This window comes from Gracilimonas qinghaiensis (assembly GCF_046602855.1).
In the GTDB taxonomy this organism is placed as follows: domain Bacteria; phylum Bacteroidota; class Rhodothermia; order Balneolales; family Balneolaceae; genus Gracilimonas.
Genome location: NZ_JBKINJ010000001.1, coordinates 1,441,788 through 1,499,458, shown reverse-complemented (window position 1 = coordinate 1,499,458; position 57,671 = coordinate 1,441,788). Strand labels below are relative to the sequence as shown.

The window sequence follows — 57,671 nt, the reverse complement described above, 5'->3', positions numbered from 1 at the left end:
ATGATCAATATGGATAATATGATCCAAGTCCCATTGTACAATACGTTGGTACTCGCTCATGATGATGAAACCACAGGATTATTGTACGACATCTATAAGAGATGTTACGAGAATATTCCCGAAAGAGTTGACATTGTCGATCACGAAGGTGAAACGATTAAAAGTGACCATCCCATCCGACCAGAGACCAAAGCTAAGTCTGGTAAGAAAATGGAATTTAAGATGCAGGACGAAAAAGGTCGCGATATAGGTGGCCGTTTGAATGTTCGTACTGCCGGTGGTGGGGATAACGTTGGTAAAGGTATTACACTTAACGCGGTACATCTCTCTGAAGTTGCCAACTATGACCATTTCAGGGATGTACTGAGTTCCACTTCACAGGCTCTCCCACGTAAGTCAGACATCTTTCTCATGCTGGAGTCTACCGCAAACGGAGTTTCCGGTAAGGGCGAAGGGTTCTATAAACTGTGGGAGAAAAGTGAACAACAGTGGACCCGTTACATCGAAGGGAAATCCAACCATTTTGACGGTTACCGTCCCGTGTTCCTTCCGTGGTACGACGACGATAAATACTCACTCCCATTAAGGGGTGGTGAATTAACTGACCTCGAAGGAATCGACTTTGGGACCATTGGTAAGAAAGACTTTCTACAACGCGAAGAATACTTGATGGACGAAATGGGTCTGTCGATTGAACAGATCAACTGGTACAGATGGTGTATCAAGAATAAGTGTTCCTACGATTTACAGGAAGCTTACCGGTACTACCCGACGTTTCCGAGAGATGCCTTCCTCGCTTCCGATTCCTGTTTCTTCAACACCACAGAACTTTACGATCTAAAAGAAACACTCAAGGACGAAGGCGAACGCGAACATTCCATTGGGTTCATAGACGAAGATATGAAATTCGTCGAAGATGCGATGGGTGATCTCAAAATTTACGACTTCCCAGACCCGATGTACGAAAATAGGTATGTCGTCAGTGCTGACCCATCCAGAAACGTGGAAGGGGCTGATTATGGGGCGATGATGGTGTTCGACAGACTTGAACAAAAGATCGTAGCCAAATGGCACGGTCGTATGGAAGAAGATGATCTGGCCCTCACAATGATGCGGATCGGGTATTTCTACAACCACGCCTTGTTAATCCCTGAAGGTAACTTGAGTACGGTAGTCAACATTCTAAAACCGGATGGGTTAGTTCCTTATCGCGGTGACGTGTTCTTTCAGCTTACAGGTAACAAACTCAAATTTGGTTACCACCAAGATAAGAAGACCAGAAAGGACCTCTTGGACTTTTACAAAAGCTGGATCAAAGACCACTACAACAAACTTCCCGATCTAAGCACCGTCGAAGAACACAACGATTTCGTGAAAGTGATGAAAAACGGAACCGTTCGTCCCGAAGCCCAAGAAGGCAGTAATGATGATCAGGTTTTTGCACTGGCGTTATGTGTATGGGGTTCAGAAAAATGGGAAGAAGAAGTCGCAAAAGTAAACGACGAAGGAACCGATTACGAAGAGATCATCAAGGTTGACTACAGTAACCGCAGGATCGGTAAGAAACAATCTACTCTTGGGAAAAAGAGAGGGTACAAATTCCCCAAATCAAACGCCCGACGAAAAAAGAATTCACACGCTAAACTTGGTAAACGATGAACATAACACATAGAAAAGATTTCAACAATTTCACCGACATGCCTGACAGCGAGGCCAAAGAATTGGTTTCCCGTTTCAGAGACACCGTCAACCAAGCAGAACGAGACCTGTCCGAAAGAGTGGATGTAGGTAAGCGAATGATGGAGTTATATAAGAACATCGTATGGGATGCATCCGATATGGCGTTCTTCGATTCCTTTGACGCTACCCCAATTGAATTTTCTGTAGCCAGACCATTGATCAATAACCTCATTTCCAAACAACGTAAGCGCCGGTTCTCTTATGAATTCGTGCCGTTGGACAACTTCAGTTACGATCGTCACATCAAGACTCAGGAAGAGTTCATTCAAAAGAATGCTGACCTATTCGATAACAGGGAAGAAGCCGAAGAGTTTTTCCATAATTATGGTGATGATAAATATGCTGAAATGATTACAGGACTCTTAACCAAGTTCAAATCGTTATCAGGTGGTAAGTGGAGTGAGAGTGAATCCTTCGAAGGCGGAGCCATAACAGGGGCAGATTTCCTTAAAGCGGATATGGACGTATACGGAAGACCACAATGGTCCCGACGTTCGCTTAACCGTATGGTGTGGGACACCAACGCGATTGAATACGATCTGTCTGACGCAGAGTATATCGGAGATAAAGTACGCTGGTACAAATCTGACATCAAATCCAAGTTTCCTGAGATCGGGGACCAAGTAGAAGAACTGTTTGAACGTTACACCCGATTAAGAAACAACAACAAATTTGAACCTAACAAACGTTGGGAAGCGTGGTGGAATTTCGACAATACAGATTCGATGCAACTCAAGGTGATGGATATGTATTACAAAACCACCGAGCCACGGTTCTTGATTATCGACGAAGAAACCGGCGACGAGACCTACGCCAAACATGATCAGGAAGAAGACGAGATTTACGACTCCCTTGCCATAAAGATGGTCCGAGAATTGACCGAGGATATGGGAGAGGAAGCAATGAAAGAGTTGAGCCGAGAGGACGCCAAAGAGCGAGTCTTGGCAATGGTCGAAGAACGGTACACAATCGAGAAAACATTCCGCGAAGTGTGGTACGAGATGGTGTTTTCATACAACACACTTTTCCTACACCAACGCACGACTCACCCGAAAGGCAAACACCCATTCACCGCATTCTTCCCTGTACATAACGACGGGAACTTCAGTGGGTTCTTGGAAGACATTGAAGACATCGTCATTGCGTTGAACAAGGCGCTGGCGATACGTGAGCTTATGATGTCCCATAGTGCAAAGGGATTAGTCGTTGTCGACGAGCAAGCCCTTGACGATTCAAATTTGACGCCCGATGACGTGGCCGATGAGTATACGAAGATCGGTGGCCTCTTAGTGATGAAGCTGAAGTACAACCGCACGATCGACGATGTGATGAAACAAATTAATACGGTCGGAGAAGGTATTCCGGCCATCAACAATATCATCGCCGATTACGACCAGAGACTATTTAGAATCTCCGGCGTGAACTTGGCCCAGCTTGGTGTGACTCAAAGCGAGACACCAACCTCCAGATACAAAATGCAACTTCAGGAAGGAGAGTCGACCAACGGATTGATCTTTGACAATTTCGTTAGAACACTTGAATCGTTCTATTCAGAACATGTGATCCCGATGTCCGTTCGGTACGCTAAAGAAAATCCGAGAGCCGTGGGCCGGTTGATCGGTCAGCGACTCGCTAAGTGGACGAAGGTAGAAGTCGACAGAGATTTTAACCTGTTCGAAAGTGCAATCAATTCTGGAGAATTCGCTTTCAGTATGCAACCCAGATCAGAAGACCCAACTCTTGAAAACGAACTGAACGCCAAGATGATGGAGATGGCAGTAGGCGGATTGATCCCATTAGAACTTGCTTTCGAATATTCCAATTCTCCCGACAGATTCGAGATCATCAAGAAGATCAAATTATTCCGCCGTCAACAAATGCTCGAACAACTACAGAACAAAGTTGATTACGAGAAGATCGTAGAGATCGTGTTGAACGAAGAAGGTGTGGACGCGAAGACCGCCGACAGCCTTATTAAGAAAACGAGATTACAAGCAGAACAACAGAAAAAACAAAAACAAAACCCCTCAACAAGTGGATTAGAACAAATTAAACAGTCAGCAAGCCAAACCAAAAAAGCTCAAAACATTGACAAGGCGACTTCACAAAACGCCTTGCGAACCTCGCAACAACCTTCAACTAACCCCAAGTAAACAATGCCAAACCAACTCGAAGACGAACGCAAACGATCCCTCGCGGAAGCCCTGAAGGGTAATTCCAGCGAAGAAGACGATACTACAAAAACAGAAGACGAAACCCCAGACGACGATCCGGCAGAAGAAAATGACGAAGTTGTCCAGAAATCTTCAGGCGATGGCGAAGATAGTCCTTATCTTGAAGACGACGAAGATGAAACTGACGGTTCCGACACGGTTGGGTCATCCGAAAGTTATGACACTCCTGAAGACAGAGTATTAAACAAAGTCTTCGGTGGAGACGAGCAGAAGCTTTCAAAAGGATACCTTGAATCACAGAAAGAATTTGGAAAACTTCAACGTCAATTCAAGCAAGTTCAGAGTGAACTGGAGAAGAAAGACGCTACGGTCAAAAACGTTAACCGTGCGCTTCAGAACTTTCCACAACTCGAAGACGCGCTTGTCAAAGCATCAAAAGGTGAAGACATCAATGTTGAAAGCCTCTTCAGTCAGAAGCCATCCGGTAAATCTGACACTTCCTCTTCAAAAGGTAAATTCAACGAAGTCGATAATGAGTTCCTACCTGATGTAAACAAGCTCATAGATTCAGGATACCTCAATGAAAACAAATTAGAGGGCCTGAGCGATTTCGATAGAGATCGAATGATCTTGAACGCGAAAAGTCAGTACATGACTAACGAACTTCCCAACGTCGTTCAGGGTATGGTGAAACAGCAAATGGACACCGTAGCCGAACAGAAACAGGAAGAATCCCGCGTCAAGAATATTCAAACACAAAATGAATCTCGTATGGAAGACGGATTCGACCGTGCCGTTGCAGAGTACGGTTTAGAATTCTCCGGCAAAGACAAAGAGTTGTTCGACGAAATTTACGACGAAGCAACCGCCTTCAGAGACTCTTCCAATCGAGAACTTATCAGAGAAAACGCAGTCGATATTGCGGTTCGAGAAGTCTTGGATCGCCGTGGACGGTCAGCTACCAAAAAGCAACCGGAAACAAAAAAGACTGACAATTCAAACGATAAGTCGAAGAAACGCATGTTCTCCACAACCGGCAAGTCTGGTAGCGAACCAAACGAAGCCACGAGTAAAGAGTCATTGACCCCAGAAGAAATGATGAGGCAGAGACACTTGGAAAACACGACTTCGCAGATTCGATCCCGAAAGAATATGTACAAAACCAAGTAACCATAACCTCCTAACACCCATTATATATGCCATTAACAACAGATGGCAACGCGCCTAACAGTGTACTGAACGAGTATGATATTCTGACGTCTTACGACGCAGGACTCGGACAGGATGCTGGATACGGCTCTTTGAAGAAGAGAAGTGTTGCCAAAGAAGTAGCCCTTTACAAACCTTACGATAACACCATTGACACCTTTATTCAGCTATTTGGTGGCTTTGACGTCGTATCTAATTATAAACACGAATGGAATGTCAAAGATGACTTGCTTCCCGATGAAGCCACTGGTCTTGCAACCGGCGTTCCAGATCAAGCTGACATAGTTAACAACACAGGCGGAGCGACGGGATACACCCCGACCAACCTTGCGAAGTTTTACATGTCTGCGGAAGACGGACGTATTTTCCGAGAGGGAGATCGTATTCGTTATGTAGGCGCTGACGGTTCTTATACCTTCGCTTACACCAAAGACGTAGTAAACGTTGACACCTCGAAAACGTATCTGGTAATTCAGAGTTTCGACGGTACAAACTTGCAAGTAGCTGGTTCCAGCGACGCGGTTATTCACCGTATGGATGCCCTACGTGGTGGAGATAGAAATTACAAACCTCAACCAAGAGGCAAGATTTCTAAGCAGGATTGGACATTGATCCGCAAGATCGTTCATGATACCGGTTACACACCGCGTTCTGCTAACACCGATCACTACATCGATTTCCTTATGGAGCAGGAAGCCGATCTGTTTAAAGAACTGAGACGCTCCAGAACCATTGGTACAATCTACGGAGACGACGACACGATTACGCTGGACAACGGCGATCAGTTGCACTCTTCCGCTGGACTTTGGACTCGAATGAGCAATAAAAACCTACATTCTCTGAATGCTGGTGGAGCCACTTTCGATCCGAGCGCCTTTAAAGATAGTATCTATGACCTGTTTGAATTCGCCTTTGGTGCAGAATCAGGTGGACCTGACGTGAGACAATGTTTCGTTTCCGGTAAGTTCGCTTCTTATCTGTCAAGAGCGTTTGAAGACAAACAGCAGTTCTACGGTAACGAATTCGTTGCTGGTGTCCGAACAATGCGTTTCGAACATAACTTAGGTGTGATCGATTTTGTTCACGAACCTATTTTTGAATACAAACATCCTCTCGTTGGCGGTTCGTTGAGGGAAGGTGCTGGTAAAGCGGTCGGTATGTTGCTCCCCGTTGAGCAGTGTACAGAACGACTGGTTTTCAAAAACGAAGGTCCATCTTCAGAAACTTTCCGTGAGAACGGCGGTGACGAAGAAGAGATCATGCGTGCTAAGACCACAGAAGGTCTGAAGACCACTCTTCTTAACTACACAGTAGCGATCGAAGAAGCCTAAACCTTTATTGGCGGGGTAGTGTGAAGCTACCTCGTCTTTTTTTTTATTTCCCTTAACCTCCAAAAAACCCGCTAACAATGGACGTATATTTCGCATCTAAAAACCCAAACCAAAACAGAATAGGCCCTCTATTAGTAAACGGCGTTAAAATCTCGTTTCACCGTGGTAGTTATAAAACCACCGACAAAAACGAAATTGCCGGATTACTTTCTCACCCTTTTTATAAAAGAGGCCGTTATGAACTCGTAAGTGATCCAGAGAAGGTTTCACAATACTTGGAAAACGACGAAGAACCAGATTACATCGACAAGGATTATATCGACAAAGTATCCAATGATGCTATCAAAGAAATCGGCGAAGTCGTAGGAACCAAGAACACTTTCCCAGCACTTATCAAATCTGAGCTTGTGGGCGAACCAATCACTTCAGCCATCGAGAAGATCGTTGTCGCTGACATTGGCGAAGCCGAAGCTTACGGAAAAGACACTTCCGACGAAGACACCTCCAAAGAGGCAGATTCCGACGAAGACACTTCTAAGAACACGGTCAAGAAAAAGACCGCTACGAAGAAGAAAAAGAGTTCTTCCAAATCTAAAAAATAAGTAACCAATGCCTGAGACTTTGATCAAGAAGGCACAATACGCTTTTGGGGCGGAGGATGACGATTTCTTCCGCCCTGAAGCTATATTGGGCTACCTGAACCATTCCCAAAAGACAGTCGCAACGTTAGGCGCGAGTATGGAGAGAAAATCTCAATTACGACTCGATGTCCTGAATGACCTACGTGTAGTACGAGAGGTCACCGTTGACGGAATAGTATCCATTCAAGAAAATTTTGACGTGAGTTCCGCATCGTTGCCTACCGATATGTTATCGGTAATTATGGCTACCTATCGTTCCCCGTCAGTGATCAGAATGACCGAACTCCCCCCAGACAAAAAGAAGATGTTGGAGTCAGGTTACGTATTGCCGACACTGTTTCAGTTTTTCTACCAGATCATAAACACAGGATCAGTAGACACCCCAGATAAGATCATTAAGATTTGGGGTAAGGGGATAACAAAAGACACTGACAATGTGGAAGTCTACGGTATAGTAAAACCTAAAGAATTGGTCGCAACAGACACATCTCTACAGGGGTTACCCGATACACTAACAAACGCCGTGTTGTACAATGCGTGTGTATCTATGGCCCTACAAGAAGAAGACCTGAACAAAGCCGATAAGTTCAGACAGAAATTTCAAGAAGAAATCGAATTAACGTTGCATTAATGATCCTAAAAGAGTTAGTACAGAAAATATCATCCGATCTCACATCTCAGGGCATTGAAGACTCTGAGATTTTTGCGTCTGAAATAGTTGACTTAATTAATCAGAACGCTGAACAATTTAGATTGGTCGACGTTAAAGGGGAGAACAACATTTCGTTCTATACGATCGAAAAGAAATTCAATTTCACACGCGCTTCCCTCTCGTTCCCAGACCTTTACGAAACCACCATTAGTCCTCAGCCGATCCAAGAATTAGACACAGAAGATTCGGTTGTCAGTTCCATTGTGTATTTGGTGAAAGATAAATTGATGGACAAACTACAGACCTTTGTGAAAGGTGATTTTGTCCGCAAAGGGAACCATCTGTACGAATGTATCGAAACGTTCGAAAACCTCAATACACACAATAAAACGTTCGAAGGACAGGACGTCATACACTACCGTTCAGGAATGGACATCAACAAAGACGACGTGTTGTTTTCTCCGGTTACTGGAAGTTATTACCACGCAACCTCCGCCCTTAAACCACAGAGCAAAAATCCTGAAGACGAAGTCGGACTCGACAAACTGTATTGGGTCAAACGTGGGATGTCTTACATGTACGGATTGTTCGTGCCATTTGACGAGTTGCGAACCTCTAAACTCACCCGTCCCGCTTATTCCATCTTCAAAGGAAAAGTGTACACCAACAAAAAGACACAGATTAACTTGTTCTACGTTCCCGATTACGAGAGGATCGAAGAACCCGACGATGAACTTGACTTACCAAACGAGGTCATCATCAAAGTGAGAAAGACTGTGGTACAAGAACTGGCCCGAAAAACTAAAAGACCTGTAGAATCCGATGAGTAATATTTACGAAGCCGTCCGACAACAGATCAAGACCAAACTTCCGAAAGAGAGGGTCGTTGATGATCAGGTTGTTGAGACCAACAGAGACGAGATTTTAAATTCGGTCCCATTCCACGTCAAACGAACGATCGCTAAATTACAGGAACGTTCCATATTGCCTCCGAAGATGATAGCTAAAAAAGCTGAAGAGGTGAAGAAGACATTTGTAAACAACAACGGCGAGAACGTATTCGATTACATTAAGATGCCCGAAGATTTTTCGGAGTTGCAGAATGTAAGGATCGAAGATTCGAGCGCCGAATACACCTATTGGGAAAACGAGTTTAACATTGACAGAATGGCCCAGCTTAGAAACGAGCCATTGTATAAAGATACTCGGATAGAAATTGAAGGAGACTTTCAGGACATCGTTGCCCTTTCTCCATTCCCAAAAGCAGGGGAGACAATGTACATCGAGTACGTGTTTTACCCAGACGAAGAATACATCGATAACCTTCCTGAAAAATATTGGAATTCGGTCATATCCTCAGTTGAAATGAGACTTGGAATTGGTAGTCCGAGACAGGCCGAAGAAGATGCCAACGAAGCGTCAAGTAAATGGCGACAGACACATAAACGAAATCCTAACCTCAGAGTACGGTCAAGCACTCGCAATCTTGGCAGACGCAGAAGAAGACGAACAATATGAGTCGGGAACTAAATTACCAAGAATTTAAGAAAGGGGTTAACCAACGTTTCAACGATTACGAAGGTGACCCTACCAGATTTAAAAAGCTCCAGAACGCGCGGATAAGCGAGAGGGGGAACACCTTTGACGTGTCCCGAATTAAAGGGTACATCACCCGAAGCGGGACTGCCCTCGATATGTCAGAGAAAGTGTACGATATGATCATTGGCCCAAACGATGATCTTTTTGTGCTTTACAGACATTCAACACAAAACGTGGCGAAGCTGGTGGTATTTAATACAGCGACGAACCCATTCACCGTTGTCAATACGTTTACCATACACGATATGACCAACGATTTTGCGGACCTTACACGAAAAACGAATACCGTGTATATCTCTGGATCGACCTTGATGGTCAATAGAATCGAAAACGAATATTATTTGAACGATGTAGTACCGGAGATACCTAAAGTCATTAACGTAACCGAGACCTCATAATGTTAGACGCCAACACAACATACTACTACTCTTACAGGCACATTTATTTAGACGGCAAAGCGACTAAAACCTCGGAACCGGTGGTCATTAAAACCACAAACACCCAAAGAAAAGCGGTGTTACAATTGAAGGTTGCCGAAGATTTGAACTCCAAAAGTGGAGCGATCAAGTACGCCCGTATCGAGTTGTACAGAAAAGAGGAAGGCCAGAACTTTCGTCTGATACAGAGCATCAACCCAAACGAAGAACCCATTTTAGGTACGGCAGAGAAGTACGTGTCGTACACAGATAATGGGAGTGTGGCTGGCGGTGAACTTTCCGAGAACGTTACGACAAACACGTCAAACGATAAGACACAGACAGAAGTGAGGGACAGGTTAGTCAAAGCTAACATTGAATATCCCTCAAGAGAAGTTGACAATTTTCCGAATGAGTTCACGATCTCAGTAACAGAAAGAACTGACACCGATGAACAAATCGTGGTTCCACCAAATACGGACCTACAAATGTACGCTAAGGTGGTCTTTGAAGATGGGCAGAGTTCGTTCCATTTTCCGGTGAGTAACCAAGTCACCTCACTCACGAAGACAGACGGGATCGAAGTTGGTCCCACAACAATCCCTGATTTATCGACATTAGGATACGATGAAGTTTCCTTGTACCTGAAAACCGACCAAAACGATGTACAAGAAGTAGATAAAACCATCGAATTCGATTCGTTATCTATAGAGAATATGAGTGTCCCTACCCTCGACTCTGTGGCTGAAGGGTTGTTATACTATAGACAGAAACCACATGTGTTTCTTGGGTGGAAGTATTTTTATCGGTTTGTGAAACGTACCGGCTACGATTCAGGGACAAACCAAACTACGTTCTTGATCCAAGATGTGGTAAGGGATACAGGTCTCGACACGGAAGTTGATGACCAATACGGTAGTCAAGAATTCAAAAGTTTGTTTTTCATCAATCAAGAAACCATTCAGGTAACTGGCAACGTTGATCAAGTTGTTGGTGATCCATCCGCTCCCGATTATGTTCCAGAGAAACACATCAACGCGAACATTTGTGGAACCAAAATTCCATATTATAGAGAACAATTTGTTGGTACACATGAAGCAGTTAGCGGTGCTACTTTCGAAAAATACGCCGTTTACTCTTACAAGATGTCGTACGTGGATTCTTTGAAAAAGGCAGTCCAAGAGAACGGTCTGAAGCTTAAAATGACTGAATCGACGGTAAGTGGGTTGAGCTTTTCCCAAAACGACCAAGACTACTTAGAACAAGCTGTGGAGATAGATCACGTATACGATAGTTCAGGCGGTGGTCAGAGAGTTGTGGTGTCTGGTGTGATTAATGTTCCTGACGCAAAAATTTATTTGGTCCTTCCGGCAGATTCGATTTATTCTGAAATAGAGAATTCTGACATTTCAAACACACAACTCATAGGAAATTATGAAAACTTACAGTTCACTGATTCAGGGGTTAAACTTGTGTTGGGTTATGATCCAAGAACAAACGGTGGGTTGAACAAAACTGCTACGTTTGAAATAATTGGTGCAGACTTCGAACTACTACAAGACGAGACGACACAAAATGACGTGTACGATGGGACCAATTACATGTATTGGCCAAACTTAAAAGCGTTCGTTAATGTTTATGTATCGGACGAAGCGACATTCAAAGAAGACCAGTTGATTTATATCGGTTCTTACCGCGACCAGAACACGTTTGATAATAGAATCCTTGACGGCACTTTTTTGAAACATACCGGTTTTCAATACGAGAAAGATTCAGACTTTTCATTCGTACGTCAAGACGAAAACAACATTTACGAAAACGCGCTCACACGAACGGACCTGAATGTATTAACGTCAGACTTCCCGTATCAGTTGGTTTGGAGTGAACCCAGCGTTGAGGGTGGAAACAATTCAGGATCGCGCACATTTTTATATACATCCTTCCTGAACATTTCCTCACAGTACGGAGAAATTCTTGCCCTTGAAACATTCAGAAACGATCTCATCGTATTCTGTGAACGGGCCGTCGGAGTGATCAAAGTCGGTAAACAAATGTCTTCTGGCCCCGAAGGAGACGTATATGTGAATTCAGCACAGTTCCTTAACGATCCTTTTTGGATTCTAAAGAACGTGCCGTACATACAACGTAATTCGATTTTACAAAGTAACAATGGACTTTACTTTTGTGACGGTAAAGATTTTTGGCGATACAGTGGCCAGTTAGAAAACATCAATCAGGGTCGTATCGAGGTTACCGGAAAGGTCGCTTCCATTTACGATTCGGTAAATGACGAATACCGTGCCACAATATATGACGCGCCCATAAAAGACAACGCTCCAGTGTCTTCTCCAGAACTCACGGGTATAGGAGAAACGTACGCGTTTAGCACTGAACTAAATGAGTGGATGGGACCTTACACTTACAAGGACGCTGTAGGAACCTACATCGGCAACGCTGTGTATGCGTCCAACAATAAAGGCATTGTCGAACACAATATCGGCAACACGTTTGCGGAATCGCAATTTGAAACCGTACTTGAAGCTGTAGCCAACGATCTGGAAAAAATGAACACCACTAAGAAGTTCAGGAAATTCTATATCGATTTACTTGCCGACACCGATCCTGTCAACATTGGCGATTTGGAATTTAGCTACGCCTCTGAAGACAACACAAACCCTAAAACGGTCGATTTCAAAGGTAAACGTAAAGTGAGAAACCGTTATAAGGTAGGATTCCAATCCGCACCAAATCGTTCATATAATTCTCGCTTTGTCCACTGGAAAATAAACACAGTTATCGAGGGATTTCTTCTTCGTGCGCTGGGAATTGAGTATCTTTACAAACAACGATAAACCTCCAACACCCTATGGCTCTCGAACTTTACACAGGCGAAACAAAAAGACCAATTAAGTTGACACCAAAAGTCGACGTTGAAGGACAGACTTTGTCGTTTTCAGCGTTTTCCGATGGACAAGAGTTTGACTTGAACCCTGTTGGTCTTACCCAAATAGCCGGACCCATCGATCAGGAAACGACACTATACTTATCGTCCGATCCTGCGATGCCTCTTGGCGAGTTCTTTTTGAAAATCTTTACACCTGAAGTTGTTGTCAGTAAAGAAGTTGGTGTCCATTACGGGGACAACCCATACGAATTTGAATGATACAAAATTTACCAGTGACCGGCTCCACTTCAGAACTTTCTGATTTAGTCGGGACAGAACCTACAAGGATTAAAACAACTGAATCAAACATCGCTACGTTTTTTTCAATCATTGATTCTTTAACTAACAGTCCTGTTAATTCTACCAACGGGACACTTCGTACAGCTTTAGGCGTTGCTAATTTTAGTAGCGTTGTCACGGAAGACCCTATTGACATTGAGAGTTTCGCAAACTCGTTGATTGATTCTCCTGAGACGTCCTTCTTATCCTATTCTTCCTCACTTACCATACCTGTCGAAGTTACAAGAATTTTTAACCATTACGGCGCGGTCGGAAAAGTGTTCTTACTTGAACTTAAAAACCAAGCTTTTCTTTCGATCGGCGGTAAGTTTCTAACGATTAAGAAGTAATGCCTGTATTAGACCAAATCGATTTATTAGAAGAAGCGTTAGTCAATAGCATACCTTCTTCAAACAGATTCATCACCTATTCAGCAACCGGCGACCTATCGGTCATATCGGTTTCTGACATTGCTACATTTGTCGGGGGTGACGTTGGGATCGATGGTATCAACAGCGAATTGGATCAACTACAGCTTGACCTTGCCGATCTGAACACAAACAAGTTGCCCCTGTTACAATCACAACTTGACCAACTTAACGACGTCGAGATTCCGGCCCTTGAAGCAGATTTGGGACATCTGAACACCATCCAACTCCCAGCACTTGAAGCGGACTTGGATCAGTTAAATACGGTGGATTTACCAGCCCTTGATCTTCGTTTGACTGAACTCGATGGTGATCTTGCGACACTCGAAACTGTAACCCTACCTAATTTACAGTCTCAGCTTGACGCCAATCAACTATCACTTAACGATCTAAACAACGTTCAGCTTCCAGACCTTAACAATAGGTTAGGCGGAGCAGAGGCGGATTTGTCAGAACTGAAGACAGTCACCTTACCTAACTTAGATTCTCAACTACAGACCAACAATAGTACGTTGGATACGTTGAACAATGTTACTCTTCCTTCGTTGGACTCTCGTATCGCCGATAACGACAGCGAACTCAACACATTGAACACCGTTGATCTCCCCGCCCTTGACGCGCGAATAGGAGCCAACGACAGTGAACTCAACACCCTCAACACTGTAGACCTTCCCGCATTGGATGGAAGGATTGGGACTGCTGAGTCTGACATTAATACGTTAGAGATCACTACGATACCGGCCCTTGACACACGGATAGGAGCCAACGAGTCCGACATAAACACTTTGGAGATCACTACGATACCCGCACTGGACGGAAGGATCGACGCGACCGAATCGGACATATCTACCTTAGAGATCACTACGATACCGGCCCTTGACACACGAATAGGGGCCAACGAATCTGACATTTCTACACTCAACACAACCACCCTTCCAGACCTTCAGACACAATTAAACAATAAATTGGCCGATTCCGCAGGGTCAGTTAGTCTTAATAATTTTGCATCAAACATTTCTGCCATTGAAAAGGTAGACGCGTTACCAACCGCAGGGAACGCAGGAAGAGTTGTCTTATTAAGTACAGACAATACACTATACAGAGATACCGGCATCGAATGGACCAAAGAAGTTTCGGCCTCCGATGTAACCGGACAGATAACAGGTACACAAATAACTGACAATGCGATAACTACTCCGAAGATCGCTACCGATGCGGTCGTTGCCAGCAATATACAAGTGGACGATCTCGTGGCGTCTACGGCATTTTTAAATGAGTTCACCGCCCTTAACGGATTCTTAGACAAACTATTCGTCAATAATGCATTCGCGGACAGGATAACAGCGAACGACATTTCTGCCGGAACAATTACGGCCAGCGAAATCGGCGCTAATGTAATTACCGCAAACGAAATAGCAGTAGGTACGATAACAGCCAGTGAGATTGGTGCGGGTGTAATCACCGCCAGTGAAATTGGAGCCGGTGTAATCACAGCGACCGAGATCGCAACAGGTACTATAACAGCCAGTGAAATCGGGGCCGGTGTCATTACGGCCAGTGAGATTGGGGCCAATGTAATCACCGCCAGTGAGATCAGTGTCGATGATCTCGTCGCGTCCACTGCCTTCTTCAACGAATTCACTGCCCTTAACGGATTTTTAGATAAACTCTTTGTCAATAACGCATACGCAGACCGAATCACAGCTAACGAAATCGGAGCGGGTGCAGTCACGGCCAGTGAAATTAGTGCAGGGACCATTACAGCAAGTGAGATTGCGAGTAACGCAATTACCGCTAACGAAATCAACGTCGGGACAATTACAGCGACCGAGATCGCAACAGGCGCAATTACGGCCAACGAGATAGCGAGTAACACCATTACCGCAAATGAAATTTCTGCGGGCACAATCACGGCCACAGAGATCGCAACAGGTACAGTTACAGCCAACGAGATTAACGTCGGAAACCTTGTTGGTGACACAGCTTTCTATAATGAATTTACTGCCCTTAACGGATTCTTAGACAATCTATTTGTCAATAATGCATTCGCCGACAGGATAACAGCGAACGAAATTGCCGTTGACGCGGTAACAGCGAGTGCAATTTCGGCGGGGACAATTACCGCAACCGAGATCGCCACAGGTACAATTACAGCAAGTGAAATCGGTGCTGGAGCAATCACCGCAAGTGAGATTTCTGCCAATGCCGTTACAACAAATAAAATCGCCACAGATGCCATTACCGCAAACGAAATTCTGGCTGACGCTATTACAGCTAATGAGATAGCTACAGACACCATAACAGCCAACGAGATTAGCGTCGGAAATCTTGTCGGTTCCACTGCATTCTTTAATGAGTACACGGCAGTAAACGGATTCTTAGATAACCTATTCGTAAACAACGCATTCGCAGACAGGATAACAGCCAATGAACTCGCCGTAGATTCCATCACAGCGAACGCCATCACAGCGGGAACGATAACCGCTACGGAGATAGCATATAAAACACTGACAACCGACGAGATCAGTGCGAACGCTATAACAGCCAATGAGATTAACGTTGCTGACCTTACCGCACTTGGAGCGACCATTGCCAATTGGGGGATCGCCACTAACACAATCGATTCAACTACAACGGCTGGTGGCATAGGACTTGACAGTTCTAAACCAGAGTTTAAGATGTCAGCTATGTTTGGTACTGAATTGAAAGACGTGTTGTCGATCAGACCCGACGGAATACCACCGGCCATTAAAAGTTACACCAATGGTAAGGTAGTAGGTGGGACTAACGGGGTTTTAGACATCCCTTCCGACAACACTTCTTACATATCATCTGTAGGAAAAACACAAGAAGTCACTATAGTATCCGACGGAGCCAACGTTGTGTACGAATACAACTTGGATATGAGCCAAGCAGACGGTTCAGTTATAAAGGAAATAAGAGTTCAGTTGTTGGGTGTGACCAGAGATATTAATGACAACATCACTAAGTTTAAAAGGGGAGAGATCAACATCTATTCCCAAGACGATTTCCAGTTTATGTTCAGTACCAACAACATCAACGGGGAATCCATCAATGGCGCGTTACCTGACGTAGAAGAACATTACATAAGTGTCCAAATTATAAAAACTGAAGAGACTGCCGACTACGGTCAGGTATCCTTAACAGGCATTACATACGAAGAGACGAACACCACGATCGCCATTAACTCTAATGGTATATTCAGAAGAATCGGTGCAGACACCGTAGAATCCATTGGTGGTGGCGGACAGGTTTCAACAACCGTTTCGTCCGTATTCGGTAAGACAGGCGACATTACAACTTCAGATATTCCGGTAGGATCAATAACCGATTCTATGTTGGATAGCAATTACGCGCTTTCAGGACACAGCCACACGGAAGCGGATATTACTGATCTTGGAAACTACGCTGTTGTGGGACATAGTCATTCTGAGTATATGCCAAAAACGGGTGGTACTTTTAGTGATTCAGTGACCATACAAAAAGCTGTCACAGGAACACCCGCATATAATAACAACACATTTGAATTGTACAACCCTTCTTCGGTGTCAGGTGAATCGGTTTCAATGAGTTTCCATTTAGGAGGTTTAACTGCCGTTGATATGTGGGTAGAACATGACGATCCCCAATATCTACAACTTGATCACAACATTAAAATAAACGGCGCTACGGTTTGGCATTCAGGTAATTTCGACCCCGCGACCAAGTCTGATACCGGTCACGCCCATTCCGGTCTTTACTTTGGTACTGGAATAAGCGGAATGTCCGGTGGATACAACGGTACTGGATCAGGTACGATCAGTTTTGATACTACGTGGGGTGATGGGCGTTACGCATTGTCTGGACACACCCATAGTAACTTTGGGGGGACCATCGGTTTCAATAGTGCAAGGTTCGACGGCACTATGTATTGGGATGCTGGGACAGGAGCACATATTCAAGCAGACGCACGAGTCAGAAATACAAACTATTCTGCCCTTCATTGGTACGGAAAAGATGACGCAGGAAACAACACTGCGGTATGGTGGGAATTGTACGATGGAAACAGCTACCATTCGTTGACCATTGCGAACAACGATTTGATATATGATGGGAATGAAGTGTGGGATGCTGGTAATTTCAACCCCGCAACTAAAGCTGATACCGGACACACTCACCCGTGGAGTGACATTACAGGCGAACCAGCCTACACGACAAGATGGCCAAACTTTTCTGAAGTGGGCGGAACAATTTCGAACTCTCAAGTTCCTACAACACTTTCCATTTACCGACTCAACAGTACAGGCACACAAATGTACATCGAGGCCGGAGAGATGCAATTTTCTCAAGGCGGTGAAGTAGTTTACATTGGTGGTGAAGGTGGAGTTCAAGTGGCGTCTTCAAATAGTAATTCAGGGAACCCTGACAACATAACTACGTTGATCGACGCCAGCGCAAATGCTTACTTCGCTAACAATGTTACAGTAAATGGTAATTTTTACAGAGGTAATTTTTCCATCGTAGGAAACGAACCGATAATTGATTTGGCCGGTTCTCGTCTCGTTTTAGATGGGACGACGGGAACAGACAGAGATGCAATTTTTTGGAAACATGATGGTTCTTCTATATGGGGTAATTATATCGATGGCAGTGGAACTTTAAGGTTTACGAGATTAAGTGGAAGTGGAACGTTTTACGTACAGTCTTCGGCAAGATTCAACGGTGACGTGAGAATACATTCTGGTTCGGATTCCAGATTAATATTAGACAATTCCGGTTCCTCTTCTTACGACGTTAGATTGGAGACCGCTTACGATTATGATGGGTGGTTTAGAGTCGTGGATGGTGGCGGTAAAGTATGGTTTTCAGTTGGAAGAAACGGACAAGCATATATTAATGGTGTTACTGGAAACAAAATTTGGCATCAAGGAAACGATGGCGCAGGAAGTGGGCTTGATGCTGACCTGTTAGACGGGATCAGTAGTGGTGGTTTTTTAAGGTCCAACGCAGACGATACCGTATATGGACACACCGAATGGCAAGATGGGAAAAACGTTCGTTTTGGTACTCATGCAGATCAAAGGTTTTGGCATAGTGGAGGACATCTTTATATTAAAAATTATAATCATTCAGGAGGGAATTTTTATTTTCAAGGGGAGGACCCACAAGGTACGAATCACGCTTTAATGTATCTTATAACAAGTTCATCTCGACCCTACATTCGTTTATTTGAAAATGGTGGGGAAAGACTACGGACAATGTCTTACGGGGTTCGGGTGTATGGTAGGTCAGAATCCGACGACCATAGGGACCCTTCCGATAGAAGAATAAAAAGCAATTTGGTCCCCCATAGTGCAATAGATATTGCGGATTATGTAAGACTTTATAAATACAATAAGAGAGGGTTAGAACATCCTCAGTATGGTATCATCGCACAAGACATAATGAAGTACGATAGGGATTTAGTTAACGTTCGTCAGGACGATGAATTTGGTGAGATATTCACTTTGTCATCGTATTCCATTAGTTCAATCGCCCTTTCTGGTGTTAGCGAATTGAATAGGGCATTCACAAAAACAACTGATATACAAACGAACCTTATCGCTGATTTAAGAGGAAGGGTAGCAATGTTGGAACATAAATTTGATGAACTTGGAGGAAGAAAATAATGGCTATACCAAGCAATCCCGCGAGAAGTAGAATAGCTCAAGAGTTTGGGAGTAATACGTTAGCGTATATACACTCTATGGGAGGTTATCCTTCTGGAGCGCGTTCTTTGAAATCTATGGGTGAGTTCATTTTTGGTGTTGGAAATAGTTACGGAAGAGACGCTTTTGCCGGATACGGAAAACCGTCTTATACAGCAAATTCACTTTCCGCAAGTGAGTCGGCAACATTGGATGGGTACATAGACGTATCTTTTAATTTGAGTTCAGTACCACCCCCCAACACAGGCAACGATCATACAACGGTTATAGTAGACGTTTGGGAATATTCTCGTGGGTCGGCGGTTCCTTCAAGTGTGGATGATAGTTATTATTACCTTTACACATCGGGAGGAACGAAAAACATAACTCAACAAATGCCTAAGAAAAACACAAGGTATTATTTGAGGATAAGGTATTTCAATAAATTTAACGAGAACTTAAATGATCATTTTTCTTCTGAAACAGTAAACGCCTATTCTTCCGTTGCTGTCCCTGATCCAGACAACCCTTATCCCATATATATCGACCAACCGGATTTAAGTGTTACGAATGCGAAAGCCACTTGGACGAATAGAGAAGACGGTATGACATACATTCAATGGCAAAGGTATTCAAACGGAAGTTGGTCCGATTGGGGGGCGTTACAATCCTTTACAGCGGTTAGTGGCCAGACTGGTACACACACTTCGAGCTTTGGTAATAATGATACGGTTAGATACAAAACTTGGCACACGGTAACGGTAACAGGCAATACGTTCACGAGTAATACGAGAATAAGCGCTTCAATAACGATGGATTACGTGGCCCCGCTCTCTCCCGACCCAACAAACGTTACGTTTTTAGATGGAGGACAATTTTCACAAGTTAGTTGGAACACGCCTGAAATGGGGAACCCAACCAGTTATTCGATCGATATTATAAGGGGATCGATAACCAACAATTTAGTTACAGGGTTGTCGGGTTCTTCAACCAGTTACACTTTTGACGTGTGTAATGTCGTTTTAGATGGCGATACTGTGTTTTTTAGAGTATACGCTTATTATAGTGGGGAAACGGGAATGGGAGAATCAATTACAACTACCATTACATCTTGCGGTCGTGATGATGGGTTTTACTAACAACACTTTTAAAACATTTTTAACCTCCAAACCTAAAACAACAGACAAATGGTAAACATACAAGTAGCATCGAACGGAATCATCGTAGAAGGACAGACTGGTACAAACGGCGAGTACGAAAAAACTGTCTTTAAATACGACGAAACCAACGCAGAAGTAGAAGCACTCGCAATAGTGGATTCAGCAGAAACTATGCAAGTGTCCAAGACCGCGGAACGAGCACAAGTAGCACGCGACCAAATCGCGAACGCTTTTACAGAACAAACTGCGTAAAGTTGTAAGGGTATTCTCATGAATACCCGACACAACTCCTTATCTTTAAATCTAACCTCCAACGTTAACCCAACCTCAACCAACGAACAATTATGAGTGAACAAGAAATTCCCCAAGTAGTAGTGCAAGGCTTATCTGCACTTAATCGTATGGAAAAAATTTGCAAACGTCATCTAAACTTCTCTTTTGAAGATGTGGACGACGCCGGAGAATTGAATCAGAGTATTCAAGTGATCCGTCAAGATTTGTTTAATTACAACCAAGCGGTACGACAAAGCCAAATCCAAAAACAACAACAAGAACAACGACCAGAAGCCGAAGATAAACCGGCCCCACAGACAGAAGGCAAACCGACTGTGGAAGAGTTGATGGATGAAGAGCCTAACATGAAGTCAGTCACCCGTCCTGAAAACCCTAAAGACAGCGCATAATGTTTTCAGCAGAAGTCTTTCGTAATGCCTTCGATCATTTAATTTTGGTCGAGGGCGGTTACGTAGATAACCCATACGACTCAGGTGGGAAAACGATGTACGGTATCACCGAATCCGTTGCCAGAGAAAATGGCTTCAGTGGTGACATGCGTGATCTGAATTTAGACTTCGCAAGAACCGTATACAAAAGAAAATATTGGGACGTAAACAACCTTGACAACATCGGCGCTTTCGATCCCAAGATCGCCAAAGAGATGTTCGAGTCAGGAGTCAACGCCGGTCCAAACCGAGTAGCTAAATGGTTACAAAAAACACTGAATCTACTGAACCGACGTGCGACTTTATATAAGAATTTAATAGTAGATGGAGACATAGGAAGTAAGACTTTGAACGCCCTCGCCGTTCTGTACGATAAAGACGATCTACATTCCGTAGAGGTTTTACTTAATGGGTATCAGATGAAACATTACATCGACATAAGCGAGAAAAACGAAGAATTAGAAACATTCATCCGCGGATGGATTAAACGAGTACATATAGATGGCATTTAATTTATTCGGGCTTTTACCCGACCCAGACGAAGCATATAAAAACGCCCCGCAACTTCCTTTAAATATGGAGTTGCTTAACTCATATAGAAAAGACCTTGTTGGTTTAGATGACCGTAAGAAAGAAAGCTTACGGGACCAGTACCAGTCTTCCATTGGCGAAGGCAGGGAACGGGCCGAGAAGTCTATTCGTAACTCAGGAACCAACGCCTCGGTCGCGGTGGCTTCCAACGACAGGCTCAACGAAAATGTCAATAAGCAAATGACCAGAGCCGAACAAGACATTCAGAACAAAGACATGATGGCCGAAGACAAAGCCAAAGAACGGTTTCGTCAAGAGTACACACGTATTGATCAGAAGAAAGATCAGAACAAAATCGCCAGAGAAACAGCCAGAGCAGATGCAGACCTCGCCCGTAAATCCGGCCTTGCTAATATTGTTGGTAAGGTAGCCGGTATTGGCATTAGCGAGTTCATGTTCAAAGACGAAGAACCTGTAGATGGAGTCGGTGGTGGCGGTGGTGGCGGTGGAAAACCAACCGAACCTTCCAAAGACAAAGTGGCGAACAAGTACGTAGACGATGCTAATAAAAACAGTAAAGCCATCACAGATGTCGCCCCAGACGCAGACACCATCTTTTCGTCTAAAGGTGTTGAAGAATTGTTAGGGTCCAACAGTGACTTTGATTACACACACCGCGTGTCAGAAGGCGATACGTTAGGTGGGATCGCAACACAATTCGGGGTATCGGTCGACGAACTCGCCAAGTACAATTCTCTCGACGATCCGAACTCACTGGCAGAAGGACAACTTATTAAAATTTGGTAAACGACAATGGCTATAAAAACACCTGATTATCAAGGATACGTAGACAGGCTGACCCCAGCACTGGACAATCTTCTTGTAGGCTTTAAAGAAAAGAAACAACGTGAAGCAGAAGAGCGACAATTCGCCCGACAGAAAGCGTTAATGAAGTCGAAACAGAACTTCCAAAAAGGTATGCAGGAAGACTCCCAAGCTTTTCAGGAAGGGATCGAGAAGACTCGTCAGAAATTCAAAGAGAGTTTCTACGAGACCCAACAGGAAGACCGTGTAGAAATGGTTGATGACGAGCGTGACTACAACGAAGATCGGTACGACGTCAAACTTGAAGACGGTATCGACGATCGCGAAGACCGCCAGCAACACGAAATGGACATGTTACGGGAACAAACCACTAACTCTGGTTCAGGGTCTTCTTTGGGTGATACGATGGACGACATTAGAGAAGAGTTAGAGAACAAACACGGCGACCTGTTAAACGTGATGGACGTCGAATATGAACCCGTTTATACTGAAGACGCCGGTGTACAGATCAGAGTACGAGGAAACATTTTTGAAGACGGTAAAGCCCTTACGATGGACCAATTGAATAATGAGTTGGCCGATTATCATGAATTGAAAAACACCGTAGACGGACAGGTAGAGTACAAAGAAAACACCCGCAGACGCGGAGAACCTATGCCCGTTAGAGACATTTCAGCAGGGCGTACCACAACGTATTATCCGTACGAACGTTACCACCAAAAAGCGAAAGACATTTTAAAGACAGGGAGAATCGACGCTCCATTCGCTCAAGATGTGATGGATGGTAACGCAATTTTAGATGACCGTCCCGATATGGACATAGAGAATATGGACATTCTCGACAAGTACATAAACGTGTCAACCTCAGAACCAGTCTCCATCGACATACCAGCCACCGACGAAGAAGGTGCGCGTGCAGTCACGTTCGATTTTCAGAACAAAACCATCGGGGACGCCTACAAAGGGTATTCGACGTTAGAAAACAACTTGACGGTCGACCTTAGCGGTTACACAGATTTAAGTACAGAACAACAACAGATACAGACACAATACAGTCTTGTTAGAGAAAGGATGGAGAACCTTTCGAAAATCGTCGAGTCTTATCAGAGAGCGAATCCGAACATGTCTATTGATGAGATATACCAAATGAAACTTACCCCAAGAGATAAAGCGGTCAACGATTCTGACCCAAACAGTTATCTATACAACCCAGCCGAAGAACAAGGGGAACCAACCTCTATGGCTGGCCCCAAGAAAATGCCATCAGTATTCGAAAGCCTCACCATTAACAATTTAACGTAACCCCATTTTATGAACGATCAACAAAAAAGTAGCGGTACTCAAGGTACGGTTGTACACAATGACGTTGAAAAGAAAGACCCAACACCAACCCAAGAAAGATACACAGCCGAGGACAAACAGATCGGCGAGTACATAAAACAATTCGTTCCCGAAGCGACTGGTCTTGATCCCACCTACGTTATGGACCAGATGAGAACGAACGGTAACTTTTTTGATTCGGTCACTTCTTCGATGGTGAACAATAAGATGGCTGAGATGCCCGACACAACTGAGGTCGATAAAGGAAAGCTCTTCAATACCACTAAGGCCGAATTACGAGGTCTTGTTACCCGTACCACATATTCAGGCGAAGACGTAGCCACTACGATCTCAAGTTCCCTGAGAACAAAAAGAACTGACAATAACGAACCCCTCATTAACAATCCTCAAACGACTATCTTTAGTAACAAAGATAAGTACGAAGAGTATGTTGACGGCAACAATCTATCAATTGACGATGTTGCATTAAGAGACCAAATCGGTGCAGACTCTACACTTTATGGGTCTTTGATGAAAGACAAGATCGAAGAGTTTGACAGGGAGTTGAACAAATCCCACAACGTTGGTTTCCTCGACCCTACAGCCAAACAACAGAACCCGCAAGAATATTCAAAAGCCTTTTTGATGTACGAGAAGTACAACAAGGAAGGACTCACCCAATATCTGAATTATGCGACTATGTATGATCCAGACAAACCGTACGAGGAACAAACGTCCACAGCACGTACAGCCTTTGACTACTTGACCAAAGAAAATAAGGAAGGCATCGCCCCTTACGATTATGTTGATTCAACAGCTAAAGACATCGAGTTCAAACCGTTCGTTCCTAAAAAAGCTAACGAGTATAACCACAATGCGTTTTCACGCCGTTGGTACGACGAAAAGCATCCTGAGTTTGCGTCGAAAGAAACCAAAGATAGACCATTTGAGTCTGTAGATTCGAAAGCGATGATGGGGCTTTTTGAGATGACCTTTGGCCAGACACCGGACACTGAAGACCTCGCTGACGTTAAACCCGAAGAATTAGAAGGGGGTGGTATAGGATTTAAGTCAGTCAAAGCGTACGAAGCGATGGCGAAGAAACTTGAAACAACACCCGAAGAATTCGTGAATGGAATTTCGAACTCTTCAGACAACGCATTTCGTGATTCTGAGAATTACAAAATGATGACCCTGTACCTCTCCAAATTTGTGGAAGATGGTGAAGCCGGATTTGGTGTTGACGATCTATTTAAAACGGTGGCCGGATATTCGTTTAAGAATGGTGGTGCGAGAAAAATTGGCGAAGGCCAAATGGAATACCGCGTGAAAATGGACGAAGCCCCATTAATGGTTCAAACCGCATTGGACATTCTTGATCAACGGTCGTCGTTGAAAACTGTTATACGGAAAGAAGGGGCGGAAGTAATTCTTGAACCCAACAGAATGGGGAGAGTACAGGACGAAGAAAAAAGAAGATTCTTCAACAACTCTTACGTAAATAAAGTAGAGAGAACGTACGACGACAATGGTAACGTTGTACGAGAAGTCATTCTCGAAGACGATGTTCAAAAAGTTCCTTCAGACGAACCCTTATCCCAACGAAACGGCAACGTTGAAGTGGCGTACGAATTGGACCAGAGTGGTCTACAGTGGGGGCAGAACGTGTTGAGTACCTTTACTCATGCAACCAGTCAAATGGTCGCTCAGTTCGCCGGAGAGAAGTTATATGCGATGCTCGGTGAAGGGGCTGACCTGTACGAGAAAACGGCCAATCTATTTAAAAATGGCGAAGCTGAAACATCGAAAGAGTTAAGAAAAGATTTTGACGTCATGTACCAACAGTTTCGGGACATGAAAGACGGCAACCTTTGGAGTTTTACAGATAGCTGGACTCAAAAAGGTGTGAGTATCGCAACCCCAATGCTTTGGTTCATCGGTGGATTAAAAATGGGCGGTAGAACCGCCAATAAACAAATTGGGAAAGGATTGACTAAAGCAATTCAAAACAGAAAGGCAACCCAAGCAATGAAGGCGTTGTCTGACTTGAGACAATCGAAGAACCTCTCCACATCCGCAAAATTCTTAAAACTCCCTAAAGATAAAACGGGAGCGATGTTGTACAAGAACTCTGGGTCCAAAATGCAGAAATTGGCAACGGGATTAAGGAACGGCAACAACCCATTGTCAAACGTATTGGATTTTACCACAGGTACAGCGTTGTTCGAAATCACCAGCACATTCGCAGATGAAGAATACCAAGATTCAGAGTCGTTATTTGGTTCTGGGTTTGTTGACGTTGCGACCGATTACGCAGGATACGAAACCGACACCGAAGGGTGGTACAAAAGCCACGGTAATTCGTTAGGCGGGAAACTTACTAAAATTGGGATCAGTGTTTTAGCAGATGAAGCTCTTGGGGTGTTATTCGATTCTGCACTTGGAGTTGCGAGAGCTAATATTAATATGGGAAAACTCATTAAGAACGGTGAGTTTAAGAGTATGGATTACGGGGTAACAGGTGTTAAAAAAACTGATGATCCATTCAAAGTGTACCAATCTGATACCATCGCCTTTTTCAAATACTTGAATTCCGGCATGACCGACGAACCAGTCAAAAACCTAAAAGAAGGATTGAAGGAGAGCGCTAAGGGAGTATCAAGAACAACCGATGCGTGGTCTCACAGTCCAGAGTACCTTGCCAATACGTTTACGAAGAATCTCGGACCGGTCGTAAAAGATTTACGTACCCGTATCAAAGAGACCTTAGTAGACTACGACAAGACCTTATCCAAAGGTGATCAGGACATGAAAGCTATCGATGAAATGGCGGACAAAATGTATGATGACTTTTGGGAAGAAGTGTCTGGTAAGATGTCGCAAGTAATGGATGAAGAAACGTACAACGGTTTCATCTCTGAATTGAAAAAAGTGGACGGCATAGAGTACAAACTCCACCAAACAGAAGCCGGTTCGAAGTACATGACGAAAGGTGAGGCTGTCGAAATGGCCCACACGATCCCAAACGCTAAAGTCGAATCCGTCGGTGACGGGAAGTTTAAAGTGGTTGAACCCAAAGGAAAGGATTGGATGAACGATCTGATTGGTGGGTTGAATAGAAAGACGTCCCAAAAATTCACCGAAGAAGCCAGAGAAGAAGCGTTCGAAGCCTTTACCAAAAGTAACAGACCTTCAGAAATAGATAATGAACTCGGTAACCAGTTTTTCTTCGATAAGTTTGGTAAACCTTACCATTCTCCAAAAGGAAGCGGTATCGTGAAAGGAATAGAAGGCGATGAAATAATCGTCGAAACCCCTTCTGGAAACACATTCAGAGAGAAATACGACGTTGGTGAAATTACCGGTAAAGCCGAAGAAGAAGCCAATGGTCCACTGAGTAAGAACATAGATAAGGTGAAACTCGACGAGCGATTGACAGAAGGTAAAGTCGCTTTCAAAACTAAGATCGACCCCGATGGTGAAGTTGACCTTCAAGACCCTAAACAAGTTAAGGGAGCCATTAAAAAGGTCAGTGAACGAATTGAGAACAAAACAAGAACCATTGAAAAGTCCGATCCTGAACAGGCCCAACGTTTAGAGGTCGAAATCAAAAGATTGAACAACGTCTTGGAATTCTTGCGAAGTCGCAAGAAGTTCGCTTCCGTCAAGGGAGACGCCAGAGGTAGAGTCAAAACTACCGACGATGTTAAACAAGAGACTAAGACCGCTTCAGAATACCTTGAAGGGAACGAGAGGTACAAAGACCCTTCCGATCTTTCAAGGACAACCAACGAATTAGAGAACCGAGCCAAAGAGCTTCAAACAACGATACATAAATCAACAGGCAAAGAAGCTGAACAGGCGACAGAAGAATTAGAAAAAGTCGCTACCGCATTAAATCACATTGAACGCAAAACTAACCATTCAAAGAAACTACTCGAAGAAGTAGAAGAGCTTTCAGACACTAAGAAGTCTTGGTTCAAAGATGAGAATGGTGAGATGATTAATATGGACGATGTGTCCGCGTTGTCATCGAGAGCAACCTTGTTGTCAGATATTATTGACACCCCTTCGATGGCCTCCGGCATTAGTAAATACAATGAAGGAGCCATTAAATCTGCACGGGATTTCTTGGTTGACCGGATCGCTAAACTTTCTTCCGACATTGACGAGACCGATCCTAAAGCTGAACAGAAAGTGTTCAAGAAACTACAGGAAGTTAGAGAAGAAGTCGAAGCTAACCAGACGAAAATCGAGTTCGAAGAAAAACTTTCGGATGAGGTAGAAACTCTAAACAAACGTTTGAAAGACGGCAAGAAAAAGTCTTACAAGGCTTCCGTCAACAGAGCAAAGAAGAAAGACGAGGCGTTAAAAGAAACAGGGATACAAGCAACGTTTTTAAGAGCCATTGGCGAAGTTGCTGAAACGGTTGAACAAGCTAAAACGATCGCCTTTAATCTTGGTGGGTCTCTTGCGACCGACTTTACGAAGCTCACTAAATCAAGGGCCGTCCGTGAATTCGATTCCTCGAAAGGTGGATCGACAGGAAACGTATACTATGTACAAAACGCCGATGGTACAGTTGACCACTTCTTAGTCAACAAGAAACCGACACACCCGAACGGTGGGTTGGACGAGACCGTGCCTTCGACCAGACTCATTAAGATCGATGGTGTGTATAAGATGAACCCATTCTATCGGTACATTTCCCCTAACGAATTGGCCACACAGAATGGTACACTACAACGTGTGTCAATGGTAGAAGTAGACAATCCGATTACCGGTGCAAGTGGTTTCGTGGTGAAACCCGATCCGAGCGGAGAGTTTTTCGCAAACATCCAAAGATCAATGGACGCGATGACACCTACCAAGAAGAACGCGGTGACCAGTAGAAACGTAGACGAGATGGTCAACGACAACATCGATTCCATCCGTTTCACACACAAAGGAGAAAAGGTATACGCAACCATTGGTGAAGATCAAGTCATGGATGCAACGAACGCTTTGAATACCAATCTGAAAGATGTGTCTAAGATAGAGAGAATCGGCGAATCCCCTTCCTACCGTGCCGGTGGAAGTAATGGTAAGAAAATGACCGACAAGGAAAAAATACTAACAGACCTTGAAGGCATGGGCATCCCCGAACGAATCCTTTCTCAAATCCGATCTCTTGACTTTGAAGAGCCAGTGACGACAAACAGCAAACCGGCCAGTAAAATGTCCGAAGCAAAACGGATGGACCCTAACGACGTGGAAACAGGGGACACCATAAGTATGGGGATGGGAGACGTCTTCAATAACTATAAGGTACAAAAAGTGCTGACAGGCGGAAAAGAAGCTATGGTTAAACTCATCGGCCCCGCCGGACGTGCCGTTGGTAAGGCCACGTTGGTTGATATGGATAAGACCGGTATCTATAAACCATTCGCAATGACGACGGCTGGTCTTGGCATAATGGCGTTGTCCGAGAAATCAGGTGCTTTTGAGTATGATGAGCGCGAGATGGAAGGCGCTGGGTTGAGCGGAATGGTAATGGCCCTAATTGGCGCAGGACTCGCCCGAAAGGGATGGATGAGGTACGCACCCAAGTCCTACAAGTTGGTGTCCACAGGGGTCAAAGGATTCGCTAAGAAAGCGAAAACTAAACTTGATGACCCTCGACTACAGAACACCCTGAAAGCGGACGGTAAAGAATTGGAAGATAAAGGACGGGCATTGGGAGTTACCATTTCCAGTAAAGACCCGTTGTTTAAACGTGCCGTCGATTCTATCGAGAAGGCGGTCCTTATGGCGAAGAATTCAGGCAAAGCGATCGATATGATCATGAGTAGTAGCTGGACACAGTCTACATTGACCACAGCAAAAAGATCAGGCTCTCCAACCGCTAAGAGACTTGTGAAGGTCTTGGAAGGTATGCCGACAGCCCGTCATCAAATGATGACCCGTTTTAAGGACAGTTTCGAGAAAGAGTTCGGGACCAATTCGTTCAATGAGTTTTTCAACGAAGAGTTCAAACGATTCTCTGACATCATTAAATTAGAGTCTTCCGGTAAAGAATTGGAAGCTCAACAATTGGAAGCGTTCAACGCAGGAATCTTCCGACTCATGAATTCCAAATTGGGACGTGATTCAGATGGCGTAATGCGCCAGTTGGAGATGACCCCATCGGTCAAGAAAGTGTACGAAAACGATGAGACCGGTATTGCCCGTGAACTTGACAATGCACTACTCGAAGACGAAAGAGCGATGAAGATGATCGAGTCTATGAGGAAACCATTGAAGAAGATCATTAGAAAACGTAACGGTCTTCTGTTGGACGCAGAACGAAAAGCCATACAGTCAGCACGATTAGATAAGACGGACCTGAAGGTAGATGATTACCAATTCACCGAAGGTCAGTACGCTACGATGTTGACGGACTTTTACCTTCACTTTGAGGGATCGTGGAGTCAGTATATTAAAGCACACAGCGACAAGACGGTAAAGAAACTACTTCGTCGAGCCAGAAAGAAAGATGCGTCAGTAAAAAGACTGAACACCATCCGAAACATGAGGATCAAGTCTACGTCTGGTTTAGAAGACATGTACTTCCCTCAGATATTTGCTGGTAAGAAGAACAATAAGATGTTTGCTGAACTTGGAAAAGAAGAGTACGAAAAACAACTGAAGGACTCCATCTTTGAACTTAATGGTGGCAACGATGCCGTTAAAGTCTTTGATGAAGAAACCGGTAAACTTACCGATCAGATGTTTGACTCTGAAGAGAGTGCAGTAGCCAGAATAAAACAGATGTTGGAATTAGATGGTGATGGGGTTCCCAACGATCTTCGTCAACGATTCTTCCAACGACTCGGAGAACTTACAGAGATTGAAGCCGACACCAACCCTAACGCGACCTTACTTGCCAGACTCAAGCAAGCAGATATGATCGAAGAACGTATCGTGGACGTCAAAGGAAAAGACGGGTCCACACAGTCAGCTAAAAGATACGTGATCAAGAACCTTGACGATATTTCAATGGAGTATAAAACCCCCGAAGGTGATGTACGGTCATTCAACATCGTTGAGTACGCGAACTCGAAACACATTGAAGACTTTTACGATTATGTGTCCACGTCTGGCCTTTCCAAGAACTCTAACTTTTTGGACCGTCCACGACAGTTCCACATTGATCATAAATTTATTGAAACCGACATTCGCTCTACCCTTGACCGGTACGCGAGAGACACAAACTTCCGTATTAGAATGATGCAAGAAGGTGTGTTCGATTCGAAATCGTTACAGTCCGAATTCTTCAAACCGATGAAAGCGGAGATGACGAAAATAACCGGCGACTCTCAACACGCCTCAACGATCGTCGATAGAATGCGAACAGCATACAACGCAGTGGGTAACATTGTCCCAGAGATGGCGACAGCTACCGACAAGAAAGCGTTTATAGCGAACAGGATGATGGCCCAACAACTTTCAGAGGCTTACAGAAGTATGTTGTACGGTATGTACTCAATGAACATTTCACTTCTCGATACAGTCCAGCCATTAATTTCTACAGCCATCCACACGAGCTATAAGTCAACAGGTAAGATGTACGGGAATTCACTTTCCACATCTCAGTTAAATAACCTGATCGACATGTCTAAAAGACACCACATCATTTCTGGAATAGACGATACCTTTGCTGATTTTGATGACAAACAGAAATTCGCTGGAGTGTTAGGCGGAAGAAAATTACGCCACAAATCCGCAAGTACATTGGCAAGTGGTTCAAAAACGTGGCAGGAAACCTTCACAGATAAAGTTGATTTCAGAAAGATCATACCAAAAGCGATCCGTGTAAATGGGTCTCCGGTCCAAGACAATATAGTTCCGAGACTTGCATTAGGTAACTTGAGGTCCAAAAACGAAACCAACCTTACTCTTAATTGGGTAGCCTTTGCTCACGAAGCTATCGATATGGCTAAGAAGTCAAAACAGATGGCAGACGGGACAGACGTTGGTCTTTCCAAAAACGACGTCGAAACCAAAATGGAACTACTCGGTATTCCTTCAAACAAGATCGAAAAATTTATCGAAGGCGTTGAAGAACTCGAAGTAGGGATGAAGGATATGAGAGACGGTAAAATGCCTGAACTCAACGCAGAGATGGAAGACATCTTTGAGAAGATTGTTCACACAGCTACCGAAACATATCACGGGAAGAACAAGGTATGGCGTCCAGAAGGATTCCACTCAACAGCAGGGAAAACCCTGACTACCTTTTGGAACTTCTCATTTAACCAAGCTTTACAGATTGTTAAACGCAGAGGATTGAACCCCTTAAACGAATGGATCACGAAACACGGTGCTAAAAACGCTGATACCGGTCCAATGAGTAAGTTGAAACTGATTAACGTAATGACGATGAGCCGATTAAGAGGCGACAAACGCATTGGGTATTTGAAGAAGAAAGGGTTCAGCCAAGAGGCCATTGACGATATGCCATACTTAGCGTTAGATACGTTGGGTAAATCACTAATGGCCACAGGTATTAACTCTGTATACAAATGGTCAGTAAGAACAGCAATGGCGTACCTTGCCTTTAACACAAATGAAATAATGGGTTGGGATAATCGAAAAGCCAAAGATGAGCTACGTAAAGAAGGCTATGGTTCGGGCGAATTTAAGGTAGGGGATGTTGCAATCAACAGGTTCGCCAAACCTGAAGAACAATACCATCTTGGGTACATTACCGATCCAAACGCCAAGAAAGACTTAGCTCATTTGACGGCATATACTTGGGCATTGGGGATGAGGACAGCTACGGAAGCAATGGACATCGGATTAGGTGGGCCGGTTTCTTCTGGAGTGATAAGGTTTGGGGATGTAACTCCAGCCGGTCTTTCAATGGGTCAGCGTTTAATTGAAAACACAATCAACACAGCGAAAGGCGTTGGAAGTGGTAATTACACAAGTGAAGAGAACTTACCTTCCTTTATGTACAACACCGCAAGAACGTTCCTGCCACCCCTTAGACTCTTACCTGAAGCTCCGATGAACGAAGTCGATCAGAACGGGAGGTACTAAAAAAGTATAGACAAAAAAAAGTAATGGCCCCGCAAGGGGCCTTTTTACTATGATTTAAGTTTTTGGTAAGCTTCTTCTTTTGAAACAGGTCCAAATTCTTCGAGCCTGTGGTCGGTGATGTTAATCACTTTGGCGTGGTTACCATAGATACAATCAACGTATTCACGTTCTGTTTCCCCTCTCCTTAACGAGCCATTGAAGTAGTCGATGGCGTCTTTACAGAATCGTTTGGCGTCCTCTAAAGACTCAATGGGTTCGTCACTGAAACGGTTGTGGTCTTTGTCGTAGTTTTCGGCAGACACGCCGTTGGAACTTTCGTATATAAGAGTGAATTTCATAGTTATTTAAAGTTTGGGAGTCCTAATGATGTTAATGTTTCGTTCAGAGCTTCTTTCATCTCCTTTCTCTTCTCTTCCTCGATCGTCTTCCCATCCACGATTATGGACAGGGTTTTGTTTCGGATCGGTTGGAAGTCGTTGAGCATAGTCAACAGGTCCGTAGGGGGTTGGTTTACAATGGCATTGTCCGCCTTGTGGTCGAGCATCGTCCGAAATTGAATGTCTTCTCCGGTGATCATCCTTCCGTAAACGTGTTTGATGATGTGTTGGTTCACGTCTGGGATGGTTGCGAGGGTTCCGACCAGAACGGTTAGTTGTCTGTTTGTCATAGGTCATTTCTTCATTTTTAAATGTTCACATTCTACCCATTGCTTATCACTTGCGAATCTTTTAAGAATGCATTCGTCTAACGAAACGCCGTGGAGATTTGCTACTTGGGACCCGTTGACGAAGATTGGTTCGCCGAACTTATCTCTTATCCAAGTAGGGTGTAGGATGTATTTTACTTTTCTGTCTTTGAACTGTTTACTCAAACCTGATCTGATTAATGTTAAGACTTCAAGGAGTTTCCACATTGGGGTTTCTTTAGGGTTGCGGAGGTAGTAAGAAATCTGAAATGATGTATACTTACGTTCCGTTAAATTGGACGCCTTTGACAACTCCATTTCATACTCATTGATGATAGTCTTGATTCGTGTTGACACTGCTTCTTTACGTCTGACAAAGGCCCTTTTCAGTGACCGTATATTGTCTTCTCCTAAAGTTTCAATCATGAAACACCGTTTTGAAATACACGTTGTATAGGTGAGGCTCGTTGTAGGCCCCATCTCCAAGTTCATCGATCAGTTCTTTTTGTTGCAGTGCGATCGACTCACCACTGTCGTTAGTATCTACGAGAGACACGTCAAACTTTTTCTTTCCGAGGAACTTGATGTCTTCGGTGAGTTCAGGACACATATTTGGGTTTTGTACGAACAGGTCAAAAAACTTCGCCAGAGTCCGACCACCTTTCGATGGTTCAGTTCCGACGTAGGTTTGACCCGATATTTTATTCTCAATCGTTATTAGTTTCATTGATTGGGTATTAGAGGTTCGAATTCGTTTTTGATCCCCTTCGCCATACACTCAAACAAATCGTGTTTGAATTCTTTCTTTGCTTGATGAATGACAAGTTGTAAATGGGATTCGTTAGGGGCTTTGATCATCGGAATTGTGGTATTTTTAAACATTCCAATATGATCATTATCGATTGGGGTCACCGAAAGCCGGTGTTCGAAGGTTCTTGTACTTTGGTCTTCAAACGTTTCTTCCGTGATCATAAGATCATGTTTGTACAGAATTGCACCGATTTGTTCAAGACTGAGCATTGGCCAACTCCAAGATTTCTTGTTCGTGTTCTTTTACATATTCACGGGCCAGATCGATATGTTGACCCACAGTTTCTCGTTTTCCGTCTTCGTTCTTCTTGCCTTTGTACCAACTACCGGCGCGTTGTAGGAAGTCTACATTCAAGGCCAGTTGTACAAGTTCACCGGATCGGTCAATGCCAACGCCTTGTCTGCCGATTGTTTCGATGTCACGGAAGGACCGTCCGATCTTGGATCGTCGGATACGGAAAAGAAGGGGAATGTCCATTGCACCTACCAAGTTGGAAGGAGAGGTATTCCGGCGCATTTCCATATTCAAAGCAGAGTAGAAAGGGAGACCCTTACCACCTGACGGTTTGTTGTAACTCATTCCGTTACCACCGGCTGTACGCATTTGATTAATGGCGAAGCAGATAGCTTGGTTGTTTTTAAGAACACCTGAGATACGACGGGCGAATTTATTCATAAGTTTGGCGTGGACCATCATCACAGCATCACCGTATTCTTCTTCGTGGTATTTGGAAGGTTGGGACGCATCTACCGAATCAAGTACAACCACTTTACAGCCGTAGTCTTCGATCATCGTTTCGGTGTGTTGAAGGGCAGTCTCGCCGTCTTCAGGCATTGAATAGACCCATAGGTCGGGATCGTCAGAGAGGCCCATTGATTTGGCCCATTCTACGTCTAAGGATTTCTCCGCATCAACAAACCCGACACGCATACCGCGATCCTGAGCGTTGATCATTCCGTGTAGGGCAAGAGAGGTTTTGAAGCTACCTTCCTGTGATGAATATAAATGGATCATTGATCCGGCTGGCCAACCATTACTATTGAGTTGTTGGTTAACAAGGATCGACCCTGAGTCGAGATAAAATTCTGGGGTGAATCTTCCACCCTCTACTATTTCGTTTGTTTTCATTGGGTATTGGAGGTTTCTTTTAACATTGATTTTGCGAGAGCGACAAATGTGTCTTCGAACTCATGACCGTCGGGTAGACAGTTTAAATACTGATCAAATTTCATATCACGTATATGATCGAAATCGTCCAGTGAATCCCAGAACAGATATTGAACGTGACCATTGTCTTTAATCCGATCGAAATGGAGAGTAATTTCCGGCATGTCGAATGGATCACAAATGACAAGATGTTGTTCCACTTCTTTGGGTAGGTACAGGTAGATACCTGTGTTGATAGCGTTAGCTACGTTGCGGAATTGCATGTTCTGTACCCAGCCGACAGGACGGGGGGTGTTACGACACCAGCCAACCTTATCGGAAATAATCGCTCTTTTTGGGAAAAATAAAAGTTGGTTCGGTGAGGTGATCTTTGGACCAAACTGGTCCTTGAAGTGTGTGTTGGGTTCTGTCCGCTTCACTGGAGAAGGTGGTAGAAATTCTGTTTCTATCGTTTCTTGGTTCATAATTTTTGGGTGTGGAGGTTGAACATGACGCGAAAGCACGAAGAAGGATAAAGGCCACGAGTGTAGCCAATATCCATTTCAACGTTTTCTCATCGTCAGGTTTCGGGTTAAGGTCGAGTGTAGATGAGTCGTTTAATTTTCTCATAGCGCAGTCATTAAAAACGTAGCTAAACATTTTGTCTGTGCTTTAAGAATTTGTTCTGGGGTAGGGACAATCTCACCATTGGTAATTTTGTGGTGAGTACCTTGACTTACTGGTATGGTCGCCCAATCAGCTACTTTTGTACCATAATTACCGGTCTGGTTGTTGGGGTCGGTGTGGTGCGCTTCACAGCGTTCACAAGGTTCTCCGGTGATTAGATCGCGTCCAAAACCACGGATGAAGTCAAGATAAGTTCCACTCCGCCATTCGATGTGGTACGGGTTCTGACGTTTGACCTTATCCTTGATCTCTTCAAGATACTCGGAGAGATGTTCGGCGTCTGTAACAATGTCTGCCACAGGTTCATTTCGGTTTGGATTCTCGTTTCGCGTAAGAATGTCTTCAGCTTCCGCATAGAGTTCTTCCAATCTTCGTTGGTCTCGCTCTGTGTAGTCTTCGAAAGATTCGGTCTCTTCAGGGGCGTCGAGAAGTCCGCCGATACGCTCGAAGTTTTTGACGGTTGGCCGGATGCTTTTCTGTTTGAGCAAGTCTTCGACGTCTTCCCACGTTTCAGCACCTCGGTCGCGTAAGTGTTCATATCCATTCTTGGCGCGAGATAAGAGGGTAGGGTGGACATCGATGGCTTCTGCATAGTCTTTCCAGTATTCGAATTCGTCTAAGATTATATTTTCGTAAATCCACAGTTGCTCACCGAGCGACCATTTGGATTCAAAGGCTCCCCACATGTGTTTCTCGACTTTGTTCATGTGGTTTTTGTAGTCATGATTGTACTCCAGAATAAACTCTGTGAGTTCGTTCACTTCTTCATTATCGAATTCGACGGGTATTTGTATTTCTGTCCGTTCTTCTAATTCGTTCATTTATATAGTTGGTTTCTTATTTGTTTTTTGATGTCTGAGTCGACACGCTCGAAAGTGAGGTGCATTTCCAAATAATCTGAATTTGGAGTGTCGTCTTCTTCGTCATCCGCAAGGGACACTAATGGATACTGAATAGTGACTCCTACGCCTTCTTGTTCGGCTAAGAATTTCACGGTCCATTCTCCGTTATCGTTTCCGTATTGGGTCACGATGGAGTCGTATTGCGGGTTGGCTTTGTATAGTCTATCTATAAGATTTTTGAACATAGGTGTTGGAGGTTTATAAGGCCCCCCGAAGGGGGCATTAATTAATCTTTGTTTTGAGGTACGTACTCTTCGAAGTCGTTGATGATGAAGTTGAAGTCGTAATGAACGTCTCCGTCATCGTCTTCCCACTTACGTTGTTTCACGAGACCGTCAGTGACCTGAATGCTTTCACCTTTTTCGAAGTACAGTAGCTCTTCAGCCATATCACCGAAAGCGATCATGTTGAACCAGCTTGTTCCTTCGTGTTCCCAATCAATAATGTCACCATTGTCGTCCTTCACAGGTACGTTATGATCAACACCAACGGCGATTTTCACCATTGTTTTTCCGCGTGTTTCGATTTCTTCAGGGTCCTTACCTAATGTCCCACGGAACATGTACATTTGGAGGCCACTTTTTCTTACGTCTTCTATTCCTTCTAAGTCATTAATATGCATATCGGTCTACCTTTTCTTGGTCTTTTGAGTAAATTTTAATGTTTAATTGTTCGCATAAGTCTTCGCCGAAAACAGGCAAGAATTTTTTGACACAACTATCGAGACGATCCAAATAATATTCGGGGTCAAGGTCGTTGTCGTATTCCGCGAGAAAATTGGCGGACTCATACTTTTTGAGTTTTATTTTTCTTTTCTTCTTTTTATTGCGAAAGCTCATCCAAACTCGTGGCGGTTCTTTCACGTAATAAATAATCGTATCTCCGACTTCGTATTGACGATCGGATTCTAACGCGAGTTCGTAAGGCGCGTCTGCATTTCTACCACCGTTACCGGCTCCCATCTCTACCCTGTGTAAGTAATCGTCGAGGTCTTCTTTGATGTTTCCAACACTCTTGATCATCTCTGGATCGATGGTCTTGTTTATTATGCTTTCTCGGTAAGCGTCATATTCCTCCTTAATTCGTTGTATTTTTTGTTCAGTTGTTTTTGCTACATCCTCTGTGTTTCCGACAGTGATGTTGATAATCTTGATGATTAATTCTCTACCAAATGGTTCGATGTTTCTACCACGAATCGTTTGTCCTTTGATCTTAGGTTCTACTTCACCTTTCTCTACGAGAGCGTAAGATTTTTTATCAATGATGATCCCACGTTCGTACTCACCGTCGTTATCGATAGCGATCAGATCGTCAAACGTTTCGGAAAGGGTCTTACAATATTCGTCTGCATCCTCGAACAATTGAGGGACAGAAGTAAGCATCCCGTCGGTGTCACATTTAATCGGGACACCACCCCATTCTTTTGTTTGGTCGATCATCTCTTTAAGAATTTCTTGACCACCTTCAGTGATTCTCTCGGCTTCTTCGTAATCGTTAAAGAATCCACGATTCCACGACAGGTAACCATAACTCAAAGTATTGAGTAGAATTTTGAACGCACCGTCCTGAGATTTGTACATCTCTTTTCCAGTGTCTTTGGCTTTCGCCTTCACTTCGTACCGTAATGCTTTGAGTAAGAGAACGAGTCGTTTATACAGTTTGAGAATGTCACTCTGGGGCTGAATCTTCAAATAGGTAGCCAGTGACGGATAAAGGGACGCGACGTCGGCATACACTAAATGCTGATCAAAAAACCCATACTTAAACACATCCGCATAGCCACCTGTGATACTACGTTCATTGTCAGGGTAGGGGATGGAGTGTCCGTTCATCATGTAATAACGCATGAACAGGTTATTGATCTTTCCGCCGGACCCTAAACGAAATACGTCTTGGTATCCCATTGGAATGAACTGTGTGGAATAAAACGCCGATTGACCGAAGCCTTTGTATAGGCCCATAGTTTCGAGGCCATCATCCAAAGCGTAGGCTATGATCTTGTACGGATCAGTTTTCCAAGTGTCTGAGATTTCAGACCCTTCTACATAGGTACGTGATTCAGTAGCCACGTCAAGTTCTTTAGCGAGATACTTGAGTCCGTAGTTTTCGTATTTACGTTTTACTACATCGGCTTGTCTGGCCAAAAGTTCTGTATCTACTACATGACGTCCGTAGATGCTATAATTTGTATAGGCCCGATCCTTATCGGCCAATCTCATTGAAGTGTCGTAGGTGTATGGTGTTGAACCATTACGCCCAAGAGCCAATTCTATACCGTACTTTTTGCACCGGTCATCAACATACGGAAGGTCAAAATTGAAAACGTTGTGACCAACGATTACGTCAGGATCACGACGTTGTACTTCATTGATGAACTCACGGAGAATTTCTTCTTCGCTATAGTCGACACCGTGTATTACTCTCCACCATCCGGTAGAGTCGTACATCGCAATGACAACCACTTCATCACCGTCACGCAGAGCGTTAGGAAAATCGTAACCATCTGTTGTGATAGTCTCAATGTCGAACACCAACGCACGGTGGTCTTCAAATCCCATTCCCTTAAACAAGGTCTTGCCGGATTGGATAAAGTATTGGTGATACATTGTCGGTATCTCAACACGGTCTGCGTTGTATTTCAAATTGTACAGAAGCTTCGTGTTGTAGGTCTCGATCATACGATCGTAATGTAAGTCTCCCATTAAAGGGGTAACACGAGCATCGTCTTTACTTAGTTTCCTGAGTGCGTCCTGTCGGGAGTTAACGAAACCAAACAACGGGGTTCGGATACGTCGGGAGTTGACTTCATTACCGTCACGGGTAAATATTTCAACATACTCACGATCGGACATGCGTTCTATGGAGACTATATTCTCTTCATCGTCCTGCCCAAAGAGCAGACTTTTTTCATTGTTCATAATTGGGGGTTGGAGGTTGGTATTAGTCTAACAAACGTAGTGTATCGCCTTTAGCGTAAAGAGTGGGGTTATTGCTCTTCACTTGAATGGAGTTTAACGATCCGACGAACTTCAGTTCATAAACGGTAGTGGTATCTAAAACGGTAACGTCTTCAACCACAAGTCCGGTATTTTCGTTAACCTCAATGAATGCCAGAGTCGAAACACTTGCGAAAAACAAGTAGACCAACAGAAGACATAAGAGTCCTAAAAATGCTGATAAATATTTCATATTAATTCGAATTGTTCGTTTTTGATTATAGATTCTGCTTTCTTTGTCCCGATGTCTTTTACTTTACCTAAGAAATCGGCCACTCCATACGTAAGATGTGCCCCCCAATCGTGCATCTCTCCAGTCGCGAGATTGACTGAACAGGAACCGTTGGAGTCTTCGTATAGTGGATTTCGTAAATCGGTCACAAACCCTTGCGAGTTCGCAGTCGAAGGATCGAATTCGCCAATGTACTTACTGTAAATGTCGATAACGATCTTCCCACTACTCTTAAAGTTAGAGTGGTCAACCTTTCGTTTCTTCGGTTCGACACATTGGAATGTCCAGTGCAAAAGTTTAGGCATACAATAGTCGGGGTACTCATGATTGGAAGGTTCAAGACTGTTATTAGCGAGTCCCTTTAGGCTTACTTGAAATTTCCGTTTATTCCCTTTTTCGTGAATCGAATTCTCCGTGCGTATTAGAGAGTTGGTCGAGTACAATGCAGGGTCAGTATTTTCAAGTGCCTTCTTCGCGGTGACGATCCCTTGTTCATCGTCTGGCGGGGGTTCGTTAAAGGTGGCTTCATAAACCTGAAAGAGCGTTTCACGATCGAAGAAATTAGGGTCACTAATGCCATTACCGTGACGAACATCACTGGCTATACGGTGAGCAATGTTGTAGAACAATTTCCCACGGCCAGCGTAATCTTTCGCCCATCCTACCGGACTTCCAAACAGACGTGCGTCGACCGCAATGTGGATCGACTTGTTCCCTGAATAGTAGAACTTCATGTGATCGGTGTAACCAAAGCGGTGAGCGATCAACCACGAATCTTGGATAGCTTCGTCGAGGCTGTCACGGTCAAGCTCTACCCAAATATTAGGGGTGTAAATCATAGTGTTATTACCGCCAACACTACCGGTCTTATCGGCTTGTCTGGCCCAACGGTAACAGTGTTGATATGTTGAAACGTGTTGGTCTTTCTTACGCTTACGTTTGAGCTTTCTTACGTGGGCGTTTAATTGGTTGGCTGGGATGAAATTCCCTCGTTTGTAACGGGAATCACACACTTCATAATACATTTTATCCATCCGGTATTGAGTGTGGATGGCTCCGCCCATAAATTGCGGGTTCTCGAATTCTTTCCAATTGTCCATTATCAGTTTATACACTCTCTCTTCAGGCATACCATAACGTTTGGTAATCAATGAAGGTTTGATGTACTTCAATTCTTGTATCTTGTTTCTTATTTTTCTCATCGGTTGAAGAGTCTACTGATTAACCTTGTCGCTGAACCTTTGTGTAGTAGGTCACCACTGTAATAGTGAAGAGGAACGTGAGTATCTTCGTAGCGGTCTTTCGAGTCGATCTTCAGGCCCTTGCCGGATAAGAAGCGTTTAAGGATTTTGGATTGTTTACGGGTGATCCCATCGTCCATCCATTCTTCGACGTCAGCCATCTTCGTGTTGTAGTTATTGTCAGCAAAACGGTCCGCGTTGTTGATAGCGCCGGATAGAGAACCAAAGGTGTTGAGGTTCCTCGTTTCCTTCTCTTTCATGTCGTACTCAGACAGATCGTATTGCTCTAACTGGTTGGTGGTCACTACAAGAATCTTATCTTCCATTGGAAAGGAGATTTCATAATGCTCGTCGGAAATTTTGGACCACGCTTTGTTCGAGTGTAACTGAATTTCATCGGGGATAGAAGTAACTGATGATAGGGAAGACTTACTTCGTCTAACCGCCAGTTCAATGTCATCCAAATTCTTAATCTCAGAGACATCGATTTGGTGTTCCTTCTGCTTATCGTCAAGTACCTCGACAACGTCCTTATAGAATTTCTTCTTCGGCTCCGTAGACATGTCAGGGTGGAGACCAAAGAGAGAGGAAGGGGTACAGGCCGACTTATCAATTGTAACGTCGTGAAAGTCAATTACTTTACAATACGGTTTCTGTGAAAACTGCATAGCCAACGCCCGTTCCTTCGATGTGTTGAAGGCATCAACTAAAGAGTCAGATGATGGACGAAGACCACGACCTAAGATTTGTTGGTATAGGAGTTGTGATCCAATGGGACGAGCCAGAATGATAGTCGTTGTATCCGGCGCGTCGAATCCTGTAGTGAGGGTAGCATAATTAAAGAGAACCTTAATCTTACCGGCCTTATAGTCGGCGATGTATTGTTTTCTCTTTTCCTTTGGAGTGTTCGCTTCGATCGTTGCCGAAGGGACCCCGTTAATGTTGAATAGTTCGGTCAGTGTTTTTGCATGATCCACCGAGGCGGTGAAACAGATGGCTGGCTCTTCGTCCGAGTATTCCTTGTACGCTTTAAAAATCTGTGCGTTACGGTCAGGGTTATTAACTGCGGAGTTAAGATCACGTTGAACAAATTCTCCACGGTTCTTTTTGACATGTGAAATGTCGGTGTCGGTATCCACTCGGATGAATTCAAAATCGGTAAGCCATCCGTTCTGTAATGCCCATCGTAAATCAAACTTCTCAATGATGTCATCGTACAGAATGTTTAGTGGTTTACCATCGGGACGATTAGGTGTCGCCGTCATTCCAAATAAGAGCTTATCGGAATCGAAATTGTCTGGGCCAACTTGAAGGTAATTTAAAGACCTGATCCAGCTATCGGAAATTGACTTGTGTGCTTCGTCAACAATAACCATCCCAAACTCGTCAGGGTCAAACTTCTTGATCCTACGCGAACCTTTACGGCCAATGGTAGGGATAGATGTAATGACGATGTCGTCCTTCTTTGAGAACTCATGATCGTTCATTTCAATCCCAATGTTCCAATCGGGATTTGCTGTAACAAAAGATTTACGTGCTTGGTATGCTAAGTTAATTTCGTCGACAAGAAACATCGCTTTTTTCTTACCGCGAACATGCTTGCGAAAAGCGTCTACTAAAAACGTTGATGTATAAGTTTTTCCAGTTCCGGTTGCTGACTCGAATAGTTGCCGTCTAATACCACGGTCATACGAATCTATTGATTTGTCAACAACTGCTTGTTGATAATCACGAGGGGTGATTGTTAGCATTGATATAAGGGGGTTTGGAGGTTATGCGTTAAATATATGGGTCTTATGAATTGGATGCAAATGGTATTGGATGTTTTTTAAGTTAAGTGTATAAGTAGATTTTGCTCAAAAATCTGCTTACAATAACCAACTCAATAACCGTCCCGTTAATAACCGGACGGGGTTCACTCATATCACATCATTAAATCGTGCTTCACGGACATTGAGCGGAGCGAAATGGGTGGTTTTTCAAACCACCACAATTAAGGGGTTCGACTCCCCGCACCTCCACAATACATTTAAAACTCAAGCCAAAGTGCCTTATAAGGTGCTTTGGCTTTTTTATTTTGGCTAATCTGGGCGGGTTTTATGACTTATTTGGTGACCAATTTCTGTAAAATCATGGAATCTAAAACGGACTAATGATCTTTGAATTTAAGTAGTAATTCAGATACTATGAGACATATTTTTAACTTACTCAGCCAATGAAAATAACTAAAGATATAAAAGCCACTGAAGAAGAGATCGAAGGTCTTGAAATGCACTCGGTCGTAAATATTATTTCCGTTATCAGCAGCCAGCTGTAGCTCATACAAATGGAGACAGACAATCCCGAGTTGTTGGATCCTGTCATCAGTAGAGCTTTAGAATTTGCCGATGCCAGTCATTCCAAGGATAAATCGGTTTTTAATGTTGAGTCCCTCAGGAAATTTGAGGAGGATATCAATGAAACTCTTAACAATCTCAAAACAAAGCAACCTGTATTAAATGATGGTTCTCATGTTGATGAATACTCAAAGATCCTTAAAAATGTCTTTGATGTATTTGAGGTCCGTTTAAAAGAGATCATTCAGCGTTGGGAGGACCCAAATGCCTGGATCCCGATTCGGGTTAGGAATTTCGTAGATGATTTCAAAGAATTCTTCTATGCTATGGAAAAGAATAGCAAAGGTAGGTATAAGATCATTTACAATATTGCTGAACAGGATGAGAAGGATTATCTGGTAAATTTTGCCATTAACAGCGAGGGAGAGGAGATCATTTACATGCCACTGATCCTGAAGGATGTGATCAGAGATCTCATTGCTAATGCCAGAAAATATACGCCGCCGGGTGGGGATATCACCATTGGTATCTCGCAAAAAAATGGGGTCTTTAAATTTGTGGTGGAAGATACGGGCTACGGCATTCCCGAGGATGAGATCGAAAAAGTGGTTGATTATGGATACAGAGCCAGTAACGTAAAGGACACGGTTCGTACTATGGGTGGCGGATTTGGTTTGACCAAGGCCTACTATGTTGTGAATGAGCTAAACGGGGATATGTGGATAGACTCAGAAGCAGGTGAAGGGACTAAGATCAAAGTTGAAATTCCGATTCCTGAGATTATGGGTAGGTGAAGTTCCGTTAACAATCAATTTGAGTTACATTTTACCTCGTCACGGTGCTCTGCTCCGTGATGCCTGATGGAGGCCCTGACTCAACCTAATACTTCAACCTCGGTGTGGCGTATTATCTGTCTGATCTAATGGTGTTTTCGAATTCGTTAGCATTAGCTTCCTTTACTTGCTCAGGCTATTTAATATAATCACCTTACTTGTTCTTTTGTACCTAAAAAGAACCAAAAACTCCCGACTGCGAATGACCGGATGACCGTTAAATAGGTTTACGATTTTTCTCTCTCGTCAAGGTGCTATATTTCGTGAGGTATTTCAGCTCCAAAACGACTTGGAATTCAGAAACGGGAACAGATGGGGGTGATTGTTTATGTCAATGCTCATCCTGAAGCATTTTATAATATTTAAACGATAACAATGCCTCATTTCTGTTATAATCCATCAGAATAAAACGACATTCACTTTTGGAATATATGATTCTGATGAAGATCGAACGCATACCACGATTACTCTCACTGTTTGCCTTGCTGTTGTTTGTATCCTGCAACAACACTGCAGACTATAAGGCAGATGATCTAGCCACAGCCAACCGGCAGTTAGAACAGGAAAGAACTCAAACTCTGCAGTCACTGGAGCAGGAGCTGACCCACAGCGAGGTCTGGAAACTGGTGGAACTTGGTTTGTGGGAAGAGGCAGAAGGTTATCTGGATGAATTGGATGATTCGGACGAGACAAAATTGGTCAGGGCCGGCCTGGACTTTAAAAAACACAGATATGAAAATGCTGAGGCATTAGTAAATGAGGTGCTGGAAACCAATCCTTCTCATAAAAAAGCCCGTCTGTTGAAAGCGGATCTTGAGATTCAGGCATGGCGACTTGATAATGCTGAGGAGATCGCTGATGCCATATTGCGTGAAAATGAATCGGATGCAAAAGCAGGAGTCGTAAAGGGCAGGGTAGCGCTTCTGAATCGTGATTATGAGGAAGCATTACAGTGGGCAAAGGATGTTCAGGATTGGGATCCCGCACTGGCTGAGGGCTATCTGTTGGAAGGAGAGGTGCTTTTTTGGGATCAGGATCCTGCAGCAGCTGAGCCTGCACTTCAAAAGGCACTTGAGGTTAATCCATTCAATGCGGATGCACGGTTTAGCTATGGGTATGCGGTTTGGAGAAGAGTAGATGCGACTCAGCTCGATAATATGGCCGGCCAGTGGAATCTGGCTTTCGAGGTTAACCCTTTGCATTACCTGGCACACTGGCATTTTGGAAATGGTCACACCAACCTGACCTATGCTGATTATGCAACTGAGTCCGATGATGAAGTTCGGGAAAAGTTGCAAGAGGCAGATGCGCTCTTGGCTCAGGAACGCGTGGGTGAAGCGATCGAGTTGACCCGAAAGGTCAGTGAGGAATATCCTGAATCAGTCCTGCCGGAAATGATGCGGGGTTCATTCTATTATATGTATTACAGCATGGATAGGGTAGAGCGACTGGATTCGGCCGAAGTTCATTTTCAACGAATCCTGGACCGGAAAAAAAATTATGGCCCGGCACACAATGCCTTGGCTGCAGTCATTAAACAGCGACAATTTCAATATCTCGAAGAGTATGAAGAACTAGAAGAGATCATAGATAACACTGCTATACCTAAAGAAGGATCAGTGTTCTATGAGGTCTTTAAGGATGCTGAATACTACCCCGGCGATCGTGTAAAAAAAATGATCTCTCAGCAGATCGGCCCAAGTAAAGCCTATCTGGACATGATCCAGAAATTTGATTCTGATTTTGCTATTCCACCTCTTCATATCGATCTGGCTATCGCTATGGACAGGAATTATTTCAGATTTGGAACCACCTTCGATAATCGGCAGTGGATGGATATTAGAGGGGTTGGCAGTGGAGCCACCGGTATTGAATATCTTGAAAGAGGAGCTCACCTTGAACGTAATGTACTGGCTCATGAATATGCCCATCTTTATCACGGCAGGATATTAACTGATGCAGAAGACCGACAGATCCGTGCACTATATTATGATGCGATGGCTAATAATAAGACATTGGATTACTATGCATCCAACAACGAAAGTGAATTCTTTGCTCAAGGATATGCAGGCTTTCTTGCGGAGAAAAAGGTTCACCCACTGAATCATAAGTCGATGAATACACAGGAATACATCTTGGAAAAGGACCCGGATTATTATTCATTTCTGGAAGACCTTCTTCAGAAACAAGAGGAATATCTGGCGGGAAATGAGGAGGTACTGGCAGATAACTGGTCACAGACCTATCTGACCCTGGCTGAAAGAGCTAATAATGACCCCTCTCTTGCAGCATCTTATTTGGATACAGCCCTAACGTATAGTCAGAATTATGTACCTGCCTTACTTGAATATTCACAGGTTCATGCCCGTCAGGGAAATTATGAGGAGGCTCAATCTTTCATTCAAAAAGCTAAAGATATAGATGATACGTATGCACCTAATTATGTTGATGAAGCAAACATCATTCATCATCAGGCTTTAAATGGAGACCTTGATTTTGATGAGGCTTTAGAAAATCAAAATGATTTACTGAATCAGGCGAAAACACTTGAGGGTGATCTGGCTGAAGCGGCACAGCTGAACCGACTGATGCGCGAGAGGTATTTGGACTATGGTAAAGTTGCGATGGCTCTGAGTACAGCAGAAGAATATGTTGCCTCTGCGCCTACTATTTCGACTTATCTGACAGACCGTAAGGAAGAAGCAGAGACCTTTGTAAATGAGTTAAAAAGCCGGCTCGGATATTCTGCTGAAGTCACACCATACTTCCGGGATCTTCTGGGGCAAAATCCACAAGACTTCAGTCTTCGATCCACTTATGCCGATGTTCTAATGAGGCAGGATCTGAGTGATGAATCTTTGGAAATTTTGCAGGAAGGTCAGAGAATTCTGGAGTCGGCTGGTAATAATATTGCGGGATACCGGTTAAGGATCGCCAGGATCCATGCACTGAATGGGAATAATGACCAAGCTCAGGAATCTCTGGACAAAGCTGGTACAGATGAACTCAGCACACAGGATAAGTTATTGCTGGCCGAAGTTTACGGGTTACTATCCGAGATCGATAGAGGAATGGAACTTGCGGCTGAACTGGAAAATGATCAGATATTGCCTATTTTTGTGGCAGAAGTCGCTGCTCTAAAAGGAAAATTGGCTGCTATGAAAGATGATAATGAAAGTGCTCAAAACTCATATCAGCAGGCCCTGGAATACAATCCATTTCATCTTGAGGCAAGATCAGCTTTGGTCGAGATACTAAATGAAACCGGAGATCAGGCGGAAGCCGAAGCATTGACCGAAGAGGCCGGAAGCCTTGAAATACCACTGGGACCTGACTTTACCGCAAACAATAATTAAAAGTTAACACCACCATTTTCTTTATGAAATACTTACTGAACCTGTTTTTTATTTTAACGGTACTTGTCAGTCTGAATCACTGTACCAATCAAACTGCGAATGAGAATTCTGATGCTGATACTGAAATTACTGTGCAGCAGACCTATATAGATGAAGTAGGTGACCTGACAGGTAATGAAAGGATCCAACAGGCTTTGGCACATATCGAAGAGGTCGATGAATTTACCGTTCGAAATCAGATCATGATCACTGAAATTCCAGCGCCCCCGTTTTTGGAACAGCTTCGAGCAACAAAATATGCAGAGATGATGACCGAACTGGGTCTGGAACAGGTTCGAATTGATGATGAAGGCAATGTGATCGGTGTTCGTCCAGGAACGGAAGGTGATCGAAATATTGTGATCTCGGCCCACCTGGATACCGTTTTTCCTGAAGAAACTGACGTTGAAGTGGAGGTTAGAAATGACACTTTATTTGCTCCTGGAATTACTGATGATACCCGCGGATTAACCGCCTTACTTACCTTGATCGATACCTATGAAACTCTTGAGATATCAACCCGGGATAACATCTGGTTTGTAGGTACGGTTGGTGAAGAAGGTGTTGGTGATCTCAGAGGAGTAAAGCATTTATTTGAAACTGAAGGCGATAACATTGATGCGTTTATTTCCATAGATGGGAGCAGCGATTCCCGCATCGTCAATCAGGCGCTCGGTTCACACCGTTACAGAGTGACGTTTGAGGGACCAGGCGGACACTCGTGGGGTGCTTTTGGGATCGGGAATCCGGCTCATGCCATTGGCAGGGCTATTGCGATCTTTGAGGATAAGGCCTCAGAATTTGTTAAAACCGGCCCAAGAACCAGCTATAACGTTGGGCGTATCGGCGGTGGGACATCGGTAAACTCGGTTCCTTTCGAAAACTGGATGGAAATAGACATGCGATCTGAAAGTCAGGAGAGTCTGAAGCAGATCGATGCTCTTATGCATGAAGCTATTGATGAAGCTTTGAGGGAGGCAAACAGTATCAAAACAGAAGGACCTGACTTAACAGTTAATGTTGAGATGATCGGAAATCGTCCTTCAGGTACCATCGAATCATCCACACCTTTGATCCAAAGAGCATTAGCAGTGACTGAACATTTTGGGGATGAACCGGATCTGGCTCGTTCTTCAACGGATAGCAACGTTTCGATCTCAATGGGTATTCCATCCATGACCATAGGTGGTGGTGGAAGCAGCGGGGGCTCACATTCTCTGGACGAATGGTGGTTCAATAATGAAGGCTACAAGGGAATTCAGAGAGCCTTTTTGATCTTAACGGCAGAAGCAGGGATAGCGGACAAATGAAAAGACAGAATTACGGTTTCGGAGCAGAGTGGGAAAACAAAGTTGGTTACAGCCGGGCTGTTCGAGTCGGTGATCAGATCTTTGTATCGGGAACCACTGCTATTAATGATAAGGGCAATGTGGTAGGTAAGGGTGATCTGTATACTCAAACGGTTCAATGCATTAATAACATTGAGAAAGCCCTTTCTAAAGCAGGAGCTTCACTGAAAGATGTGGTCAGAACAAGGACTTTTGTAACGAATATTGAAGATTGGGAAGCTTTTGGTAAAGCCCATGAAGAATACTTTGGCGCAGTTAAACCCGCAGCCACGCTCGTTGAGGTCAGTAATCTTATTCATCCGGACCTGATCGTGGAGATGGAAGTGGATGCAGTTATAGGCACATCAGATCAAAACCAGACCTGAGCACTGAAAGAAGGCTGAAAGCCCAGATCATAGACATCCACAGGCTGGGAAGTAAGTCGGCGCTGATTCTGTGGAACAGAGGTGTCGATCACCAAATTCAGCTCACGATACCAGGTGTTATTTCTGTCTAGGACATTGAATACGGAAGCTTTTAGCTCAATATCGGTAGGGCCTACGGATCCTGAGTATTCAAGGCCTGCGTCCAACCGTTGATAATCGGAGAGGCGCTCCTCACTTTCAATTCGTAAAAAATACAGTCGATTAGGTGTACCGGATGCGTAATTAAAGCTCAGGAATGAGGTTAAATTGGATGTTATATTGATCTCAGCTGAGCTGGTAAGACTGTGGGTCTGATCCCATTGGGCATAGAACTCTTCACCGTTCAAGATCTCAGGATTGTTGAAGGTGGCTTCAGATAAGGTATATGAATTAGTGAGTGTAATAGGTCCAAATTGGTTCCTGAACATGAATTCAACACCTTTAGAAGTTCCTTTATTTTTGTAAAGCCATGGCAGGGCGTTAAAACTATTGGTAAGCGTTTGGGAATTGATCTCAAACAATCGTGCGTTGTCTAGAGATTTATAATATCCCTCGACCTGAAGCAAGCCCCACGATCCCATACGGATGTACATTCCAGCGGTGTAGTAATCCGAGGCTGTTGGCGGTTGTTGATCTGTGCTTACTACCCAAATATCAGGACTGCTCACATTGTAGAACGATAACCGGTGTGTAAACTGGTAATTTTTACTATATCCCAATCCAAATGAAAGTGGATGGTCATCTAGTATTTTCAGTTTTATCCTGGGGGAGAAGTAAACTTTGGAAATGTCAGTGTAGTAATGGAGCCGGCTTCCGATATGAAGATTCAGAATATCCCACCCGGTATGATCAAGTTGGCCATATACATCGATCAGGCTGGATTCAAATTCATTCAAGAATGCCGGTCGATCAAAAGACTCCTCAAAATATTCACCTATAAAATATTGATATGAAGCTCCAAAGGTCCAGAAACCTGAGGGCAGACTCAGGTCAAAACTTTGGTCAAATTTGATCTCATTGAATACACTTTTATTCTCCAGGGGAAAGGTAAATACCTGTACGTTAGTGCCTCCTGAATCGACCCTATTGTATACAAAGTCATCTTTTTTAAATTCTGTGTTATAAATACTGACAGCCGTCAGGGTTTGACTGTACAACTTTGAAGAGATCGGTGTTTTATAAGATATACTGGAGCTGAAATTTCCCCACTTGTTCAGAGTTTCAACATTCTGAAGGCTGAAACGATCCAAAGGATTATTCGGGTTGAATCGTCGAACCAGTCGCTCCGCATCCTGTGAAACGTTATCAGCGCCATAGTAGGCTCCAAAGGTAAGCCTGCCTCCATACTTACTTTCATAATATAGTTTGCCATGCAGATCATAAAAGAGTGCATCATATTCACCGGGGTTTACAAGGCGTGACTGTAAGTCGGTCAGATTATCGCCCATAACTTCACTGGGTCGGTCAATATTCAACCCATAGGCGATTAGGTCCTTGTTTCCCAGCCAGTCTACAATATTCATGGTTGATGTTCTCCCGGAAAAGAGAAAACTGCTATTCCCGGCTCTAAGTGGCCCTTCAACGGTGGCATTGAAAGCCGTGTTACTGAGACCTCCAGAACCTTTAAACTGATTCATGGAACCGGTTTTGGTAAGCATGGAAAGTGTACCGCCCGGTGAAGATGGAAACTGAGCCGGTGTTACGTCATAGAAGAAACCTGAGGTTTGCAGAGCATTCGGGTTGAAGCTGTCCAGTAATCCAAACAGGTGGCTTTGGTTATATATTGTGATCCCATCGAGAAGGATCTGAGTAGCATCGGGCGAGCTGCCGCGAACGGTGATACCATTATTTATGGCGGGACCGTTTGAGACCGAAGGAAGTGATTGTAAGGCCCGGGTCGTATTATTTTCTCCGAAAGGACTAAGGACACCGGTGTTTATAAAATTTCGGTAGATGCTGTCAGAGCTTGAAGGATAGCTAAATCCTGTGATCACGATATCCTGTCCCTTGACGGAAGTTGGGGAGAGCCGAATGGTTACGTCCTCAAATGATGACCCCTGTCGGAGATCGAGTGTGATCTCATTGCTTTCATAGCCCAGATATGAGCTTTTAAGAGTAAAATCAGGACTTCGCACCGTTGTATTGATATTGAAAACACCCGATGAATTACTTGCTACTCCGTTGGTTTTATCGCCTGTTTTCCAGAATAGTGTGGCATAAGGCAATCTTTCACCGCTTTTACCGTCCACAACCTGACCGCTGATGGTTATTGTGGGTGTATTACTGTCTTTTTGGCGATATAGAACGATCTGCCTTCGTTGATCATCAGATTCTATAGCGATCTGATAAAAGGTTAATTCTGCTTCCAGATCCTGGATAAATTCATTTCGGTTTGTTTCAAGTGTGATTTTGATATCGGAGACCTGTGATTCTCTGTACAGGAACCTGTAATCAGTTTTATTTTCTAAGGTGTGAATCACATCGATCAGCGGTACTGACTGAAAGCTGAATTGAGCCATAGCAGGAAATGAAAAAGCTGCCATAATTATCCCCAAAAAGACCGAATAGAAGAAGTTTTTGATCATCAATTAAGAATCGGCTTTAAATTCGTAAGAATTGCTATCAATTTTCGTAAAGTTGCCACCCAGTACAAGTTCGAAATCACGTAGCACAGCATCAATATTGTCTAATTCGATCGATCCACTGAGAGTTTCGTCTTCAATGGATTCTGAACTCTGAATTCTAATATTATAATGCTGTTCAAGTTCATTGAAAATATCGCCCACACGGTCGTTACTGAATACAAGTTCGTTATTCAACCAATCTTTAAAGACCTGAGGGTCTTTTTGAATAATTTCAGGTGAAAGAGTATTTATATCGATTCTGGAGGATTCACCTGGTTCAAGAACAACAGAATTGCCTGAATCTAGGGACTCAAACTTAATACGCCCTTCTTCAAGATACACATTTGAGGTGTTTCCCCATTCGCTTAAAACAAATTTTGTACCGAGTACCTCAACTTTCGATCGTTCGGTTTCAACAGAAAAGATTCTCTGTGGATCTGAGGTCACATCAAAATAAGCCTCTCCTTCCAGTTTATAAAACATTTTGGCATCACCTTCCTCAATTGCAAAGATCTTAGAGTAGGGTCGGAGACTTACAGTTGAACCATCATTTAGAGTGACTTGACTAATTGAAGCAAAACTTTCACCGATTAGAGTTGACTGGGGTTGATCCTGAAGCAGGAAGCTTCCGACAATGGCTGCGATAAGGATCGAAGCCGCAATAGCAAAACGCCTGATTGCGGGTGAAAAGTTTAGAATCCTGCCTTTGGCATTCTCTGAACCTGATTCATTGATCCTGCTTTCTATGGAATCCCAAATGCTAACTGAATTAATAGTCTCTTTTTCCCTCTCTTCGACAGATCTTTTATAATTGAAAAGGTCAATGAGCAAAGAATCCTCTTCAGCATCCAAGGTCTTCAGATCGGGCAAAACTTCTCCGATTCTTTTTGCCAAAAGAAGATCAGGATCGTTAGGAGGTAATATGTTAGGGTTGTTTGCCATATAAATAACCGGGTAAGAGTTACTTACCCGGTATTATTGAATTTTATTGACTAGTTGTCATCATCATTATCATCATCGTCGCTGTCATCGTTCTCGTATTCGAATTCGATCTCATCGGCGATAAATCTGGTTTGATCTTGGGGACTAATGTATCCTTCAACTTCAGCATAAACTACAGTACCTGCTTCCAGAGCTACTGCAACTTCTTCCAGAGTTTCAATCCCTTCGTCGCCTTCTACTTCGGTTCGACCGGTAATGATCACTAAGATATCGTTGCTGAGAAGAACGGTTCTTTCAACGGTATCAATTTCGCTGACCATCGCTTCCAAGTCATCTTCATCATCGGTAACTATACCTGTTTGGAGGTTTACTTTGAAGATCTTCGCCAAGTTCTCGAATCGCAGCAGAGCAGTTCCATCACCATCCATCTCAATAGTTCCTGAAACGGTTTTGGTTGACTCGTCACCATTATTATTTTTGTAAAGACTCATTTCGTAAGTCAAAGTACCGGTAACACCTTGTTCTAGTGAGCCATAGTATGCTACGGTGTCCTTGTTGATCTGGACATCGAGTAAATTGATCTCGTTTACGAATGAACGCTCAAAGGTATCACCATTTCCACGGACACCTGTTATCGAGCCATTGCCTGTATGTTTTCCATCCAGTGTAAGTATAGATGTGGCATCGCTGACGCCGGTGATCGCAAAGGTATCAGCTCTGCTGAAATCAGAGGAGCGGAAATTACTGGTTTTGTCTCCATTTCTGTTGGCTGTAAACTCAATGTTCTCGATACGGTCTTTATTTACTCGAGGCATTGCAATGAATTGATCATCAATATCGGTGAAAATATAGGTTAAAAGGGCCGAGATATTTTTCTCGAAATTAGGTTTAACTACACTTCGGTCAAAACTCAAAGTGTGGGTACCTGTGGCAGGATCATATTCGTAATTGAAATTACGTTCATTGCCTCTTCCGGAATAATCATCGTCATCATCGTCATTTTTAAAGGATGTATTCTCTTGGGAAAAACCATCACTTGAAACCGTAGCCAGTGCATCATTCAAACTGGAAAATACGCCGTCATTATCATCTGAAAGGGCTTCTCCCATGATCTGACTTGCTGCCTCCATTTCTTCCGGAGTCAATTCATTGTTGTTGAGTTCACTGGATACATCTCCGAGGCTACAAGCTGAGAAGATCAGTGCTGAAGTAAGAATTAATCCGGTTGCTTTTGATAAGTTCGTTATTAGTGCTTTCATGATTAAAAATTCGTTGTTGGTGTTCACAGATATTACACATTAAACGGTGTGAACCCCTAATAGATGGTAAAAGTTTTTACGGTCTGATAAAATAAGAAAAACCCTGCCATTGTTCAGATGGCAGGGTTTGATTGGGTTATGTTAAAGAAACGTATAAGTAATTAATCGTCGTCGTTGTCATCATCATCATCGTCGTCTTGGTCGTCTTCATCATCATCGTCGTCATCTCCCTCAGCATCGAAAGAATTTTCGATGTTTTCTTCGATGATCTCTTTGTTATTTGGATCAGTAGGATCAAGGGAGTTGCCCTGAGAATCTACAAACCAACCGGATGGATCGATATTGATGGCAACTGAAGGTGAACCACTCGTTTCGCTGATCTCCAGAGGTGGATTCAGATCCAATTCGATCTCAAAGTCAGTATCGGTTCTGAACATGAATTCTTCACCGTTATAAGAACCTTTGATCACCATTGAATACCCATCGTCATCTCCATCTTTAATAAAGTCAGGGTCGTTAATAGTATTTTCATCGTCATCATTTTCGATCTCCATCTCAAACTCATCATATAAACCGTAAGGGATACCATGAGAGGTCAATTCAATGGGGCTTCCGTCTAAAGGAAGATTTACGATCAGGTTTTCAACTTCAAAATCAGCTGAGTCATCTGAAACGCTTTCAAGTTCCAGTTCTTCGACCAGAAATTTGATCTCAGTCAAAGAATCAAGGCTTACGGCTTTGTATTTAGCAGCAGTAGAATTCGTGTTGACCTGCATTTTGACGGCGACATCTTTTGGTCCGTCATTGTCAGAGTTTGCGAGGTCGCACCCGGTTGTAATAAGAAGGGCCGCGAAGAGCAGTGTTAATGGGGTAAACAATCTTGAAAAATTCATTGTTATAATCCTTTATGTGTAGTTATTCGGTTAAGCAAACAGCTTCCAACTGTCTTGTGTTCATCCTTATTACACACGTAAAGGAGTGTACCCCCAAAAGAAATTATAAATAATCTTTGGCTACCTGAGAAAGAGAAGAGCGCAGGTCTTTAAGTGCCAGTCCCATGTGATTTTCAATGGTCTTAACAGATACCTGAAGCGTTTCAGCCGCTTCTTTATAGGTGAACTCCTGAAGAAAACATAACCTGAAAACTTCCTGCCTTTTATCCGGCATAGCCGAGATCGCATTTTCGATGGTCTGATTCAGCTCTTTTCGGTTGATATCTTCATCCGCTGCACTATTAGCCTCAGCTACATCAGGTACCTCCTGATTCTTATCAAATTTAGAATGATCACGAAACAGATTCAGCATTCTGGTATAGGCGATACGAAACAGATAGGCTCGTAAAGATTTTGTCTCATCGATACCAGCCCGGTTTTCCCAGATGTAGATAAAGGCTTTCTGAATCAAATCTTCGGCGGCTTCTTTTGCCACTCCTTTCTGTTTCAGGTAGCGAAACAGCTCGTCATGATGATTCTCAAAGAAGGTCTTAAAAGCTTTTTGATCTCCGTTTTTAATTCTGAGGTAAATCTCAGAATCGTCAATATCTTGATCGATGGCCGCCCCTAAAAGCAGGAGAATTTGAATTAAGGTTAATTCCATTTAAGATGATGTCGTTATTTTGCCGATATTATTAAAGTGAATTACAAAAAGAAACTCGTATGAAAACGATCTTATTCCTTTTGATCTTGTTGACTTCAGGATTGACCCAAGATAACAGTTCAGTCAATGTTTACCGAATTGAAACTGAAACCGGGATCGAGATCTACGCTAATAACTCAAATCTTTACCCGGTTACCCTGGAGTATATGGTGGAGTACGAAAACCTGAAACCAAGCAAAGGCCTTCCACTTGTGCAGGTGCTTCAACCTAATACGGAACAAAAGCTCATGGATTTTGAATATTCTAATCTATCAGCAGGTTGGGATTACAGTTCCCGATACCGGTATTATATGGGAGATATCAACGTTCGGCATAATGATTCTTTTGCGTATAGACTCCCGTTCCCGATCGGTGAGGAATACTTGCTTACCCAGGGTTTTAACGGAGCATTTTCTCATCAGGGCGAACTACCTCATGCCCTGGATTTTGCAATGCCCGAAGGCACACCAATATATGCCGCCCGACACGGAAAAGTGGTTATGATGGAAGGAGGAAATACCAAAGGTGGTCCAACCGCAGAATTCATGGAGTACGCAAATTTCATCACAATAATGCATGATGACGGCACTTTCGCTGATTACTCGCATTTAAAACATCGTGGTGTAAACGTGCAACCGGGACAAAGAGTGCGAATGGGTCAGCTTATAGGGTATTCCGGAGCCACAGGATTTGCCACCGGACCTCATCTTCACTTTGTGGTTAAAAAAGCAAAACACGGAGGCGGATTTATCTCTATTCCGGTTCAATTTGCAACTCGAAAGGGGATCGGAGAATTACAGGCCGGTGAGTCCTATATCGGATATTAGATGTTAGATATAAGACATGAGATTAAAGACATTAGAATAAGGTACACATCTATCATCTTTAATCTCACGTCTCACGTCTTATATCTCACGCCTAACATCTACAACTAACATCCACAACCTACTCAAAATATTCATTCACAAGGATCGGCTCACCAAAACCAAGCTGTTCCAGACGATCCATCTGAGTTTTGGCGTCACCGACTACCAGCCAGACCATCTTGTTCGGATTTGCATAGGTTCTTGCGAGTTCCTGAATTTCTTCTTTTGTAATGGCTTGAACCGTTTCCTGTCTTTCCTGTACGTAATCAGGCGACCAGCCGTAAGAGCTGATATTTGATAACATATTCAGCTTTGAACCGGATGTTTCAAACTGACGGGCAGAGCTTTTTATAAGATAACTCTTGGTGTTTTTGAGGTCCTCATCAGAAAATGTCTCTGGGTATTCTTCCAGGATCTCCTTAACAAGAGCTGCAGATTCATAGGTAACGTTTGTCCTTACACCACTTGAGATACTAAATGGACCGGCTATATCAGAACCCGAAAAACCGGACCGAATACCATAGGTGTAACCTTTACCTTCACGAAGTTCCTGTGTCAGTCGTGACGCAAAACCACCACCGCCAAGTTTGTAATTCATAATGGTAGC

44 protein-coding genes (2 of these 44 cut by a window edge) are annotated in these 57,671 nt (G+C 43.6%); 24 read left to right on the top strand and 20 right to left on the bottom strand.

The genetic code is table 11. The annotated features are described in order from the left end of the window. The 19 genes from ACKGJO_RS06605 to ACKGJO_RS06515 all read left to right on the top strand — a co-directional run. A protein-coding gene (locus ACKGJO_RS06605) for a hypothetical protein (protein ID WP_411322621.1) crosses the window boundary here: on the top strand, positions 1-1,659 show its 3' portion. It extends 243 nt beyond the left edge of the window; the window shows 1,659 of its 1,902 coding nt (coding positions 244-1,902); its start codon lies beyond the left edge, outside the window; its stop codon occupies positions 1,657-1,659. After that, positions 1,656-3,893, top strand: coding sequence for a portal protein (locus tag ACKGJO_RS06600; protein ID WP_411322620.1), 2,238 nt, complete (start codon positions 1,656-1,658; stop codon positions 3,891-3,893). Before ACKGJO_RS06605 ends, ACKGJO_RS06600 begins: the two co-directional genes overlap by 4 nt. Before the next feature lie 3 nt (positions 3,894-3,896). After that, on the top strand, positions 3,897-5,084 hold the full coding sequence (locus ACKGJO_RS06595) for a mucin-associated surface protein (protein ID WP_411322619.1): 1,188 nt from the start codon (positions 3,897-3,899) through the stop codon (positions 5,082-5,084). Positions 5,085-5,110: 26 nt separating this feature from the next. After that, positions 5,111-6,454, top strand: a complete 1,344-nt coding sequence (locus tag ACKGJO_RS06590) for an SU10 major capsid protein (protein ID WP_411322618.1) — start codon at positions 5,111-5,113, stop codon at positions 6,452-6,454. A 77-nt stretch (positions 6,455-6,531) separates the two neighbouring features. Further along, on the top strand, positions 6,532-7,056 hold the full coding sequence (locus ACKGJO_RS06585; RefSeq protein WP_411322617.1) for a hypothetical protein: 525 nt from the start codon (positions 6,532-6,534) through the stop codon (positions 7,054-7,056). Positions 7,057-7,063: 7 nt separating this feature from the next. Further along, complete coding sequence (locus ACKGJO_RS06580) at positions 7,064-7,726, top strand: phage adaptor protein (protein WP_411322616.1); 663 nt, start codon at positions 7,064-7,066, stop codon at positions 7,724-7,726. After that, positions 7,726-8,577 (top strand): hypothetical protein, encoded by an 852-nt coding sequence (locus ACKGJO_RS06575; protein ID WP_411322615.1) that lies wholly within the window; start codon positions 7,726-7,728, stop codon positions 8,575-8,577. The genes ACKGJO_RS06580 and ACKGJO_RS06575 overlap by 1 nt, the downstream gene beginning before the upstream one ends. Further along, positions 8,570-9,265, top strand: a complete 696-nt coding sequence (locus tag ACKGJO_RS06570; RefSeq protein ID WP_411322614.1) for a hypothetical protein — start codon at positions 8,570-8,572, stop codon at positions 9,263-9,265. The genes ACKGJO_RS06575 and ACKGJO_RS06570 overlap by 8 nt, the downstream gene beginning before the upstream one ends. After that, a complete protein-coding gene (locus tag ACKGJO_RS06565; protein ID WP_411322613.1) occupies positions 9,262-9,744 on the top strand; it encodes a hypothetical protein in 483 nt (160 codons plus the stop codon). Before ACKGJO_RS06570 ends, ACKGJO_RS06565 begins: the two co-directional genes overlap by 4 nt. Beyond that, entirely contained in the window at positions 9,744-12,614 is a 2,871-nt protein-coding gene (locus ACKGJO_RS06560) for a hypothetical protein (RefSeq protein ID WP_411322612.1), read from the top strand. The genes ACKGJO_RS06565 and ACKGJO_RS06560 overlap by 1 nt, the downstream gene beginning before the upstream one ends. A 59-nt stretch (positions 12,615-12,673) precedes the next feature. Continuing rightward, complete coding sequence (locus ACKGJO_RS06555; RefSeq protein ID WP_411322611.1) at positions 12,674-12,925, top strand: hypothetical protein; 252 nt, start codon at positions 12,674-12,676, stop codon at positions 12,923-12,925. Beyond that, the gene (locus ACKGJO_RS06550; RefSeq protein WP_411322610.1) at positions 12,922-13,335 is read left to right on the top strand and encodes a hypothetical protein; all 414 of its coding nucleotides are present in this window, start codon (positions 12,922-12,924) and stop codon (positions 13,333-13,335) included. Before ACKGJO_RS06555 ends, ACKGJO_RS06550 begins: the two co-directional genes overlap by 4 nt. Then, positions 13,335-19,082 carry a hypothetical protein gene (locus tag ACKGJO_RS06545; protein WP_411322609.1) on the top strand — a complete coding sequence of 1,916 codons (5,748 nt, stop codon included), beginning with the start codon at positions 13,335-13,337 and terminating at the stop codon, positions 19,080-19,082. The genes ACKGJO_RS06550 and ACKGJO_RS06545 overlap by 1 nt, the downstream gene beginning before the upstream one ends. After that, positions 19,082-20,239: a hypothetical protein gene (locus ACKGJO_RS06540; protein WP_411322608.1), complete on the top strand. Its 1,158-nt coding sequence runs from the start codon at positions 19,082-19,084 to the stop codon at positions 20,237-20,239. The genes ACKGJO_RS06545 and ACKGJO_RS06540 overlap by 1 nt, the downstream gene beginning before the upstream one ends. Before the next feature lie 365 nt (positions 20,240-20,604). Then, complete coding sequence (locus ACKGJO_RS06535; protein WP_411322607.1) at positions 20,605-20,943, top strand: hypothetical protein; 339 nt, start codon at positions 20,605-20,607, stop codon at positions 20,941-20,943. Beyond that, positions 20,943-21,494 (top strand): glycoside hydrolase family 108 protein, encoded by a 552-nt coding sequence (locus tag ACKGJO_RS06530; protein WP_411322606.1) that lies wholly within the window; start codon positions 20,943-20,945, stop codon positions 21,492-21,494. Before ACKGJO_RS06535 ends, ACKGJO_RS06530 begins: the two co-directional genes overlap by 1 nt. Continuing rightward, entirely contained in the window at positions 21,484-22,320 is an 837-nt protein-coding gene (locus ACKGJO_RS06525; RefSeq protein ID WP_411322605.1) for a LysM peptidoglycan-binding domain-containing protein, read from the top strand. The genes ACKGJO_RS06530 and ACKGJO_RS06525 overlap by 11 nt, the downstream gene beginning before the upstream one ends. Positions 22,321-22,461: 141 nt before the next feature. Beyond that, complete coding sequence (locus tag ACKGJO_RS06520) at positions 22,462-23,640, top strand: hypothetical protein (protein WP_411322604.1); 1,179 nt, start codon at positions 22,462-22,464, stop codon at positions 23,638-23,640. Positions 23,641-23,649: 9 nt separating this feature from the next. Continuing rightward, complete coding sequence (locus ACKGJO_RS06515; RefSeq protein ID WP_411322603.1) at positions 23,650-32,721, top strand: hypothetical protein; 9,072 nt, start codon at positions 23,650-23,652, stop codon at positions 32,719-32,721. Between the two features lie 47 nt (positions 32,722-32,768). On the opposite strand, the gene ACKGJO_RS06510 is transcribed toward ACKGJO_RS06515, so the two are convergent. The 14 genes from ACKGJO_RS06510 to ACKGJO_RS06445 all read right to left on the bottom strand — a co-directional run bounded on the left by ACKGJO_RS06510 (position 32,769) and on the right by ACKGJO_RS06445 (position 43,172). Beyond that, complete coding sequence (locus ACKGJO_RS06510) at positions 32,769-33,059, bottom strand: hypothetical protein (RefSeq protein WP_411322602.1); 291 nt, start codon at positions 33,057-33,059, stop codon at positions 32,769-32,771. A 2-nt stretch (positions 33,060-33,061) separates the two neighbouring features. Beyond that, on the bottom strand, positions 33,062-33,388 hold the full coding sequence (locus tag ACKGJO_RS06505; protein ID WP_411322601.1) for a hypothetical protein: 327 nt from the start codon (positions 33,386-33,388) through the stop codon (positions 33,062-33,064). Between the two features lie 436 nt (positions 33,389-33,824). Next, positions 33,825-34,133 carry a hypothetical protein gene (locus ACKGJO_RS06500; protein WP_411322600.1) on the bottom strand — a complete coding sequence of 103 codons (309 nt, stop codon included), beginning with the start codon at positions 34,131-34,133 and terminating at the stop codon, positions 33,825-33,827. Further along, the gene (locus ACKGJO_RS06495) at positions 34,130-34,378 is read right to left on the bottom strand and encodes a hypothetical protein (RefSeq protein WP_411322599.1); all 249 of its coding nucleotides are present in this window, start codon (positions 34,376-34,378) and stop codon (positions 34,130-34,132) included. Before ACKGJO_RS06495 ends, ACKGJO_RS06500 begins: the two co-directional genes overlap by 4 nt. A gap of 34 nt (positions 34,379-34,412) precedes the next feature. Continuing rightward, positions 34,413-35,345, bottom strand: coding sequence for a RecA family protein (locus ACKGJO_RS06490; RefSeq protein ID WP_411322598.1), 933 nt, complete (start codon positions 35,343-35,345; stop codon positions 34,413-34,415). After that, the gene (locus tag ACKGJO_RS06485) at positions 35,342-35,647 is read right to left on the bottom strand and encodes a hypothetical protein (protein ID WP_411322597.1); all 306 of its coding nucleotides are present in this window, start codon (positions 35,645-35,647) and stop codon (positions 35,342-35,344) included. The genes ACKGJO_RS06490 and ACKGJO_RS06485 overlap by 4 nt, the downstream gene beginning before the upstream one ends. A 49-nt stretch (positions 35,648-35,696) precedes the next feature. Next, positions 35,697-35,993: a hypothetical protein gene (locus tag ACKGJO_RS06480; protein WP_411322596.1), complete on the bottom strand. Its 297-nt coding sequence runs from the start codon at positions 35,991-35,993 to the stop codon at positions 35,697-35,699. Further along, a complete protein-coding gene (locus tag ACKGJO_RS06475) occupies positions 35,990-36,871 on the bottom strand; it encodes a MerR family transcriptional regulator (protein WP_411322595.1) in 882 nt (293 codons plus the stop codon). Before ACKGJO_RS06475 ends, ACKGJO_RS06480 begins: the two co-directional genes overlap by 4 nt. Continuing rightward, positions 36,868-37,137: a hypothetical protein gene (locus ACKGJO_RS06470; protein ID WP_411322594.1), complete on the bottom strand. Its 270-nt coding sequence runs from the start codon at positions 37,135-37,137 to the stop codon at positions 36,868-36,870. The genes ACKGJO_RS06475 and ACKGJO_RS06470 overlap by 4 nt, the downstream gene beginning before the upstream one ends. A gap of 41 nt (positions 37,138-37,178) precedes the next feature. Beyond that, positions 37,179-37,574, bottom strand: coding sequence for a single-stranded DNA-binding protein (locus ACKGJO_RS06465; RefSeq protein ID WP_411322593.1), 396 nt, complete (start codon positions 37,572-37,574; stop codon positions 37,179-37,181). Continuing rightward, complete coding sequence (locus tag ACKGJO_RS06460; protein WP_411322592.1) at positions 37,564-39,870, bottom strand: 3'-5' exonuclease; 2,307 nt, start codon at positions 39,868-39,870, stop codon at positions 37,564-37,566. The genes ACKGJO_RS06465 and ACKGJO_RS06460 overlap by 11 nt, the downstream gene beginning before the upstream one ends. A gap of 22 nt (positions 39,871-39,892) precedes the next feature. Continuing rightward, positions 39,893-40,090, bottom strand: coding sequence for a hypothetical protein (locus ACKGJO_RS06455; RefSeq protein WP_411322591.1), 198 nt, complete (start codon positions 40,088-40,090; stop codon positions 39,893-39,895). A 47-nt stretch (positions 40,091-40,137) separates the two neighbouring features. Continuing rightward, positions 40,138-41,382, bottom strand: a complete 1,245-nt coding sequence (locus ACKGJO_RS06450; protein WP_411322590.1) for a hypothetical protein — start codon at positions 41,380-41,382, stop codon at positions 40,138-40,140. Further along, positions 41,379-43,172, bottom strand: coding sequence for a DEAD/DEAH box helicase (locus tag ACKGJO_RS06445; RefSeq protein ID WP_411322589.1), 1,794 nt, complete (start codon positions 43,170-43,172; stop codon positions 41,379-41,381). Before ACKGJO_RS06445 ends, ACKGJO_RS06450 begins: the two co-directional genes overlap by 4 nt. Before the next feature lie 575 nt (positions 43,173-43,747). Between ACKGJO_RS06445 and ACKGJO_RS06440 the strand changes: the two genes are divergently transcribed. From ACKGJO_RS06440 to ACKGJO_RS06425, 4 genes are all read left to right on the top strand, one after another. Next, positions 43,748-44,551, top strand: coding sequence for a sensor histidine kinase (locus ACKGJO_RS06440; RefSeq protein WP_411322588.1), 804 nt, complete (start codon positions 43,748-43,750; stop codon positions 44,549-44,551). Between the two features lie 470 nt (positions 44,552-45,021). After that, positions 45,022-47,946, top strand: a complete 2,925-nt coding sequence (locus ACKGJO_RS06435; RefSeq protein WP_411323282.1) for a tetratricopeptide repeat protein — start codon at positions 45,022-45,024, stop codon at positions 47,944-47,946. A 23-nt stretch (positions 47,947-47,969) separates the two neighbouring features. Further along, on the top strand, positions 47,970-49,295 hold the full coding sequence (locus ACKGJO_RS06430) for a M20/M25/M40 family metallo-hydrolase (protein ID WP_411322587.1): 1,326 nt from the start codon (positions 47,970-47,972) through the stop codon (positions 49,293-49,295). Beyond that, entirely contained in the window at positions 49,292-49,699 is a 408-nt protein-coding gene (locus tag ACKGJO_RS06425) for a RidA family protein (RefSeq protein ID WP_411322586.1), read from the top strand. The genes ACKGJO_RS06430 and ACKGJO_RS06425 overlap by 4 nt, the downstream gene beginning before the upstream one ends. Here ACKGJO_RS06425 and ACKGJO_RS06420 read toward each other — a convergent pair. The 5 genes from ACKGJO_RS06420 to ACKGJO_RS06400 form a co-directional block, all read right to left on the bottom strand. Next, a complete protein-coding gene (locus ACKGJO_RS06420; RefSeq protein WP_411322585.1) occupies positions 49,684-52,281 on the bottom strand; it encodes a TonB-dependent receptor in 2,598 nt (865 codons plus the stop codon). The genes ACKGJO_RS06425 and ACKGJO_RS06420 overlap by 16 nt on opposite strands. A gap of 45 nt (positions 52,282-52,326) precedes the next feature. Next, entirely contained in the window at positions 52,327-53,304 is a 978-nt protein-coding gene (locus ACKGJO_RS06415; protein ID WP_411322584.1) for a FecR family protein, read from the bottom strand. A gap of 50 nt (positions 53,305-53,354) precedes the next feature. After that, a complete protein-coding gene (locus ACKGJO_RS06410; RefSeq protein ID WP_411322583.1) occupies positions 53,355-54,563 on the bottom strand; it encodes a hypothetical protein in 1,209 nt (402 codons plus the stop codon). 161 nt (positions 54,564-54,724) lie between these two features. Further along, positions 54,725-55,456: a hypothetical protein gene (locus ACKGJO_RS06405; protein ID WP_411322582.1), complete on the bottom strand. Its 732-nt coding sequence runs from the start codon at positions 55,454-55,456 to the stop codon at positions 54,725-54,727. A gap of 103 nt (positions 55,457-55,559) precedes the next feature. Further along, positions 55,560-56,159 carry an RNA polymerase sigma factor gene (locus ACKGJO_RS06400; protein WP_411322581.1) on the bottom strand — a complete coding sequence of 200 codons (600 nt, stop codon included), beginning with the start codon at positions 56,157-56,159 and terminating at the stop codon, positions 55,560-55,562. A gap of 59 nt (positions 56,160-56,218) precedes the next feature. On the opposite strand from ACKGJO_RS06400, the gene ACKGJO_RS06395 reads away from it, so the two are divergent. After that, positions 56,219-57,025 (top strand): M23 family metallopeptidase, encoded by an 807-nt coding sequence (locus ACKGJO_RS06395; RefSeq protein ID WP_411322580.1) that lies wholly within the window; start codon positions 56,219-56,221, stop codon positions 57,023-57,025. Positions 57,026-57,143: 118 nt separating this feature from the next. On the opposite strand, the gene ACKGJO_RS06390 is transcribed toward ACKGJO_RS06395, so the two are convergent. Then, positions 57,144-57,671 carry the end of a M16 family metallopeptidase gene (locus ACKGJO_RS06390; RefSeq protein ID WP_411322579.1) on the bottom strand. 2,304 nt of this gene lie beyond the right edge of the window, so 528 of the gene's 2,832 nt are visible here — the last part of the coding sequence; the start codon falls outside the window, past its right edge — the gene reads right to left on this strand; it ends in the stop codon at positions 57,144-57,146.

Bases quoted from the DNA above. Each gene is read 5' to 3' on its own strand.
- ACKGJO_RS06540 (WP_411322608.1), top strand. From the start codon at position 19,082: ATGGCTATACCAAGCAATCCCGCGAGAAGTAGAATAGCTCAAGAGTTT.
- ACKGJO_RS06580 (WP_411322616.1), top strand. From the start codon at position 7,064: ATGCCTGAGACTTTGATCAAGAAGGCACAATACGCTTTTGGGGCGGAG.
- ACKGJO_RS06535 (WP_411322607.1), top strand. From the start codon at position 20,605: ATGAGTGAACAAGAAATTCCCCAAGTAGTAGTGCAAGGCTTATCTGCA.
- ACKGJO_RS06465 (WP_411322593.1), bottom strand. From the start codon at position 37,574: ATGCATATTAATGACTTAGAAGGAATAGAAGACGTAAGAAAAAGTGGC.
- ACKGJO_RS06400 (WP_411322581.1), bottom strand. From the start codon at position 56,159: ATGGAATTAACCTTAATTCAAATTCTCCTGCTTTTAGGGGCGGCCATC.
- ACKGJO_RS06435 (WP_411323282.1), top strand. From the start codon at position 45,022: ATGATTCTGATGAAGATCGAACGCATACCACGATTACTCTCACTGTTT.
- ACKGJO_RS06470 (WP_411322594.1), bottom strand. From the start codon at position 37,137: ATGTTCAAAAATCTTATAGATAGACTATACAAAGCCAACCCGCAATAC.
- ACKGJO_RS06520 (WP_411322604.1), top strand. From the start codon at position 22,462: ATGAAGTCGAAACAGAACTTCCAAAAAGGTATGCAGGAAGACTCCCAA.
- ACKGJO_RS06570 (WP_411322614.1), top strand. From the start codon at position 8,570: ATGAGTAATATTTACGAAGCCGTCCGACAACAGATCAAGACCAAACTT.
- ACKGJO_RS06510 (WP_411322602.1), bottom strand. From the start codon at position 33,059: ATGAAATTCACTCTTATATACGAAAGTTCCAACGGCGTGTCTGCCGAA.
- ACKGJO_RS06425 (WP_411322586.1), top strand. From the start codon at position 49,292: ATGAAAAGACAGAATTACGGTTTCGGAGCAGAGTGGGAAAACAAAGTT.
- ACKGJO_RS06585 (WP_411322617.1), top strand. From the start codon at position 6,532: ATGGACGTATATTTCGCATCTAAAAACCCAAACCAAAACAGAATAGGC.
- ACKGJO_RS06500 (WP_411322600.1), bottom strand. From the start codon at position 34,133: ATGAAACTAATAACGATTGAGAATAAAATATCGGGTCAAACCTACGTC.
- ACKGJO_RS06505 (WP_411322601.1), bottom strand. From the start codon at position 33,388: ATGACAAACAGACAACTAACCGTTCTGGTCGGAACCCTCGCAACCATC.
- ACKGJO_RS06415 (WP_411322584.1), bottom strand. From the start codon at position 53,304: ATGGCAAACAACCCTAACATATTACCTCCTAACGATCCTGATCTTCTT.
- ACKGJO_RS06490 (WP_411322598.1), bottom strand. From the start codon at position 35,345: ATGAAAACAAACGAAATAGTAGAGGGTGGAAGATTCACCCCAGAATTT.
- ACKGJO_RS06445 (WP_411322589.1), bottom strand. From the start codon at position 43,172: ATGCTAACAATCACCCCTCGTGATTATCAACAAGCAGTTGTTGACAAA.
- ACKGJO_RS06450 (WP_411322590.1), bottom strand. From the start codon at position 41,382: ATGAGAAAAATAAGAAACAAGATACAAGAATTGAAGTACATCAAACCT.
- ACKGJO_RS06530 (WP_411322606.1), top strand. From the start codon at position 20,943: ATGTTTTCAGCAGAAGTCTTTCGTAATGCCTTCGATCATTTAATTTTG.
- ACKGJO_RS06600 (WP_411322620.1), top strand. From the start codon at position 1,656: ATGAACATAACACATAGAAAAGATTTCAACAATTTCACCGACATGCCT.
- ACKGJO_RS06460 (WP_411322592.1), bottom strand. From the start codon at position 39,870: ATGAACAATGAAAAAAGTCTGCTCTTTGGGCAGGACGATGAAGAGAAT.
- ACKGJO_RS06560 (WP_411322612.1), top strand. From the start codon at position 9,744: ATGTTAGACGCCAACACAACATACTACTACTCTTACAGGCACATTTAT.
- ACKGJO_RS06525 (WP_411322605.1), top strand. From the start codon at position 21,484: ATGGCATTTAATTTATTCGGGCTTTTACCCGACCCAGACGAAGCATAT.
- ACKGJO_RS06550 (WP_411322610.1), top strand. From the start codon at position 12,922: ATGATACAAAATTTACCAGTGACCGGCTCCACTTCAGAACTTTCTGAT.
- ACKGJO_RS06515 (WP_411322603.1), top strand. From the start codon at position 23,650: ATGAACGATCAACAAAAAAGTAGCGGTACTCAAGGTACGGTTGTACAC.
- ACKGJO_RS06590 (WP_411322618.1), top strand. From the start codon at position 5,111: ATGCCATTAACAACAGATGGCAACGCGCCTAACAGTGTACTGAACGAG.
- ACKGJO_RS06395 (WP_411322580.1), top strand. From the start codon at position 56,219: ATGAAAACGATCTTATTCCTTTTGATCTTGTTGACTTCAGGATTGACC.
- ACKGJO_RS06405 (WP_411322582.1), bottom strand. From the start codon at position 55,456: ATGAATTTTTCAAGATTGTTTACCCCATTAACACTGCTCTTCGCGGCC.
- ACKGJO_RS06485 (WP_411322597.1), bottom strand. From the start codon at position 35,647: ATGCAATTCCGCAACGTAGCTAACGCTATCAACACAGGTATCTACCTG.
- ACKGJO_RS06410 (WP_411322583.1), bottom strand. From the start codon at position 54,563: ATGAAAGCACTAATAACGAACTTATCAAAAGCAACCGGATTAATTCTT.
- ACKGJO_RS06420 (WP_411322585.1), bottom strand. From the start codon at position 52,281: ATGGCAGCTTTTTCATTTCCTGCTATGGCTCAATTCAGCTTTCAGTCA.
- ACKGJO_RS06475 (WP_411322595.1), bottom strand. From the start codon at position 36,871: ATGAACGAATTAGAAGAACGGACAGAAATACAAATACCCGTCGAATTC.
- ACKGJO_RS06495 (WP_411322599.1), bottom strand. From the start codon at position 34,378: ATGATCACGGAAGAAACGTTTGAAGACCAAAGTACAAGAACCTTCGAA.
- ACKGJO_RS06440 (WP_411322588.1), top strand. From the start codon at position 43,748: ATGGAGACAGACAATCCCGAGTTGTTGGATCCTGTCATCAGTAGAGCT.
- ACKGJO_RS06565 (WP_411322613.1), top strand. From the start codon at position 9,262: ATGAGTCGGGAACTAAATTACCAAGAATTTAAGAAAGGGGTTAACCAA.
- ACKGJO_RS06480 (WP_411322596.1), bottom strand. From the start codon at position 35,993: ATGAGAAAATTAAACGACTCATCTACACTCGACCTTAACCCGAAACCT.
- ACKGJO_RS06575 (WP_411322615.1), top strand. From the start codon at position 7,726: ATGATCCTAAAAGAGTTAGTACAGAAAATATCATCCGATCTCACATCT.
- ACKGJO_RS06545 (WP_411322609.1), top strand. From the start codon at position 13,335: ATGCCTGTATTAGACCAAATCGATTTATTAGAAGAAGCGTTAGTCAAT.
- ACKGJO_RS06430 (WP_411322587.1), top strand. From the start codon at position 47,970: ATGAAATACTTACTGAACCTGTTTTTTATTTTAACGGTACTTGTCAGT.
- ACKGJO_RS06595 (WP_411322619.1), top strand. From the start codon at position 3,897: ATGCCAAACCAACTCGAAGACGAACGCAAACGATCCCTCGCGGAAGCC.